General features: G+C 67.6%; 54 protein-coding genes and 1 tRNA gene (1 of these 55 cut by a window edge). 28 read left to right on the forward strand and 27 right to left on the reverse strand.

The window, feature by feature from the left end:
* Positions 1-61 precede the first annotated feature (61 nt).
* The 6 genes from hpf to ACVWYO_RS09730 all read left to right on the forward strand — a co-directional run bounded on the left by hpf (position 62) and on the right by ACVWYO_RS09730 (position 3,394).
* Positions 62-649 carry a ribosome hibernation-promoting factor, HPF/YfiA family gene (gene hpf, locus ACVWYO_RS09705; RefSeq protein WP_457350293.1) on the forward strand — a complete coding sequence of 196 codons (588 nt, stop codon included), beginning with the start codon at positions 62-64 and terminating at the stop codon, positions 647-649.
* A gap of 112 nt (positions 650-761) precedes the next feature.
* Complete coding sequence (locus ACVWYO_RS09710) at positions 762-1,229, forward strand: PTS sugar transporter subunit IIA (RefSeq protein ID WP_457350295.1); 468 nt, start codon at positions 762-764, stop codon at positions 1,227-1,229.
* The gene (locus ACVWYO_RS09715; RefSeq protein ID WP_457350297.1) at positions 1,219-1,689 is read left to right on the forward strand and encodes a PaaI family thioesterase; all 471 of its coding nucleotides are present in this window, start codon (positions 1,219-1,221) and stop codon (positions 1,687-1,689) included. Before ACVWYO_RS09710 ends, ACVWYO_RS09715 begins: the two co-directional genes overlap by 11 nt.
* Complete coding sequence (locus ACVWYO_RS09720) at positions 1,686-2,027, forward strand: DUF1491 family protein (protein ID WP_457350299.1); 342 nt, start codon at positions 1,686-1,688, stop codon at positions 2,025-2,027. The genes ACVWYO_RS09715 and ACVWYO_RS09720 overlap by 4 nt, the downstream gene beginning before the upstream one ends.
* Positions 2,028-2,180: 153 nt before the next feature.
* Complete coding sequence (locus ACVWYO_RS09725; protein ID WP_457350301.1) at positions 2,181-2,831, forward strand: cell wall hydrolase; 651 nt, start codon at positions 2,181-2,183, stop codon at positions 2,829-2,831.
* A gap of 50 nt (positions 2,832-2,881) precedes the next feature.
* Positions 2,882-3,394: an MmcB family DNA repair protein gene (locus ACVWYO_RS09730; protein ID WP_457350303.1), complete on the forward strand. Its 513-nt coding sequence runs from the start codon at positions 2,882-2,884 to the stop codon at positions 3,392-3,394.
* A 32-nt stretch (positions 3,395-3,426) separates the two neighbouring features.
* Here ACVWYO_RS09730 and ACVWYO_RS09735 read toward each other — a convergent pair whose 3' ends face one another.
* Entirely contained in the window at positions 3,427-4,044 is a 618-nt protein-coding gene (locus tag ACVWYO_RS09735) for an ankyrin repeat domain-containing protein (protein ID WP_457350305.1), read from the reverse strand.
* Positions 4,045-4,120: 76 nt separating this feature from the next.
* Here ACVWYO_RS09735 and ACVWYO_RS09740 point away from each other — a divergent pair, with 76 nt between their 5' ends.
* From ACVWYO_RS09740 to ACVWYO_RS09750, 3 genes are read left to right on the forward strand one after another with little or no spacing between them, the layout of a single operon-like run.
* Positions 4,121-4,729: an SCO family protein gene (locus ACVWYO_RS09740; RefSeq protein ID WP_457350307.1), complete on the forward strand. Its 609-nt coding sequence runs from the start codon at positions 4,121-4,123 to the stop codon at positions 4,727-4,729.
* On the forward strand, positions 4,726-5,157 hold the full coding sequence (locus ACVWYO_RS09745; protein ID WP_457350309.1) for a YcgN family cysteine cluster protein: 432 nt from the start codon (positions 4,726-4,728) through the stop codon (positions 5,155-5,157). The genes ACVWYO_RS09740 and ACVWYO_RS09745 overlap by 4 nt, the downstream gene beginning before the upstream one ends.
* Complete coding sequence (locus ACVWYO_RS09750) at positions 5,154-5,828, forward strand: M48 family metallopeptidase (protein WP_457350311.1); 675 nt, start codon at positions 5,154-5,156, stop codon at positions 5,826-5,828. The genes ACVWYO_RS09745 and ACVWYO_RS09750 overlap by 4 nt, the downstream gene beginning before the upstream one ends.
* Here the strand turns inward: ACVWYO_RS09750 and ACVWYO_RS09755 are convergent.
* The 6 genes from ACVWYO_RS09755 to ACVWYO_RS09780 all read right to left on the reverse strand — a co-directional run bounded on the left by ACVWYO_RS09755 (position 5,804) and on the right by ACVWYO_RS09780 (position 11,580).
* Complete coding sequence (locus ACVWYO_RS09755; protein ID WP_457350313.1) at positions 5,804-7,990, reverse strand: transglycosylase domain-containing protein; 2,187 nt, start codon at positions 7,988-7,990, stop codon at positions 5,804-5,806. The two genes, ACVWYO_RS09750 and ACVWYO_RS09755, sit on opposite strands and share 25 nt — an antisense overlap.
* 56 nt (positions 7,991-8,046) lie before the next feature.
* The gene (msrB, locus tag ACVWYO_RS09760; protein ID WP_457350315.1) at positions 8,047-8,469 is read right to left on the reverse strand and encodes a peptide-methionine (R)-S-oxide reductase MsrB; all 423 of its coding nucleotides are present in this window, start codon (positions 8,467-8,469) and stop codon (positions 8,047-8,049) included.
* Between the two features lie 15 nt (positions 8,470-8,484).
* Complete coding sequence (locus tag ACVWYO_RS09765; protein WP_457350317.1) at positions 8,485-9,603, reverse strand: NAD(P)/FAD-dependent oxidoreductase; 1,119 nt, start codon at positions 9,601-9,603, stop codon at positions 8,485-8,487.
* On the reverse strand, positions 9,582-10,268 hold the full coding sequence (locus ACVWYO_RS09770; protein WP_457350319.1) for a methyltransferase domain-containing protein: 687 nt from the start codon (positions 10,266-10,268) through the stop codon (positions 9,582-9,584). Before ACVWYO_RS09770 ends, ACVWYO_RS09765 begins: the two co-directional genes overlap by 22 nt.
* Positions 10,265-11,338, reverse strand: coding sequence for a type III polyketide synthase (locus ACVWYO_RS09775; RefSeq protein ID WP_457350321.1), 1,074 nt, complete (start codon positions 11,336-11,338; stop codon positions 10,265-10,267). The genes ACVWYO_RS09770 and ACVWYO_RS09775 overlap by 4 nt, the downstream gene beginning before the upstream one ends.
* A 155-nt stretch (positions 11,339-11,493) precedes the next feature.
* Positions 11,494-11,580: transfer RNA gene (locus ACVWYO_RS09780), tRNA-Leu, on the reverse strand.
* A gap of 110 nt (positions 11,581-11,690) precedes the next feature.
* Here ACVWYO_RS09780 and ACVWYO_RS09785 point away from each other — a divergent pair.
* On the forward strand, positions 11,691-13,049 hold the full coding sequence (locus tag ACVWYO_RS09785; protein WP_457350323.1) for an MATE family efflux transporter: 1,359 nt from the start codon (positions 11,691-11,693) through the stop codon (positions 13,047-13,049).
* On the opposite strand, the gene ACVWYO_RS09790 is transcribed toward ACVWYO_RS09785, so the two are convergent.
* Positions 13,021-13,722, reverse strand: a complete 702-nt coding sequence (locus tag ACVWYO_RS09790) for an MJ0042-type zinc finger domain-containing protein (protein WP_457350325.1) — start codon at positions 13,720-13,722, stop codon at positions 13,021-13,023. The two genes, ACVWYO_RS09785 and ACVWYO_RS09790, sit on opposite strands and share 29 nt — an antisense overlap.
* Positions 13,723-13,888: 166 nt before the next feature.
* Here ACVWYO_RS09790 and ftsE point away from each other — a divergent pair, with 166 nt between their 5' ends.
* Genes ftsE through ACVWYO_RS09810 form a run of 4 tightly spaced genes read left to right on the forward strand, consistent with a single transcriptional unit; the run spans position 13,889 to position 16,729 of the window.
* Positions 13,889-14,599 (forward strand): cell division ATP-binding protein FtsE, encoded by a 711-nt coding sequence (gene ftsE / locus ACVWYO_RS09795; protein WP_457350327.1) that lies wholly within the window; start codon positions 13,889-13,891, stop codon positions 14,597-14,599.
* Positions 14,596-15,489 carry a cell division protein FtsX gene (locus ACVWYO_RS09800; RefSeq protein ID WP_457350329.1) on the forward strand — a complete coding sequence of 298 codons (894 nt, stop codon included), beginning with the start codon at positions 14,596-14,598 and terminating at the stop codon, positions 15,487-15,489. The genes ftsE and ACVWYO_RS09800 overlap by 4 nt, the downstream gene beginning before the upstream one ends.
* Positions 15,486-16,022 carry a YdcF family protein gene (locus ACVWYO_RS09805; protein WP_457350331.1) on the forward strand — a complete coding sequence of 179 codons (537 nt, stop codon included), beginning with the start codon at positions 15,486-15,488 and terminating at the stop codon, positions 16,020-16,022. The genes ACVWYO_RS09800 and ACVWYO_RS09805 overlap by 4 nt, the downstream gene beginning before the upstream one ends.
* Positions 16,019-16,729 carry a lysophospholipid acyltransferase family protein gene (locus ACVWYO_RS09810; protein ID WP_457350333.1) on the forward strand — a complete coding sequence of 237 codons (711 nt, stop codon included), beginning with the start codon at positions 16,019-16,021 and terminating at the stop codon, positions 16,727-16,729. Before ACVWYO_RS09805 ends, ACVWYO_RS09810 begins: the two co-directional genes overlap by 4 nt.
* An 11-nt stretch (positions 16,730-16,740) precedes the next feature.
* On the opposite strand, the gene ACVWYO_RS09815 is transcribed toward ACVWYO_RS09810, so the two are convergent.
* Complete coding sequence (locus ACVWYO_RS09815) at positions 16,741-17,649, reverse strand: prephenate/arogenate dehydrogenase family protein (protein ID WP_457350335.1); 909 nt, start codon at positions 17,647-17,649, stop codon at positions 16,741-16,743.
* Positions 17,650-17,709: 60 nt separating this feature from the next.
* Here ACVWYO_RS09815 and ACVWYO_RS09820 point away from each other — a divergent pair, with 60 nt between their 5' ends.
* The 5 genes from ACVWYO_RS09820 to ACVWYO_RS09840 all read left to right on the forward strand — a co-directional run bounded on the left by ACVWYO_RS09820 (position 17,710) and on the right by ACVWYO_RS09840 (position 21,943).
* Positions 17,710-19,314, forward strand: coding sequence for a flavin monoamine oxidase family protein (locus tag ACVWYO_RS09820; RefSeq protein ID WP_457350337.1), 1,605 nt, complete (start codon positions 17,710-17,712; stop codon positions 19,312-19,314).
* Between the two features lie 26 nt (positions 19,315-19,340).
* Positions 19,341-20,474: a homoserine O-acetyltransferase MetX gene (gene metX, locus ACVWYO_RS09825; protein WP_457350339.1), complete on the forward strand. Its 1,134-nt coding sequence runs from the start codon at positions 19,341-19,343 to the stop codon at positions 20,472-20,474.
* On the forward strand, positions 20,471-20,896 hold the full coding sequence (locus tag ACVWYO_RS09830) for a GNAT family N-acetyltransferase (RefSeq protein WP_457350341.1): 426 nt from the start codon (positions 20,471-20,473) through the stop codon (positions 20,894-20,896). Before metX ends, ACVWYO_RS09830 begins: the two co-directional genes overlap by 4 nt.
* Positions 20,893-21,489 (forward strand): methionine biosynthesis protein MetW, encoded by a 597-nt coding sequence (gene metW, locus ACVWYO_RS09835; RefSeq protein ID WP_457350343.1) that lies wholly within the window; start codon positions 20,893-20,895, stop codon positions 21,487-21,489. The genes ACVWYO_RS09830 and metW overlap by 4 nt, the downstream gene beginning before the upstream one ends.
* 67 nt (positions 21,490-21,556) lie before the next feature.
* Complete coding sequence (locus ACVWYO_RS09840) at positions 21,557-21,943, forward strand: response regulator (RefSeq protein ID WP_457350345.1); 387 nt, start codon at positions 21,557-21,559, stop codon at positions 21,941-21,943.
* A 36-nt stretch (positions 21,944-21,979) separates the two neighbouring features.
* Here ACVWYO_RS09840 and ACVWYO_RS09845 read toward each other — a convergent pair whose 3' ends face one another.
* The 6 genes from ACVWYO_RS09845 to ACVWYO_RS09870 form a co-directional block, all read right to left on the reverse strand.
* Entirely contained in the window at positions 21,980-23,503 is a 1,524-nt protein-coding gene (locus ACVWYO_RS09845) for a PAS domain-containing protein (protein WP_457350347.1), read from the reverse strand.
* A 32-nt stretch (positions 23,504-23,535) separates the two neighbouring features.
* Positions 23,536-24,105, reverse strand: coding sequence for a single-stranded DNA-binding protein (gene ssb, locus ACVWYO_RS09850; protein ID WP_457350349.1), 570 nt, complete (start codon positions 24,103-24,105; stop codon positions 23,536-23,538).
* Between the two features lie 28 nt (positions 24,106-24,133).
* Positions 24,134-25,996 carry a ferrous iron transporter B gene (gene feoB, locus ACVWYO_RS09855; protein WP_457350351.1) on the reverse strand — a complete coding sequence of 621 codons (1,863 nt, stop codon included), beginning with the start codon at positions 25,994-25,996 and terminating at the stop codon, positions 24,134-24,136.
* Position 25,997: 1 nt separating this feature from the next.
* Complete coding sequence (locus ACVWYO_RS09860) at positions 25,998-26,264, reverse strand: FeoA family protein (RefSeq protein WP_133191202.1); 267 nt, start codon at positions 26,262-26,264, stop codon at positions 25,998-26,000.
* 87 nt (positions 26,265-26,351) lie between these two features.
* Positions 26,352-27,032, reverse strand: coding sequence for a COQ9 family protein (locus ACVWYO_RS09865; protein WP_457350354.1), 681 nt, complete (start codon positions 27,030-27,032; stop codon positions 26,352-26,354).
* A 9-nt stretch (positions 27,033-27,041) separates the two neighbouring features.
* The gene (locus tag ACVWYO_RS09870; protein WP_457350356.1) at positions 27,042-27,935 is read right to left on the reverse strand and encodes a DMT family transporter; all 894 of its coding nucleotides are present in this window, start codon (positions 27,933-27,935) and stop codon (positions 27,042-27,044) included.
* 51 nt (positions 27,936-27,986) lie between these two features.
* Between ACVWYO_RS09870 and ACVWYO_RS09875 the strand changes: the two genes are divergently transcribed.
* Positions 27,987-29,075 carry an alkene reductase gene (locus ACVWYO_RS09875; RefSeq protein ID WP_457350358.1) on the forward strand — a complete coding sequence of 363 codons (1,089 nt, stop codon included), beginning with the start codon at positions 27,987-27,989 and terminating at the stop codon, positions 29,073-29,075.
* 61 nt (positions 29,076-29,136) lie between these two features.
* Here ACVWYO_RS09875 and ACVWYO_RS09880 read toward each other — a convergent pair whose 3' ends face one another.
* The 4 genes from ACVWYO_RS09880 to ACVWYO_RS09895 all read right to left on the reverse strand — a co-directional run bounded on the left by ACVWYO_RS09880 (position 29,137) and on the right by ACVWYO_RS09895 (position 33,316).
* On the reverse strand, positions 29,137-29,919 hold the full coding sequence (locus ACVWYO_RS09880) for a TIGR02186 family protein (RefSeq protein ID WP_457350360.1): 783 nt from the start codon (positions 29,917-29,919) through the stop codon (positions 29,137-29,139).
* Positions 29,916-30,830 (reverse strand): sulfite exporter TauE/SafE family protein, encoded by a 915-nt coding sequence (locus ACVWYO_RS09885; protein WP_140850609.1) that lies wholly within the window; start codon positions 30,828-30,830, stop codon positions 29,916-29,918. Before ACVWYO_RS09885 ends, ACVWYO_RS09880 begins: the two co-directional genes overlap by 4 nt.
* Before the next feature lie 48 nt (positions 30,831-30,878).
* On the reverse strand, positions 30,879-31,484 hold the full coding sequence (locus ACVWYO_RS09890; RefSeq protein ID WP_457350363.1) for a hypothetical protein: 606 nt from the start codon (positions 31,482-31,484) through the stop codon (positions 30,879-30,881).
* Between the two features lie 428 nt (positions 31,485-31,912).
* A complete protein-coding gene (locus ACVWYO_RS09895) occupies positions 31,913-33,316 on the reverse strand; it encodes a glycosyl transferase family protein (protein ID WP_457350365.1) in 1,404 nt (467 codons plus the stop codon).
* Between the two features lie 172 nt (positions 33,317-33,488).
* Between ACVWYO_RS09895 and ACVWYO_RS09900 the strand changes: the two genes are divergently transcribed.
* Together ACVWYO_RS09900 and pbpC are read left to right on the forward strand one after the other, a co-directional pair.
* Positions 33,489-39,311 carry an alpha-2-macroglobulin family protein gene (locus ACVWYO_RS09900; RefSeq protein ID WP_457350367.1) on the forward strand — a complete coding sequence of 1,941 codons (5,823 nt, stop codon included), beginning with the start codon at positions 33,489-33,491 and terminating at the stop codon, positions 39,309-39,311.
* A gap of 151 nt (positions 39,312-39,462) precedes the next feature.
* The gene (gene pbpC, locus ACVWYO_RS09905) at positions 39,463-41,559 is read left to right on the forward strand and encodes a penicillin-binding protein 1C (protein WP_457350369.1); all 2,097 of its coding nucleotides are present in this window, start codon (positions 39,463-39,465) and stop codon (positions 41,557-41,559) included.
* Between the two features lie 70 nt (positions 41,560-41,629).
* Here pbpC and ACVWYO_RS09910 read toward each other — a convergent pair whose 3' ends face one another.
* Complete coding sequence (locus ACVWYO_RS09910) at positions 41,630-42,136, reverse strand: RcnB family protein (protein ID WP_457350371.1); 507 nt, start codon at positions 42,134-42,136, stop codon at positions 41,630-41,632.
* Between the two features lie 128 nt (positions 42,137-42,264).
* Positions 42,265-42,768: an outer membrane protein assembly factor BamE gene (locus ACVWYO_RS09915; RefSeq protein ID WP_457350373.1), complete on the reverse strand. Its 504-nt coding sequence runs from the start codon at positions 42,766-42,768 to the stop codon at positions 42,265-42,267.
* 111 nt (positions 42,769-42,879) lie between these two features.
* On the opposite strand from ACVWYO_RS09915, the gene ACVWYO_RS09920 reads away from it, so the two are divergent.
* A complete protein-coding gene (locus ACVWYO_RS09920) occupies positions 42,880-43,389 on the forward strand; it encodes a ubiquinol-cytochrome C chaperone family protein (protein ID WP_457350375.1) in 510 nt (169 codons plus the stop codon).
* Complete coding sequence (locus ACVWYO_RS09925; protein ID WP_457350377.1) at positions 43,386-43,913, forward strand: YceD family protein; 528 nt, start codon at positions 43,386-43,388, stop codon at positions 43,911-43,913. Before ACVWYO_RS09920 ends, ACVWYO_RS09925 begins: the two co-directional genes overlap by 4 nt.
* 3 nt (positions 43,914-43,916) lie before the next feature.
* Here the strand turns inward: ACVWYO_RS09925 and ACVWYO_RS09930 are convergent, their stop codons facing one another.
* The 3 genes from ACVWYO_RS09930 to ACVWYO_RS09940 all read right to left on the reverse strand — a co-directional run bounded on the left by ACVWYO_RS09930 (position 43,917) and on the right by ACVWYO_RS09940 (position 47,975).
* Entirely contained in the window at positions 43,917-44,465 is a 549-nt protein-coding gene (locus ACVWYO_RS09930; RefSeq protein WP_457350379.1) for a SixA phosphatase family protein, read from the reverse strand.
* Between the two features lie 11 nt (positions 44,466-44,476).
* A complete protein-coding gene (locus ACVWYO_RS09935; protein ID WP_457350381.1) occupies positions 44,477-47,200 on the reverse strand; it encodes an ATP-dependent DNA helicase in 2,724 nt (907 codons plus the stop codon).
* 202 nt (positions 47,201-47,402) lie between these two features.
* Complete coding sequence (locus ACVWYO_RS09940) at positions 47,403-47,975, reverse strand: Uma2 family endonuclease (RefSeq protein ID WP_457350383.1); 573 nt, start codon at positions 47,973-47,975, stop codon at positions 47,403-47,405.
* Between the two features lie 55 nt (positions 47,976-48,030).
* On the opposite strand from ACVWYO_RS09940, the gene ACVWYO_RS09945 reads away from it, so the two are divergent.
* The 4 genes from ACVWYO_RS09945 to ACVWYO_RS09960 all read left to right on the forward strand — a co-directional run bounded on the left by ACVWYO_RS09945 (position 48,031) and on the right by ACVWYO_RS09960 (position 53,736).
* Positions 48,031-49,599: a lysine--tRNA ligase gene (locus ACVWYO_RS09945; RefSeq protein ID WP_457350385.1), complete on the forward strand. Its 1,569-nt coding sequence runs from the start codon at positions 48,031-48,033 to the stop codon at positions 49,597-49,599.
* A 77-nt stretch (positions 49,600-49,676) separates the two neighbouring features.
* Positions 49,677-50,897: a Na+/H+ antiporter NhaA gene (gene nhaA, locus ACVWYO_RS09950; RefSeq protein ID WP_457350386.1), complete on the forward strand. Its 1,221-nt coding sequence runs from the start codon at positions 49,677-49,679 to the stop codon at positions 50,895-50,897.
* Positions 50,890-51,894, forward strand: a complete 1,005-nt coding sequence (locus ACVWYO_RS09955) for a histone deacetylase family protein (protein ID WP_457350388.1) — start codon at positions 50,890-50,892, stop codon at positions 51,892-51,894. The genes nhaA and ACVWYO_RS09955 overlap by 8 nt, the downstream gene beginning before the upstream one ends.
* Before the next feature lie 111 nt (positions 51,895-52,005).
* Positions 52,006-53,736, forward strand: coding sequence for a diguanylate cyclase (locus ACVWYO_RS09960; RefSeq protein WP_457350390.1), 1,731 nt, complete (start codon positions 52,006-52,008; stop codon positions 53,734-53,736).
* Positions 53,737-53,825: 89 nt separating this feature from the next.
* Here the strand turns inward: ACVWYO_RS09960 and ACVWYO_RS09965 are convergent, their stop codons facing one another.
* The 3 genes from ACVWYO_RS09965 to sucC all read right to left on the reverse strand — a co-directional run.
* A complete protein-coding gene (locus tag ACVWYO_RS09965) occupies positions 53,826-54,755 on the reverse strand; it encodes an electron transfer flavoprotein subunit alpha/FixB family protein (RefSeq protein ID WP_457350392.1) in 930 nt (309 codons plus the stop codon).
* A complete protein-coding gene (locus ACVWYO_RS09970; protein WP_457350394.1) occupies positions 54,752-55,498 on the reverse strand; it encodes an electron transfer flavoprotein subunit beta/FixA family protein in 747 nt (248 codons plus the stop codon). The genes ACVWYO_RS09965 and ACVWYO_RS09970 overlap by 4 nt, the downstream gene beginning before the upstream one ends.
* Before the next feature lie 201 nt (positions 55,499-55,699).
* A protein-coding gene (gene sucC, locus ACVWYO_RS09975; protein ID WP_457350396.1) for an ADP-forming succinate--CoA ligase subunit beta crosses the window boundary here: on the reverse strand, positions 55,700-56,087 show its end. It continues 812 nt past the right edge of the window; 388 of the gene's 1,200 nt are visible here — the last part of the coding sequence; its start codon lies off the right edge, out of view; it ends in the stop codon at positions 55,700-55,702.

Here is a 56,087-nt window from a genome sequence, read left to right on the forward strand (position 1 = left end):
CAGGCGTCATCTACCGCCGGTGATCGTCATAGCGACGCTGGCCTATGTAAGGAGAATGCTCATGGATATTCGGGTTTCCGGCCATCAGGTCGAAACGGGCGAGGCGCTCAGGACCCATGTCGACGAGCGACTCCAGGGCATCGCCACCAAATATTTCGCGCGCGCCATCTCGGCCCAGGTCACTTTCGGCAAGGGCCCGCACGACAATCGCTTCACCGCCGACATCGTCGCGCATGTCATGCAGGGCCTGATCCTCAAGGCGCATGGCGATGCCGCCGACGCGCATCTCGCCTTCGATGCCGCTGCCGCCAAGATCGAGAAGCAGCTGCGGCGCTACATGCGCCGGCTCAAGGATCGCAACGCCGGCGTGGCGAGCGCTGCGGCCGCGCAGGCGGCGGATGCCGATAATGCCGGCTATACGCTGTTCCAGGAAAGCACCTCCGAAGAGGAAGTCGAGGACTTCCCGCTGATCGTCGCCGAAACGCGCGTCGACGTGCCCGATGCCTCGGTCTCCGATGCGGTGATGATGCTCGATCTGCGCAACACCGCGGCCTTGCTGTTCCGCAACAGCGTCTCGGGCACCTACAACATGGTGTATCGCCGCGGCGACGGGACGATCGGTTGGGTCGAGCCGCAACGCGAATCCTGACCTGTTGCTGCGAACGGCAGAGGCGGGGCCCGAGGGTCGCGCTTTCGCCGCTCGCCAATCGGCGCTATGGGCTCGCGCACAGCATCCGCTCTGGGCGGGCTCAAGGACTGTCATGACCGATCTGCACGATATCCTCGCGCCCGACGCGGTGCTTGAGCGCGTCAGCGCCGGCACGCGTAAGGCGCTGTTTCAACAGCTCGCCGCCGCCGCCGCGAGCGTCTATGGCGTCGATGCGTCCGCTGTCGCCGAGGTGGTCACGGCGCGCGAGAAGCTGGGCTCGACCGGGTTCGGCGGTGGCGTGGCGACGCCGCATGGCAAGCTGCGCGGGCTCGACCGGGTGCGCGGCGTGTTCGCGCGATTGGTCCAGCCGATCGACTTCGACTCGGTCGACGACATGCCGGTCGACATCGTCTTCCTGCTGCTGTCGCCGCCCGACGCGGGCGCGACGCACCTCAAGGCGCTCGCGCTCGTCTCGCGCGCGCTGCGCGATCAGGCGTTCGTTGCGAAGCTGCGCGGCGCCGGGTCGCGCGATGCGCTCGTTGCCCTGCTTATTGCCGATCAGGCGCGCGATGCCGCATAACGACCGCGTTGTTCCGGCGGGCGAGCAGGCGCATTTCCGCGCGCTCGAAGCGCTTTATGCCGCGGCGCCGATCAATCGGCTGTTCGAATCGACACTCGAGATTCCCGAGGCGGGGCTGGCGCGGATCCACTTCACGATCGACGAACGCTTCTTCCATGCCGCGGGCGCCGCGCACGGCACGAGCTATTTCAAGATGCTCGACGATGCCGCCTTCTATGCCGCGAACAGTCTGGTGACCGACCGTTTCCTGCTGACCACCGCGTATAATTTGCTGCTGACCAAGCCGCTGCGCGCTGGCCCGGTGGTCGCCGAAGGGCGCTGGGTCTCGGGCCATCGGCGAGTGTTCGTCGCCGAGGCACGGCTGATCGACGCGGTGGGCGATGAAGCGGCACGCGGGACGGGAACGTTCATGCGCTCGCAGATCGCGCTTGCTGGCTTGCCCGGGTATCGCTCGGCGTGAGCGCTACGCTCGCGACGGGGATTCTCGTTTCAGCGCTGCTGAAGCGCGTCAACGATGCCGGCGGGATGGCAATGGTGCGTGCCAAGGGCGACGCGGATTCGGGCGGTATCCTTTTGATATTGCAGCATGGAAACACGCCGAAACGGATGATCGAGCGGGCGCTTGGCGCTGCCGGGAAGCCCGCTTTGATAGCGAGCGGTCCGGCGGACGCAGCCGATCAGGCCGAATGCGACGGCTATTGGCGCCGACGCCGCGATCGCGATCCGGATCTGTGGGTAATCGAACTGGACATCGCATCGGCAGAACGATTCGCCGCAGAAACAATCCTCGGCGATTGACCGCAGGCGGTCGCGCGGGGATACGCACAGCTCTTAGTCAGGGCGTTGTGTCGTGCCGGGTGCGATCCGGAATGATTACGCAGTCGGGGGGCTGTCCGGTGGGGCGACATATGTCGACCCTATCCGCGCACCAACCGCATTTTAGTCGTTTTCATGTCGTTTTCGAATCGCGTCGCATCCATCGTGACGCTGACCTTTACCGTCGCTGCTCTCATCGGCTTCGGAACACCTGGCTTCGCTCAGGAAATCAATCGTGCTATCAACGTGCCTACCGCACTTTCGGTTCCGCAGACGCCGCACATGATGCCGGCGATCGCAACCACCCAGTCGACCGATCCCGTAACCGCCACGCTGCCCGAGTCCGATGCCGAGCAGGACGGCGATACCGTTGCTTATGGTACGCTCGACGCAGCGGTGGCGGCCCAGCCTGGCCCCGAAGCGATGAACGACGAGCTTCAGTGCATGGCCGGCGCAATCTATTTCGAAGCCAAGGGCGAACCGCTGAGCGGTCAGCTCGCCGTCGCCGAAGTGATCCTCAACCGTTCGAAGTCGGGCCGCTTTCCCAAGGGTGTGTGCTCGGTCGTGACCCAGCCCGGGCAATTCTCCTTCGTGCGCGGCGGGCATGTCCCCGATATCGCGCCGAACAAGCAATACCGCACCGCGGTCGCCGTTGCGCGCGTTGCGCTTGCCGACGCGTGGGATAGCCCCGCGTCGGACGCCATGTATTTCCATGCGCGCCGTTCCGCGCCGGGCTGGCATCGCGTCCAGGTTGCAGCGATCGGCAACCATCTTTTCTATCGCTGAGCGACGCGCGTCCTCTTGGACGCGTTCGTGAAATGTTCTAGGATCGGGTGATGCTACGCACCTCCGATCCTATCATAGCGTCCGACGACGCCTGTGCCGATTTCCCCGGTTCGCCGTTATGCGCAGCCGATGTCGCGCGCGGGACGACACGGATGTTGCTGCGTCACGATCTGATCGCGATGGCCGAAGTGCCGCTCGACGGTAATCGTCGTGCCGACCTGATGGCGATTGATGCGCGGGGTCAAATCGTCATCGTCGAGATCAAGGTCTCGCGCGCGGATCTGCTCGGCGACGGAAAGTGGACCGATTATCTCGGCTGTTGCGACCGCTATTATTGGGCCGTTCCAGCGGGCTTCGACGCTTCGCCGCTCGACGGGGCGGCCTTCTTGCCCGAGCGTACCGGGATCATCGTTGCGGATCGCTACGACGCGGCGGTGATCCGCGACGCGCACACCGAACCATTGTCTGCTGCAACCCGAAAGCGCGTCACGCTTGCGTTCGGACGGCGGGCAGGGCGCAGGCTGATCGCGCTCACCGATCCGGAAGCGCAAATCGTTCCGTAATCACCGGCGCGAGTGTTCCACGTGGAGCAGTGTCAGAGCTTCGGCCCCGACACCGCTTTGCGCGCCTTTTTGGGATTCGCTTCAATCATCTGCGCGATGCTCGGCGACCGCTTGTCCTGCGTGGCATAATCGCGCGCGGAAAATCCCTGGAGGTGATCGGCCTGATCAGGGTCGGCCCCGAGATCGAGCAGATCGCGCACGAGTGTCTGGTCGCGGCGTTGAACTGCGATAATCAACGGCGTTTCGCCACTCGCATTGGCGAGGTTGACGTTACCGCCGCTCTTGGCAAGCGCATCGACCATTTCCTTGCGACCGAGCCGGGTTGCCAGCATCATCGCCGTCTCGCCCTTGTCGTCGCGGAGATTGGCGTCAGCGCCCTTCGACAGCAGATACGATACATACGCCATGTCGCCCCGTCGAACCACGATATGCAGCGCGCCCTCGCCACTCGTACGATCGCGGGTGTTGATCATCGTGACACCGGGCTTTTCGAGCGCGGCGATGACCTCGTCATTCTTGGCATCCTTGACCGACTGGAGAAACTTATACCCCGCCGACTGGCCGATCTGTGAGGCAATGGGTGTGGGAACGAGCGCCAGTGCGCTGGTGGCCAGCAGGGTGAGGGCGAGCGTAGCGGTACGAAGGGTCATCGAGAGGATCCTGGCTGAGTCGAACGACACGATCGGGAAGAAGCTCAAAAGCTTGCGTGAATCGGCCTAACAGATCATGGCTGACGGCGCTATGAACCAGATTGCCCGCACGCTGGGTGCGCTGTTGCTGACCGTATCTACGGTTGGTTGCAGCGGCTCGGCCCCACCGACCCGCGCGCCGCTCGACGGTGTCAGGATCGGCGGTCCGTTTCGCCTGATCGACCAGAATGGAAAGGCGCGCAGCGACCGCGATTTCGCCGGCCGCTATCGCATCATGTATTTCGGCTACACCTTTTGTCCCGATGTGTGTCCCACCGACCTCCAGACGATCGGTGCCGGCCTGCGCCTGTTCGAAGCGCAGGATGCGAAGCGCGCGGCGGAAGTGGTGCCGATCTTCGTCACCGTTGACCCGAAGCGCGATACGCCCGCGGTCCTCAATGCCTATGCCGCCGCCTTCCATCCGCGCATGATCGGCCTGACCGGTTCGCCCGCGGCGATTGCTGCGGCGGCCAAAGCGTACGGGGTGACCGCCGATGTCGAAAAGCCGAATGCCGAGGGTGGGTATCTCGTTGCCCATAGCCGTTTCGCGATCCTGATGGACCCGGCGGGCAAGCCCGTCGTTCTGCTTCCTGCAGACAAGACCCCGCGTGATGTCGCGGCAGAGCTCGACCGGTGGGTGAAATGAGCGGAAAATTCTGGGAAGAACCGATCGACACGCTCGATCGCGGCCAATGGGAAGCGTTGTGCGACGGCTGCGGCAAATGCTGCGTCCACAAGCTCGAGGACGAGGAGACGGGCGAACTGTTGCCGACCAACGTCTCGTGCCGCCTACTCGACCGCGCGACCGCGCAATGTTCGAACTACAAGCATCGCCACACGTATGTCAGCGAGTGCGTGCGGCTCAGCCGCGACAATGTCCGGACGATCGACTGGCTGCCGGCAACCTGCGCCTATCGGCTCCGCGCTGCCGACGAGCCGCTGCATGACTGGCATTATCTCGTCTCGGGTGACCGAGAGTCGGTGCATCGCGCCGGGCAATCGGTGCGCGGCTGGACGATCTCCGAAGACGATGCCGGCGAGCTCGAATATCATCTGGTCGATCGGGAATTGTGACCGCGGCGATCGAGGTCGTTCGCAACGCGCGCGCGCGCCGGGCACGGCTGTCGGTCGACAGCGCCACCGGCCGTGTCCGCCTTGTCCTTCCGCCGCGCGCGCCGCTCAAGAAGGCGCTTGCGTGGGCGGAGGAGAAGGCCGGCTGGATCGCCGAACAGCGCGCGCGATTGCCGCAGGCGCAACCCTTCGCGCCCGGCGGCAGGATCCCGTTCGGCGACGGTGCGCTGACAATCGAGTGGGATCCGGCAGCACCGCGAACCGTCAAGCGCGACGGCGAGCAGCTGCTCTGTGGCGGCCCGCTCGACGGCCTGTCGCGCCGGATCGCGGCGTGGCTCAAACGCGAGGCATTGCGGATGCTGAGCGACGAAACCGCCGAATTCGCTGCGCGCGCCGGGGTCGTCGTCAGCAAGGTTGCCGTGGGCGATCCCAAGACGCGCTGGGGGAGCTGCGCTTCGTCGGGAACGATCCGCTACAGCTGGCGGCTTATCCTGATGCCCGATTACGTCCGCCGCTCGACGGTTGCGCATGAAGTCGCGCACCGGCTGCATATGGATCACAGCCCCCGTTTCTACCGCGTACTCGACCTGCTCGACGAACGCGATCCCGATGAATCGCGCCGTTGGCTTCGCGCCAACGGCGCCGCACTTCACTGGGTCGGCCGCGAGTCCTGACGATCGTCATAGCGGTCGGGCGGGGTGATCGCAGGCCGGTCGCGCGGAACTCGCGTCGGGGCTGGGGCCGGGCGGGGGGCGTCGCGCCCCAGAACATGGTCGAGCCAGCCCTGGTCGAGCTTCTGCGTATCGTCCGGGCGCTCCTGCGCCGGCTGCGAGTCCGCGCCGCGCGCGATGCGCGGATCGGCGCTCCGCGGCGCAATCGGGTTGCCGTCGGCATCGACCTGCTGCTCGGCCTGGGGCGCACGGCCCGACTCGACCGGGTTGCCGTTTTCGTCGACGAACAGACCGTTATCGGCCTCGCCGAAATACGATTCCTGGTCGGGTTCGAGCTGGAATTCGGGCAGCGTCACCTTGGTGTCGAACTGCTCGACCGGGCGCCTGGCGACCGCGCTGCGCATGAACGCGGCGAACGCCTTGGCCGGGGCGGTGCCGCCGTGGAGCCCTGCGATCGGCTTGGCGTCGTCGCGGCCCATCCACACGCCGGTGGTAAGGCCGCTCGAGAAGCCGAGGAACCAGCCGTCCTTGCTCGATGTCGTCGTGCCGGTCTTGCCCGCGACCGGCCGGCCGATCTGCGCGGCCTTGCCGGTGCCGGTATTGACCGTGGTCTGTAGCAAATCGGTCATCTCGGCCGCGACATAGGGCGCAACGAGGACATGGCTGGTGTCGACCGATTGCGCATAGATCGTCTCACCCGATGCGGTCACCTTGGTGATGCCATAGGGTGTGACGGCGACACCCTTGTTGCCGACGCTGGCAAAGGCGCGCGTCATGTCGATCAGTCGCACTTCAGAGGTGCCGAGCACCATCGAGGGATGCGTATTGACCTTGGTGGTGATGCCGAAGCGCCGCGCCATGTCGGCGACGGTCGCGAAGCCGACTTCCTGGCCGAGCTTGGCCGCGACAGTGTTGAGCGAGTACGCAAACGCCGTACGCAGGCTTACCGCACCGCTGTTGCGCCGCGAATCGTTGCGCGGGCTCCAGCCGTCGATCGTCACCGGCTCGTCGACGATCGAGTCCTCGGGCTTGTGGCCCGCCTCGAGCGCCGCGAGATACACGAACAGCTTGAACGCCGAGCCCGGCTGGCGGATCGCCTGGGTCGCGCGGTTGTAGATCGAGCTGACATAGTCGGTCCCACCGACCATGGCGCGGACTGCACCGTCGCGGTCGATCGCCACCAGCGCACCTTGCGCGCCGCGCGGAGCATTCTGCTGGATCGCGGCATCGGCGGCACGCTGCATGTTGAGATCGAGCGTCGTCCACACTTCGAGCGGACGCTGCGTCTCGTCGATCAACATTTCGAGCTGCGGCAGCGCCCAGTCGGTGAAGTAGCGTACGCTGTTCTGCCGCGCCTCGGGGACGAAAGCGATCTTGTCGATCTGCGCCGCGTCGGCCTCGGACGGCGTGATCGCGCCGGTCTCCTGCATCAGCTTGAGCACGACGCCGGCGCGTCCGCGTGCGGCGTCGATATCGGCGGTCGGCGAGTAATTGGAGGGTGCCTTGACCAGTCCGGCGATCACCGCAGCCTCGGTCAGGCTGAGATGATCGGCGCCGTGACCGAAGAATTTGCGCGATGCTGCATCGATTCCGTAGGCGCCGCCGCCGAAATAGACCTTGTTGAGGTAGAGTTCGAGGACTTCGTCCTTGCTGAACTTGCGCTCGAGTGCGAGCGCGATGATGCCTTCGCGGACCTTGCGGCCCCACTGCTTGTTCGAATTGAGGAAGATATTGCGCGCGAGCTGCTGCGTGATCGTCGATCCGCCCTGCCGCCAATGGCCGCGTTCGAAGCGCACCTGGACCGAGCGCACCATGCCGATCGGATCGACGCCGATATGCGATCGGAATCGGCGATCCTCCACCGAGATCATCGCATCGCGCATCACCTTCGGGATGCGATCGTACGATAGCCATTCGCCAAAGCTCGGCCCCATCGAGACGATCACCGTGCCATCGGCGGCATGGACGCGGATCATCTGGCCGTTGGGCGACGATTTCAACGCGTCGAACGTCGGCAGCTGGCCTTCGGACACATAGACGGTGATCGCGAGCACGGCGGCCGCGAGGACAGCAAGCCCCGCGCCGATCTGCAGGACGAAGACGCTCCAGCGGCGCCAGGCGGGCGCGCGTTTGGAGCGTGGCGAAGGAGCGGAGGAGCGTGCCATGAAGCAGCGTAGCGTTAGGCTTTGCCGGACACTCCGACAAGCCGTAGCCGGCTAGGTCAGTCCTTCGTTTCGTCGCTGCCCACGCTCTCCCGGCCGCGAAAGTCGAGGCTGAGCGAGTTCATGCAATAGCGCAGGCCGGTCGGCGGCGGGCCATCGGGGAAGACATGGCCGAGATGACCGTCGCAACGCGCACAGCGCGCCTCGGTGCGGACCATGCCGTGGCTGACATCGCTATGCTCGACGACACGCTCTAACGAGATCGGCTGGGTGAAGCTCGGCCAGCCCGACCCCGAATCATATTTGTCGGCCGAATCGAACAAGGGCAGCGCACATCCGCCGCAGCGATAGATGCCATCCGCCTTGTTATTGTCGTAACGCCCGGAAAAGGCGCGCTCCGTGCCGGCTTCGCGCAGCACGTGATAGGCCTCCGGGCTCAATTTCTTGCGCCACTCGGTCTCGGACAGGGTGATGTGATCCATGGCGATATTTTCCAATTAGCGAGGCGTCCGGTCAAGCCGGGAATGGCCGATCCGGGTCAAGGATGCGATAATCTCGATCAGTCCCGGGACCTGCCGCAGCAGCGGAAGCGCGAGCCCGGTGAGGGTCGGGCGTTCGGCGGCATCACGGACGAGTCCGGCGAGACGAATCGGTCGGGCGGTGGCGCGCGCAAATCCCTGCTGGAAGCCGGGGGCAGCCGCCGCACCGCCTTCTAGATAGGCATGGCCTGCGCGAATGCCACTGGCGATCGCGATCCCCATGCCTTCGCCCGCGAGCGACGGAATGACGCCAGCCTGGTCACCAAGCCGGAACAGTCCGGGCGCGCCGTGCAAAGCGCGCCAACCGTAGGGCACGTTGGCGATCGCATCGATCGCCTCGTCGCCGCTGCGATAGGCGAAGCGGTCACCGAGCCGCGGATGTTCGCGGCCCAGCTGGTCGAGCAGGGCGGAGGGGCTGCCGGCTTCGATCAACGCCGAGCGGTGGACGGCGAGGCAGCAATTCGCGCTGCCATCCTCCTGCCGGACGATTCCGACATAGCCGCGATCGAACAGATGGAGTTCGATCGACTCGCCGATCAGCGCGTCGAGCCCGGGCGCCGCGGGAATGCGCACGCGCAGGCCGAGCACAGGATCGCTGCCGCGCGCGTCGGCGGGGCGAGCGGCGCCGCGGACGTCATGCTTGCCGCTCGCCAGGAACAGCGTGTCGGCGGCAAGATCCGCACCATCGTCGAGCCGCGCCGTCAGGCCATCCACGCCGCGCACGGTCACGCCGCGCTCGACCGCAGACCCCGCTTCGATCGCGCGTGCGAGCAGCACGGTGTCGAGCAGGTGCCGCGACACGCCATGCGCCGGGCGCGGCAGCCGTGTCTCGACGACGCGGTCGCCCGAAAGCACCCGCACCGTGGTCACGCGCGCGGGGCCGAGCGCGTCGGGCGCAACGCCGAGCCGGGCGAGCGACTCGAGCGTGCGCCAGCTGAGGAAGCCACCACAGATCGCATCGCCCGTCTCGCGGCTTCGCTCGACCAGCAAATGCGGTGCGCCGGCGCGCGCGAGGACGATCGCGGCGCTCGCGCCCGCGGGCCCGCCGCCGAGGATCAGCGCAGCTGTTCGACGCATAACCGGAACGGGAAGGTGCGATAGACGCGCGCAGAGACGCCAGCTTCGGCGAGGATCGGGGGCCATTCGGCGGGGCGATACGAGCGAGCGATCGACAGTGTGCCGTCGTGCCGCACGATCGGGTGCCAGCGCGCGAGCGTCGCGAGCAACGGGAAGCCGCGATGGGCGAAGCCGTGCCGGTGGAGATCGTTGACCAGCCACCCGCGCGCGCTTTCCGCCGCCATGAAGCGCAGGAAGGCGATCAGCTGGTCATGGTCCATATGATGCGCGACGAGATTCGACACAACGAAATCCCAACCTTGCCCGGCAAGATCGGCATAGTCGCCGGTGACGTAGCGAATGGGCAAGTCGGCGGGCGTGTGCGCGGTGGCGGCGCGCGCGCTGCGGGGGTTGAGATCGACTCCAACCAGCTCGGCGTCGATCCCGCGCCGCGCCGCCCAGTGCGCGATGCGGCGCAGCATGTCGCCATCGCCGAACCCGACGTCGAGCAGCTTGAAGCGCTTCCGTCCCACCGTCCCGCGCCGCAGGAAATCGAGCGTCGGGCGCGCCGCCATCGTCACGACATTGACCTTCGCGAGATCGCCGACGACCGCGGCATAGGTCTCGGGCGCCAGATCGTCGGCATCCATCAGCTCTTCGGCGATGGCGCGCTGCTCGAGCGTCACGCGGCGCTCCGAAAGCCGAAACCCTCGGCGGCGAGCCCGGGGCCGAACGCCAGCGCGACGCCTTCGCGAATCGGTGGCCCGGCAAGCAGGCGGGCGAGCACGAACATCAACGTCGCCGACGACATGTTGCCATTGTCGGCGAGCACGCTGCGCGATGCCGCCAGCGTATCCGCGGGCAGAGCGAGACTGGTCTCGACCGCATCGAGGATCGAACGTCCCCCGGCATGGACCGCCCACCCGTCGATATCGTCTGGTGCGCGACCGCCAGTGGCCGCGGCGGCGAAGGTCGGATCGCCAAGGCCGGCGGCAATGCGCGCCGGAACTTCGCCCGACAAATGCATCGCAAAGCCGCTGTCGGTGATGTCCCAGCGAATCAGCTCGGCCGAATCGGGAAGCGTTGTTGCAAACGGCTGTCCGAGCGCAAAGCCCTGCGGCTCGGCGGTGACCAGCGCCGCCGCCGCACCGTCGCCGAATTGCAGCATCGCGAGCAGCGGTTCGAGTGCGGGCGTGTCCTGAAGGTGCAAAGTCGAGAGTTCGACACAGATGACCAGCACGCGCGAAGCGGGGTCCGAACGCACGATGTGGCGCGCGCTGCGCAACGCAGCGACCGCGGCATAGCAGCCCATGAACCCGACGAGCAGCCGCTCGACCGAGGGATCGAGCCCGAGTCGCGCGGCGACGATCTGGTCGATCCCGGGCGCGACAAATCCGGTGCAACTCGCGACGACGAGGTGGGTGATGCCGTCGAGCGGGACTTGCGCCCGCAGCGCATCGATCGCGGCAAGGCTCAGTGCCGGGGCGAATCGCGCGTAGAGCTGCATCCGCTCGGCGGTGCCGGGCAACAGGTTGCGCGCATAGAAGCCGCCGGCATCGACGGGTGACCCGCCATCGTCGCCGATCGGCAGCACCGACCAGCGATGGCCAATCCCGGCGCGACCCGCCATCCGATCGAAAATCTTGGCCGAACGCGAATCGGGCAAGCGCGCGCGTGCCCATCCGATAAACGCATGATGAATGTCGTGGTCCGGAACGGCGGTGCCGATCGCGGTGATATGAGCGGTGCTAGGCAAGCGAGGCTTTCACAGGGCCGGCGGTACGTCCGGTTCGGGGACAACGCTACGCCAGCCGGTACGATCCGCAAGGGGCCGCAGAATCCGCTTCGCTTAAGGGGGGGACCGTCCGCCACGGCACGGTGTCCCATGCGTGGCGGCGATATCCAGAAAAGTGGTGCGGCCGAGAAGACTCGAACTTCCACGGGCTTTCGCCCACAACGACCTCAACGTTGCGCGTCTACCAGTTCCGCCACGGCCGCACGTAACATCGCCGGGCGAACCCGGCAGCTGGTAGGCGAGCGCCCCTAGCAAAGGCTTTCGGGGAGCGCAACGCCTATCGCATCGATTGCGATCGAGGTAGCAGCGCCGGATGCCGCGCCACCGCCCCCTGCTCGATGAAACGCGCCGCATTCTCGCGCTTGCGTGGCCAGTGATGCTGACCAGCCTCAACTGGACGGTTCTGAGCGTGACCGACATCGTCGTGGTCGGGCTGACCGGGACCGACCAGGTCGCCGCGCTGGGGGCGAGCCGCGCCTTGACCTTCGTGACGATCGTCGGCGGGCTTGCCTGGCTGTCGGGCACCTTGGTGTTCACTGCGCGCGCCGACGGGGCGAAGGATTTGCCCGAGACCGGCGCGACGCTGCGCGCGGGCCTGGTGCTGGCGCTGCTGCTGGGGGTGGCCGGAGCGGTCGGCTTCGGACTGTTCGCCGAGCGGTTGCTGGCGGCGATCGGCGTCGCGCCGGCGCTGATCGGACCGGCCGCGCGCGTCGTGCGGGTGATGGCGCTGTGCTATCCGACCCAGCTGGCGATGATCGCCGCGAGTTTTTTCCTCGAAGGCATTGCGCGGCCGCGCCGCGTGATGAGCGTCAACCTCGCGGTGCTGCCGCTCAACGCGCTGCTCGCCTGGGCATGGTCGGGCGGGCATCTCGGCTTTCCGGCGCTCGGTGCCGTGGGTGCGGCACTGGCGACGGCCATGGCGTCATCGCTCGGCGCGCTGGCGATGCTCGGTGCGGCGTGGACGCTGCCGCAGGCGCGCGAACGCGGCGTGCGCGATCTGTCGGGTGCGGCGTGGGCGGCGGCGCTGCGCGGGGCGGGGCGCCTTGCCCGATTCGGGATCGTGCCTGCGCTCGCCTCGGGGCTCGAACTTGCCGGCTTCTCGATCCTGATCGCGCTCTCGACCGATTTCGGCGCAGTGACCGCGCACGCCTTCCAGATCGTGTTCGCGGTGCACAACGTGGTGTTCGGCGTCGCGCTGGGCCTCGGCTCGGCCGCGGGAGTCCGCGCAGGCAATGCGGTCGGCGCAGGGACTCCCGCGCTGGCGATTCCGCGCGCGCTGATCGCGATGGCGCTGGCGGCGCTGACAACGGCGGCGTTGGCGACGCTGATCGTGCTCGGGCGCGGCATGATCGTCGCGCTGTTTCCCGCCGCGACGGGCGTCCACGGCGTGGCGCTGGCGATGCTGCCGATCTGGGCGCCGTTCATCCTGTTTGACGGGGTGCAGGTCGTGATCGTCTATACGCTGCGTTCGCTCGGCGATCAGGTCGTGACGGGGATCAACAGCATCCTCGCCTTCTTCCTCATCACCGGCGGGGCGGGCTGGCTGCTGGTGCAGCACGGCGCAGGGCCGATCGGGCTGGTCTATGCCTCGGGCGTCGGGATGGTCGCCGCGACGTTGCTCCACGGCGCGCGCTTCGCGCTGATCAGTGCGCGGTTTCGCCGGAAAAGCTGAGCACCAGTTCCTTGGCGTTGACGGGCACGTCGAGCTTGGCGCTGTTGAATTCGAGCTTGCCCCTGGGTGCAAGCGTGTTCGCCTCGGGCCGGATCATCCAGCTGAACACGATCCGGCGCTGCGCGTCGCGCAGATCGGCGCGGATGTCGGGCACCGGCTGTGGCGAATCGGTCGGGTTGAGGACGGTGCCGCTGACCGCGAAGATCTCGTTGCCGTTGAAGACGTGCTGATCGATCGGCTTGCTGACGATCTTGAGCGGGGTGCCGGCATTGGGCTGGAACAGGTCGCTGGCGAGCCCCGGCGCGCCCGAATAGACGATGCCGCCGAACGCGGCGAGCATCGCGACGCCCGCGGCGAGGGCGGCTACCGTCCAGCGCTTCGCCGGATTGCGGCGCGCGCGAAACGGCGGCGCGTGGGCGAAGGGGTCGTAGCTCGGCACGCCAGGCTGGACCGGGCTTGGCTGCTCGAGCGGCGGAGGCGAGTCGGCGATCGGCGCTTCGACGGGCGTTTGCGCGACCGGCGCCACGCCGGCGTCTTCCGGATCCCCGGCGACGACGCCTTCCTGGAACCAGCTATGCTTGCAGCTGGCGCAGCGCACGGTGCGGCCATCGGGCCCGATCGCAGTGTCGGGAACGAGGTAACGCGTGTGGCACTCGGTACATTCGAGGATCATGATATGGCTTTGGCCCCGTTGCCGCCCGCTGGCAACGTGTCTCGAAATCTACGCCTTTCGCAGATCGGCCGCAAGAGCCGCGATGCGTGCCCGCTTGTGGCGGCGTGGCGGATCGTGCGATGCACACACGCGGCATAGGGTCAAAAAGCGAGCAACACGCGCCACCATGGCGAATATCGTCCAGTTCGAGAATGTGGGGCTGCGGTACGGCACCAGTCAGGAGACGTTGACCGATGTCAGCTTCACCCTGTCGAGCGGCGCGTTCTATTTTCTGACCGGCGCGTCGGGGGCGGGGAAGACCTCGCTGCTGCGGCTGCTCTATCTCGCGCAGCGTCCGACGCGCGGCAACATCCGGCTGTTCGGCGAGGATGCGGTGACGCTGCCGCGCGGGCGTTTACCGGGGTTTCGGCGGCGGATCGGCGTGGTGTTCCAGGATTTCCGGCTCGTCCCGCATCTTTCGGCGTTCGACAATATCGCGCTACCGTTGCGCGTCTCGGGCGTCCCCGAAAGCGATGTGGATGCGCCGGTGCGCGAAATGCTCGCCTGGGTGGGGCTGAGCGACCGTATTGACGCCAAGCCGCTGACGCTGTCGGGCGGCGAGCAGCAGCGCGTCGCGATTGCGCGCGCCGTGATCGGTCGGCCCGAAATCCTCGTCGCCGACGAGCCGACCGGCAACGTCGACCCCGACATGGCTGAGCGGCTGCTGCATCTGTTCGACTCGCTCAATCGGCTCGGCACGACCGTCGTCGTCGCAACGCACGATTTCCACCTGCTCGGGCGGATCCAGAATGCGCACATGATGCGACTCGACAAGGGGCGCCTGCTCGATCCGACCGGCTCGCTGCGCTTCCCGCCGCCGCCCGCGAGCGGCGAATGAGCGTCGCGTTGATCGCCTCGACTGCCGACCGGCGCCTGCTCGACGAAAGCCGCGGCACGCGCGTGATGACGTGGATCATGGCGATCATGCTGTTTCTGACGGTGCTGGCGGCGGCGCTGGGGCTGGGGACGCTAGGGGCGGCGGCATTGCTCGACCGCCAGCTGGCCGGGCGGCTGACGGTGCAGATCGTCGAGCCGGTCGAGGCCAAGCGGCTTGATCAGGCGGCGCGGGCACTTGCCGCGCTCAAATCGAACCGTGAGGTCACCCGCGCCACCGCGGTCGCTCCTGCCAAGCTCGCGACGCTGCTGCGGCCCTGGCTCGGCAGCGACGCGTCCGATCCCGATTTGCCGATCCCGGCGATGATCGACGTCGATCTGCGCGTTGCGGATGCGGCCGCGGTGGCGCGCGTGCGCGCTACGGTTCGCCAAGTCGCGCCCTCGGCGCGGATCGACCGGCATGAAAGCTGGATGTCGCCGGTGCGCGATTTCATGGCGATGGTAAGCTGGCTGGCGGGTGGGCTCGTCGTGCTGATGGCCGCGGCGACCGCGGCGGTGGTGATCCTCGCGGCGCGAGCGGGACTGGAGACGCATCGCGCGACGATCGAGGTGCTCCACATGCTGGGCTCGACCGACGTCCAGGTCGCGCGGCTGTTCCAGCGCCGGATCGCGCTCGACACGCTGCTCGGCGGGTTGCTCGGCACCGCGCTCGCGTTGGGGACGGTTGGTGTGATCGGGTTGCAATTGAGCGCGCTCGGATCCGATCTGCTTGCCGGTCTGACGCTCACCGCGCGCGACTGGATCGTGCTTGGCTGCCTGCCGATCGCCTTTGCCGTGCTCGCCACCTTCGCCGCGCGCCAGGCGGTGCTCGGCACGCTCGGCAAATATCTATGATCCTGCGCCTCCTCGCCGTGGCGGCGCTGCTCTACGGGATCGGCTTTGCGATCTTCCTCAAGACGATGCCGGCCCCTGTGGCCGGCCCGAAGACCGACGCCATCGTCGTGCTGACCGGCGGGGCAGGGCGGATCGACCGCGGGCTCGCTTTGCTCAAGGCGCATGCCGGTCAGCGCATGTTGATCAGCGGTGTCGCGCCCGAAGTGCGCCCGGGCGAGCTCGCGCACGAATATCACGTCAGCCCTTCGCTGTTCCGCTGCTGCATCGATCTCGGCCATGAGGCCGTCGATACGCGCTCGAACGCCGACGAGACCGCGGATTGGGTGCGCGATCACAAATACACGTCGGTTCGGCTGGTCACGTCGGACTGGCACCTCGCGCGCGCCAAGCTCGAATTGGTCAGTGCGCTCGACGGTGATGCGAAAGTGATCGGCGACGGCGTGCCGAGCACCCCGCGCTCCGCGCTCCTGATCGGCGAATATAACAAATTGCTGGTACGGCGCGCGGCGTTGTTGATGAAGGCCGTCTTATGATCGCGCTGCGAAACCTCCTGTTCAAGCTGCTCTTCTACGGCGGGTCGGTGCCGATCGTGATGACCACGCCGATCTCGGCGCTGATCAGCTGGCGCGCGCTGGTCGCACACACGCATTTCTGGACGCGCTGGCACGGCTGGACGACCCGCCACATCCTCGACATCCACCAGCGGATCGAAGGCGGACGCTTCGGCGATATGGCGTTCGGTGGCGCGCCGGTGCTCTATGCCGCCAAGCACCAGTCGATGTACGAGACGCTCGAGCTCGGGCGGATGCTGCGCAATCCGGCGATCGTGATGAAGCAGGAACTGACCGACATTCCGGTGTGGGGCTGGGCGGCCAAACGCTATGGCGTCATCGTCGTCGATCGCGAGGCGTCGGCGGGCGCTTTGCGGCGGATGCTGCGCGATGCGCGCGCGGCGCTTTCGGCGAAACGCTCGATCCTGATCTTTCCCGAAGGCACGCGCGTGGCGCCCGGCGAGCAGCCCGAACTGCGCGCAGGCTTTGCGGGTCTGTATCAGATGCTCAAGATTCCGGTTGTCCCGGTGGCGATCGACAGCGGGCTGGTGTGGCCGAAGCACGGTCCCAAACTGCCGGGAACGGTGACGTTCCGCTTCGGTGACCCGATCCCGCCCGGGCTGCCGCGCGACGAGGCTGAACGGCGCGTCCATGCCGCGATCAACGCGCTGGATGTGCCAAACCCTTAAGCGTGCGCCACTTACTCGTGCGTGCGCCCGAAATCGGGGGCGGGGTCGTCCTGCCCCTGTTCGATGATCCCGCGCCGCACCGCGCGCGTCTTGGTGAACAGGTCGAACAGCTCGTCGCCCTTGCCCCAGCGGATCGCGCGCTGGAGCGCCGACAGATCCTCCGAGAAGCGCTGCAGCATGTCGAGCACCGCCTCGCGATTGGCGAGGAACACGTCGCGCCACATCGTCGGGTCCGACGCGGCGATGCGCGTGAAATCGCGAAAACCGCCTGCCGAATATTTGATCACTTCGGACTGCGTGACCTCTTCCATGTCCGACGCGGTGCCGACAATCGTATAGGCGATCAGGTGCGGCAGATGGCTGGTGATCGCGAGCACGCGGTCGTGATGGTCGGGCGCCATCGTCTCGATCTCGGCGCCCAATCGCCGCCAGAATTCGGCGACGCGCTCGACGGCGAGCGCGTTGGTGCCCTCGGGCGGCGTCAGGATGCACCAACGCTTGTGGAACAGCGTTGCAAAGCCCGCTTCGGGCCCGCTGCGCTCGGTTCCCGCGACGGGATGCGCCGGCACGATCGTCGCGTTCGGCAGCGCTGCTGTGAGGGCGCGGACGACTTCGGCCTTGCAGCTGCCGACGTCGCTGACCACGGCGTCTGCGGGGAGGTCGGCGGCGAAGTCGCGCGCCGCGGCTTCCATTGCGCCGACCGGGACGCACAGGATGACGAGATCGGCGTCGATCACCGCCGCGCCGCTGCTGCTCGCGACATCATCGAACATGTCGAGCCGCTCGGCAGTCGCGCGCACATCTGGATCGGCATCGTAGCCGGTCAGGGCGACGCTGGGCATCGCGGCACGCGTGGCGCGCGCGATCGAGGATCCGATCAGGCCGATCCCGATGATGGTGACGCGGGCGAAAGGCAGCATGGCGGCGCGCATGGCGGATCGCTGGCGTCATGGCAAGGTTTGCGCCTCTGGCGTTGTCGCGTGCGCCTGCTAGGAGATCCCGAGCGGGAGACGGGAATGCGGGGTGGCGAGACGGTCTGGCATGCGCTCGAGGCGGCGCGACAGGCCAATCTGAGCGAAGCGGGGATCGCCCCGCCGGTCGCGGGCGATACCGGCCAGACGCGCCGCGCGGTGTTGCTGGCACTCGGCGCGAGCGGCTTCGCAGCGGCGCTGCCGCGGCCCGCCTTTGCAGCGCCGGGCGGCGGCCCGGTGGCGATCATCGGCGGTGGGATCGCGGGGCTGACGGCGTTGTGGCACCTGACGCAGGCCGGGATCGACGCGCAGCTGTACGAGGCGCGCACGCGGCTCGGCGGCCGGATGTACACTGCGCGCGAACCCGGCAAGCCGACGGTCGAGGCAGGCGGGCAGCTCGTCAACACCGACCATGCCGACATGCACGCGCTGACCCGCGAATTCGGGCTCGCCTTGCTCGACCGCAAGGGCGCGCCGCATCGCACGGCGATCCTGAGCGACGGCAAGGAAGTCCCCGAGGGCAAGCTCGCTAGCGCCCTGCGCGGCATCGCCGGGCAGATCGACGCCGATTCGGTGCGGCTCGATCAGAATTACGCCAAGGTCGCGCTCGAGCTCGATGCGATGAGCTTCACGTCCTATCTCGACAAGCATGCAGCCTTGATGCCTGATCCGTGGGTCCGCCGCCTGATGGAGGCGACCGCGCGGACCGAATATGGCGCCGAGCCGGGACAGGCCTCGGCGATCGAGCTGATCTTCAACCTGCCGTCGATCTCGGGGCGACGGATCGATGTGCTCAGCCGCAGCGACGAACGCTATCTGATCGAGGGCGGGAGCAGTGCGCTGATTGCGGCGATGGCGGCGCGGCTCACCGGGCGCATCACCACCAACCGCCGCGTGACGCGGATCGACCCGTTCGGCCCCGGCGTGCGGATCGTCTTTTCCGATGGGAAGACCGTCGATGCGGCCAACGTCATCGTCACGACGCCTGCCTCGATCACGCGGAAGATCGATTTCCGCATCCCGCTGCCGCCGCTGTGGACGCGTTTCATTGCCGAGGTCGGGCTCGGCGTGAACATGAAGGTCCAGGCCGGGATGAGCGCGCGGCCGTGGGACAAGGTGATCGGCCGCGGCGGCGAGATCTGGCAGACCAATCCGCGCGGCGGCGTCGCCAGCGGCTGGGACGGCAGCGTGCATGGGCGCGGCGCAAGCGGCGATGTGTGGACCTGGTTCCTCGGCGGCGCCGAAGTCGCGGCGGCCGATACGCCCGAACCCGCCGCGCTGGCCAAGCGCTTCGCTGCGCAAGCCGAAGCCGGGCTGCCGGGAATCACGGCCGCGACGAGCGCGTTTGCACGGCGCAGCGCCTGGCACCGCGATCCGATGTCGATGGGCGCCTATGTCAATTTCCGCCCCGGTCAGCTGACGCGCTTCGGCCGGCTGATCTGGACCGAGGTCGACGGCATGGCGAAGGCGCCGGTCGCGTCGGGCCCGGTGCTGTTTGCGGGCGAGCATCTCTCCGACGCCTATCCCGGCTATATGAACGGTAGCGCGCAGACCGGGCGGCTTGCGGCGCAGACGATCATCGCAGGGCGCGCGCACGCGCGCCGCTTGAGTTGAACCCTGCGCGGGCCTAACCGCAGGGAATGAGCGAAGATCCGCGTTTCGGGCTAGCCCGCCATGTCAGTCTGCCCGGGCCGCTTCGGCTCGATGGCGGGGTGCTGCTCTCGCCGGTCGAGATTGCGTACGAGACCTATGGCACGCTCAACGCCGATGCCAGCAACGCGATCCTGCTCTGCCACGCGCTGACCGGCGACCAGCACGTCGCGTCGGCGCATCCGGTGACGGGCAAGCCCGGCTGGTGGGTGCGGATGGTCGGGCCGGGCAAGCCGATCGATCCCGCGCGGCACTTCATTGTCTGTGCGAACGTGCTCGGCAGCTGCATGGGATCGTCGGGCCCTGCGACGGTCAATCCCGCGACCGGCGCGCCGTGGGGGATGAGCTTCCCCGTCATCACGATTCGCGACATGGTGCGTGCGCAGGCGCTGCTGCTCGATCATCTCGGGATCGAGACGCTTCAGGCCGTGGTCGGCGGGTCGATGGGCGGAATGCAGGCGCTGAGCTGGCCCGCGACCTTCCCCGAGCGCGTCCGCGCCGCGGTGGTGATCGCCTCGACCGCGCGCCACACCGCGCAGAACATCGCTTTCCACGAAGTCGGGCGCCAGGCGGTGATGGCGGACCCGAAATGGCGCGGCGGCGCCTATTACGAAGCGGGCGATCCGCCCGCGGCGGGGCTCGCGGTCGCGCGGATGGCGGCGCACATTACCTATCTGTCGGAGGCCGGCCTCACCGAGAAGTTCGGCCGCCGGCTGCAGGCGCGCCCAGATCGCCCCGACGGCGCGATCAGCTTCGGCTTCGATGCCGATTTCCAGATCGAGAGCTATCTGCGCCACCAGGGGATCAGCTTCGTCGATCGCTTCGACGCCAATTCGTACCTCTACATCACCCGCGCGATGGATTATTTCGATCTCGCGGGGGAGCATGGCGGGAAGCTCGCGAATGCCTTCCGCGCGACCAAAGCGCGCTTCTGCCTCGTCAGCTTCGACACCGACTGGCTGTACCCGACCGCCGAATCGCGTGCGATCGTCCATGCGCTCAACGCCGCCGGCGCGCCGGTCAGCTTCGTCGAACTGTCGAGCCCGTACGGGCACGATGCCTTCCTGCTCGAAGCGCCCGAGATGAACCGTGTCGTCAATGGTTTCCTGAGGGCGGGCGAATGATCACGCTATCCGGCGACAAAGGCCTGCTCGACGTGGCGCAGATTCACGCCTGGCTGGCCTCGAGCTATTGGTCGCCGGGGATCGCGCGCGACCTGGTCGAGCGCGCGATCGCCGGATCGCACTGTCTTGGCGCCTACCGCGACGGCGTTCAGATCGGCTATGCCCGCGCCATCACCGATCGCGCGACCTTTGCCTGGATCGCCGATGTGTGGATCGACGCGGCGGCGCGCGGACAGGGACTGGGGCGGGCGATGGTGCAATGGTTCGTCGATCATCCCGACTATCAGGGAATTCGCCGGATCGCGCTCGTCACGGCCGACGCGCACGGCGTCTATGATGCGATCGGCTTCCACGCGCCGATCCGGCCCGAGCGCTATATGGAACGGCTCGACCCGACCTTTGCCGCGGCGTTGCGCGCATGACCGCGCTCCGCCCCGATCTTGCGATCATCGCCGAGCATGTCGCGCCGGGTACGCGCATCCTCGACGTCGGCTGCGGCGATGGCGCGCTGATGGCGGCGCTGCGTGACACCAAGCGCGTCGATGCGCGCGGGCTCGAGCTCGATGCCGGCAATGTCGCCGCAGCGGTCTCGCGCGGGCTGTCGGTGATCCAGGGCGATGCCGATGTTGATCTCGCCGAATATCCGCAGGCGAGCTTCGACTATGCGATTCTCAGCCAGACGCTGCAAACCGCCAAGCGCCCCGACGCCGTGCTCGATCATCTGCTCCGCGTCGGTCGGCAGGCATTCGTATCCTTCCCCAACTTCGCGCATTGGCGCGTGCGCATGTCGCTGCTGCTGGGCGGGCGGATGCCGGTGACGCGGCTGCTGCCCGAACGCTGGTACGACACGCCCAACATCCATCACGTCACGATCGACGATTTCCGCAGCTTCGTGGGCGAGCGCGGCATTGCCGTCGAGGGTGCATGGTTCCTTTCGGGCGACAAGCGTACCGGGACCGCAGCGGCGAACATCTTTGCCGAACATGCCGTCTTCTTGCTGCGCAAACCGAACTGAGCCCGAGGAACCAAAGCGTTGGGCGCGGGGTTACTTGATTCCGTAACACAAGAAGGTTCTCGCGTTCATGTCTGTCACCGCCCTCATCGTCGAAGACGAAATATTCGTCGCGCTCGACCTCGAGCGGATTCTCATGGATGCGGGGTATGCCGTGAAGGCGATCGCCGCCGACCGTCTGGGCGCGCTCGACGCCGCTGCCGATTGCAGTTTCGCGCTTGTCGACATCAACCTGCGCGATGGACCGACCGGTCCCGAACTCGCCCGCACGCTGGCGCGCGATTATGGCGTCAAGGTCGTGTTCGTTACCGCCAATCCAGGCCAGATCGCACATCCGAGCGGCGCCGTGGGCTATGTCCGCAAGCCGTTTCGCGCCGATGCGATCCTCGCTGCCGCCGCTGCGGCGACCGCGGGGTTGGAAATCGTGGATCACACGGATTTCGTCCCGCTCGCTTGAGGCGGACGTGGGATCGTGAACGCCCCGCGGTGACGATCAACCGCGGCTGAGCGAACTTTCCGGAAGCGTAATCTCGACCTCGAGCCCGGCGCTGTCCCAGCGTTGTACGACGGTGCCGGCAAGCTGGCGCACCGCGCTCAGTTCGATCAGTTGCGATCCGAATCCGGTTTTGGTCGGCTGCGCCACTGCCGGTCCGCCGCGTTCGTGCCAGTCGATCACGATCCGATCGCCCGCGCGACGGCTATGGACCCGCACCGTGCCCGCGTCATGGTACAAGGCACCGTATTTGGTCGCATTGGTGGCCAGCTCATGGAACAGCAGGGCAAGCGGTGTCGCCGAGCGATCATCGATCGCGACATCGTCGCCGCTCACCGCGATCCGCGCGCCGGTGCGCGACTGATAGGGCTCGAACAGCTCGCTGAGCAGGCCTTGGAGACTGGTCTGGTCGGCCGACGGGCGCGACGTTGCGCTGTGAGGCCGGACGAAATCATGCGCGCGTCCCAGCGCGATGACGCGTGCGCGTAGATCGTCCGCAACATCGGCGAAGCCGGGATGCGAGCGCGCCGAAAATCCGATCAGCCCCGATATCACTGCGAAGATGTTCTTGATGCGGTGGCTCAGCTCCTGCGCGACGACTTCGCGTTCCTCGCGCGCCAGCTTGCCCTCGTGAATATCGGTGCACGTGCCGAACCAGCGGACGATCGCGCCGTTTTCGTCGTAGATCGGCAGCGCCCGGCCAAGCGTCCAGCGATATTGCCCGTCATACCGGCGCAGGCGATATTCGATCTGGTACGGCTCGCCGGTGTCGAGCGAATGCTGCCACACCGCCCAGGCGCGCTCCTGATCCTCGGGATGGAACATACCGGCCCAGCCCTCGCCATCGGTCGATCCGGCAGGGACGCCGGTGAACTCGTACCAGCGCGCATTGTAATAGTCGTGGAAGCCGTCGGGCTGGGTCGACCAGACCATCTGCGGCATCGTGTCGGCAAGCGTGCGGAAGCGGCCCTCGCTGTCGCCGATCGCCGCGCGCGAGGCAGCACTTGATCGGCTATCGTCGAGCCGCCGCAAGACATCTGCGCTCAGCACCAGCAACCCCTGGCGCTGCAGCGCGGTCAGCCCGGCGCGCGGAACGGTGTCGATCACGCACAGCGAGCCGAGCGGTATTCCGTCGCCGCGGACCAACGGCACGCCGGCGTAGAACCGGATGCCGATCCCGTCGATGACGAGCGGATTGTCGGCGAAGCGCGGATCCTGCGTCGCGTCGGGGATGACCATGATGTCGTCCCCGAGCATCGCATGCGCGCAGAACGACATCTCGCGCGGCGTCTCCGACACATCGAGCCCGGTGCGCGACAGGAACGTCTGCCGCTCCGACTCGACGATACTGACCAGGCCGATCGGCACGTCGCACAACGCGGCCGCGAAATCGGTGATGCGGCGCAAGGCCGCATCGTCGCGCAGCGACTCGATATCGTGTTCGGCGATCGCCGCGACACGCGCACGTTCATCGATCCGCCAGCCATGCGTCGCCGATGCGGACGGTTCAGAAGAGTGGGTCATGTCCGACATCAACGCGACAGATCGCCCGCGGTTCAGAACGGCACGTCGTCGTCCAGATCGTCGGCAAAGCCGCCGCGCTGGCCACCGGCACTGGACGGAGCACCGCCGCCGCGTGCTGCGCCGCCGCCGCCACGCTGACCGCCGCCATAGCCGCCACCACCACCGCCGCCGCCGCCGAAATCGTCATTCCCGCCGAAATCGTCGCGCTGGCCACCACCGCCACCGCCACCACCGCCGCCCGAACCGGGGGCGCCGTCGAGCATGGTCAGGACGCCGTTAAAGCCCTGCAGCACGATCTCGGTCGAATATTTGTCGTTGCCGCTGGCATCCTGCCATTTGCGGGTCTTGAGCGCGCCCTCGATATAGACTTTCGAGCCCTTGCGTAGATACCGCTCGGCAACGCCGCCGAGCGCTTCGTTGAAGATCGCAACCGAATGCCATTCGGTCTGTTCCTTGCGCTCGCCGGTATTCTTGTCCTTCCACGTCTCCGACGTGGCGATGCGCAGGTTCACGACCTTGCCGCCATTCTGGAACGACTTGCTCTCGGGATCGCGCCCGAGATTGCCGACGATGATCACCTTGTTGACGCTGCCGCCCGCCATATCCGTAAGTCCCGCTGCTGTGGGCTCGCTAGAGCCCGAATCCGACTGCGGCCCAATAGACCGCTCCTGCAGCGATGTAGGCGAGCGCGAACAAATAGCCAACCATGAAGGCGGGCCACTTCCAACCATTGGTCTCGCGCCGCGTCACCGCGATCGTCGAGATGCACTGCGGCGCGAACACGAACCACATCAGGAAAGCGAGCGCGGTCGGCAGGCTCCAGCGCGTGTGGAGCGTCTGCGCCATCTTGGTTTCGCTCTGCTCGCCGGCGGTGTCGATCGCATAGACGGTGCCGAGAGCTGCCACTGCGACTTCGCGCGCCGCCATCGCCGGAATCAGTGCAAGGACGATGTCGCGATTGAAGCCGATCGGGCGGAAGGCGGGCTCGATCGTATTGGCGATCCGCCCGGCGACCGAATAATTGACCGGCGAGATCGGGCTACCCTCGGGCGGCTTGGGAAAGCTCAGCAGCGCCCACAGCACGATCGTGGTGAAGGCGATCGTCGTCCCGGCGCGCTTGAGGAAGATTTCCGCGCGGCTCCACAGCCCGATCGCGAGATCGCGCAGCCGTGGCAGCTGATACTTCGGCATCTCCATCATGAAGCCCGACGAGGCGCCCTTGGTCACCGTCCGGCGCAGCACGAAGGCGACGACGAACGCGCCGACCACGCCCATGATGTAGAGCCCAAGCATCACCAAGCCCTGCAGCCCGACGAACGGCAGCACCTTGGTGTTGGGGATCAGCGCGCCGATCACCAGCGTATAGACGGGCAACCGCGCCGAGCAAGTCATCAGCGGCGCGACGAGGATCGTGGTGAGACGGTCCTTCTCGTCCTCGATCGTGCGCGTCGACATGATGCCGGGCACCGCGCAGGCGAAGCTCGACAGCAAGGGGATGAATGCGCGGCCCGACAGGCCGACGCTCGCCATCACGCGGTCCATCAGGAACGCCGCACGGACCATGTAGCCGCTCGCCTCGAGCACGAGGATGAAGAAGAACATGATCAGGATCTGCGGCAGGAACTTTACCACTGCGCCGACGCCGGCGATGATGCCGTCTGTGATCAGCGAGCGCAGCACCGAATCGGGCATCACGTCCTTGACCAGCGCCGACACGCCATCGAACACCGACGCGATCGCATCCGCCGGCGCGGCGCCTGCGAAGAACACCGCCTGGAACATCACGAACAGGATCGCGAAGAGCAGCACGAGCCCGAACACCGGGTGAAGCGCGACCGAGTCGAGCGCATTGCCCCAGCGCCGCGCCGGCGCTTCCTCGACCGTCGCCGCCTGCGCGATCTTCCGCGCGCGGCGTTGCAGCGTGACGATGTCCTCGCCGATCGCGTGATTGCTCGGGCGCAGCCGGATCGCGGCGTCCGCATCGACGATCCCGCCGAGCAGGATCTTGAGTTCGTCGAGCCCACGCCGCCGCACCGCAACGGTCGGCACGACGGGCACGCCGAGCTCGGCCGAGAGCTTCAACGGATCGAGCGTCAGTCCGTCGCGCTCGGCGAGGTCGAACATGTTGAGCGCGACCACCACCGGCAGACCAAGCGCGATCAGCTGGAGCGTGAAGCGAAGGTGATTGTCGAGGTTCGAGGCATCGACCACCACGACCAAGGCGTCGGGCAACCGCTCGCCCGCTTGCGTGCCGGTGACGAAGTCGCGCGTCACACGCTCGTCGGGGCTCGAGGGTTCGAGACTATAGGCGCCGGGAAGGTCGACCAGATCGACAATGCGGCCATCGGGCAGCGTCAGCTTGCCCGAATGCCGCTCGACCGTGACGCCGGGATAATTGCCGACCTTCTGCCGGGCGCCGGTCAGCGCGTTGAACAGCGCGCTCTTGCCGGCATTGGGATTGCCGACCAGCGCCACCAGCGGCGCAGCGGTCATATTACTGCGTGACGGGCGAGACGAGGATCGCGCCGGCGACCGCACGGCGAAGCGCTACGGTCATGCGGCCGATGCGGCAGGCGATCGGCCCTTTGCCGAGGCTTGCGCGGTGAAGAACTTCGACGCCGACGCCTTCATCGAAGCCGAGTTCGCGCAGGCGGCGGGCCTCGGGCGTCGAGAGATGCGTCCAGTCGATCGCCGCGACCGTCGCCTGGCGGCGTTGCGGCAGCGACTCGAGGCTGAGCGACTCGGGAGCGGAGAGCTTCATGCTACGCAAGATATCCATCTGCGAGCGATTATCAATAACAACGGCGCAATGCCAGCTTTAATTGCGACGCACTCGCAACCAGCGCGATCAAACCGCGGGGTAGCGCAATCGCCCGATAAATCGCGACAGGCTGGGGCGCAGCTCCGACTTGGCGACGAGCTTCGCCTTGGTGGTCTCGAACCGCAGGATGCCCTCGATCCGTCGCGCCAGAAACGCGCGCGTGTCGGTATAGCCGTCGCTCTGATCGTTGATAAAGACGGTGACGGTCGCGGCATAGACGCCAGCGAGGATCGCGCGCTTGGTGTAATGATTATAGTCAGTCGCGGTGTCGCCCGCGGCGCGCCAGATGACGTCGGCCGCGTGCCAGCCGAGCTTTACCCCGCGCGCAGCATTCTGCGGCAGCGCCAGGATGGCGAGCGCGCGGCGCAATGCCTCGCGGTCGGGCGCGGTCTCGGACAGGCGCGCTTCGACCAGCGCGGTGATTTTCTCGCGCACCTTCATCGCGCCGAGCCGTTCGGGCGAAACGCGCACCAGCATGTCTGCATCGATATGCGCGAACCAGGCGGCAATCATGTCGACTGCGCCGCCGGGAAAGGCGAGCCGCGCGACGTCGCGATCGACCCCGGCGGCATCGGCCGCCATGTCCCGCGCCGCATCGCCCCAGCCGTCAAAGCCCGCATTGCTGGCGATGGCGGACGCCAGTGCGGCGCGGATTTCGTCGAGCGTCGCGTCGTCGAGCGAAGCTGCGGGGGCGAGCGAGTCTGTCATGCTTGCTATCTAGGCGCGCGGACGCCGACTGACCAGTACGAGCGCGATCGCGACGAGTACCGCGCCGATCAGATCGGCCATGCCCAGCCGCTCGCCATAGACGATCCACCCGATCGTCCCTGCCACCACCGGCTGTGTAAGGAGACCGAGCCCGACCGTCAGCGGCGGCAAGCGGCCGAGGGCGTAGATCATCAGTCCCTGGCCGATGATCTGGCTGACCAGCGCCAGCCCGATCAGCGGCGACCAGTGTGCCGGCAGGATTTTTTCGCCCAGCGCCAGTGCGAACACCAGCAGCGGCAGCACGCTGGCGAGCGTCGACAAAGCGAGCGCGGGCAGCGGCGCCATCGTCGCGCGGACGCGGGCCATCAGGATGAAATAGCCGGTGTAGAGGATGCCAGCGGTCAGGCACAACAGATCGCCTGCGAGATGGCGTGGATCGAGCTGGTACGATTGGCCCATCAGCAGGGCTGCGCCGATCGTCGCAAGTGCGAGCGCGACGCCCTGGAGGCGCGTCGGCCAAGCGCGCGCGACGAGGAAGCCATAGAGCGGGAACATGAGCGTCGCCGAATTGCCAAACAGCGTCGCATTGGCGAGCGTGGTGCGCAGGATGCCGAGATGCCAGCTCCCCAGATCGGCGGCAAAGCACAGCCCGCCGAGCGCGATAATGCCCCACAGGCCGCGCGGCACTGTCCGCGGTCGCCAGCCGGTCGCGAGCGCTGCCGCTCCGAGAACCGGCGCGGCGAGCGTGATCCGCCAGAAGGCCGATGCAATCGGTCCGGTATCGGCGAGTCGCACGAACCACGGCCCGAATGCGAGTGCCCCGTTCGCCACGATCAAGGCGAGCAGCGGGAGAAGCGTCGTTTCGGGTACGACAGATATTCTTTTCAGGCGACGGTCGTGCATGGCGCCCCCTAGCTTCCTATCTGGGGCGCGTCTCAGCAAAAGGACTTTTGCATGCCAAGTCTGTTCGATCCCATTCAACTCGGTGCGATCCAAGCGCCCAATCGCATCCTGATGGCGCCGCTCACGCGCGGTCGCGCGACCAAGGGTGCCGTGCCGACCGAGTTGATGACCGAATATTACACGCAACGTGCGAGCGCTGGTCTGATTATCTCGGAAGCAACCGGGATCAGCCGCGAGGGTCTCGGCTGGCCGTTCGCGCCGGGCCTGTGGACCGACGAACAGGTCGAAGCATGGAAGCCCGTCACCGATTCGGTCCATGCCGCGGGCGGCCGGATCATCGTCCAGATGTGGCATATGGGACGTCAGGTGCATTCCTCGGTGATCGGCGGCCAGCCGGTCTCGTCGTCGGCGACGGCCACTGCCGGCCAGGCGCACACCTTCGAAGGCAAGCAGGATTTCGAGGTCGCACGTCCGCTCGCGCTCGACGAGATCCCGCGCCTGCTCGCCGATTATGAGCTGGCGACCAAGAATGCGCTGCGGGCCGGGTTCGATGGCGTGCAGATCCACGGCGCGAACGGCTATCTGATCGACCAGTTCCTGCGCGACAACGCCAATTTCCGCGATGACGTTTACGGCGGCTCGATCGAGAATCGCATCCGCCTGATGCGTGAAGTGACCGAGCGTGTCGCTGGCGTGGCGGGTGCCGACCGCACCTCGATCCGCCTGTCGCCCAATGGCGATTCGCAGGGCGTCGATGACAGCAACCCCAAGGCGCTGTTCGTCGCTGCGGCCAAGGCGCTCGACGAGATCGGCATCGCCTTCCTCGAACTGCGCGAGCCGGGCCCCGGCGGCACGTTTGGCCGCACCGACGTTCCCAAGCTTTCGCCCGAGATCCGCGAGGCGTTCTCGAATCCGCTCGTGCTCAATTCGGATTATCGCAGCGTCGACGAGGCGCAGGCGGCAATCGACTCGGGCGTTGCCGATGCGATCGCGTTCGGCCGCACCTTTATCAGCAATCCCGATCTGCCCGAGCGTCTGCGCACCGGCGCGCCGCTCGCCGCGGACAATCCCAAGACGTGGTACAGCCAGGGACCTGAAGGCTATATCGACTATCCAGCGCTGGAAACCGCTGAAGCCTAAGCCGTATGCGCCGCCTCGATCGATCTCGGGGCGGCGCTACCCGCTAACGGGGCAGGAGACCCTAGAGCCGCCGCGCGATGACGCCGGCGCCCCATCCGAACAGCACCGACAACGCGACCGCGGCGAGCCCGTAGAGCACCGATTGCCGCTCGGCCGAGCGCGCGACGAAGCGCTCGAAACCCGATTTGCGAATCTCGATCTCGCGCGTCGCTGCCGCGAGCACGCGGCCGTCACGGATCAGGAAGGTCTCGGCGGTGAAGCGCCCGACCGGCACGCGCGCCGGAATCGTGACGCGCGCGCGGTACAGCACGCCATCGGTGATTTCGACCGCGCCCGGCGCCTCGACATACAGGCCGGTGCGCGTCTTGAGATCGACCAGCCCGCGCGCGAAGCGGTCCTGCTCCTGGAGCGGTGCGCTAGAGGCGGGCGAGAGCTGCAGGCTCGACAGGCCGAGCTCGTAGATCGCCCGCGTCCGTGCATCGAGCATCCGTGCGATCGGCTTGGACGAGGCGATCGCGTAGAAACTCGGCGCCGAACGGTATCGCAGCCGGCTGGCGTTGACCCAGATCAGCCCACCCAGCTTCTGCTTCTCGCGTACCAGGATCGACTGGACCGGCCCCTTGACCACGACGACGATGTCGGTCGGCTTGTCGTCATCGGGGAGCCGCCCGCCGGGATAGAGGATCGCGCCGAACAGCAAGAGGTTCGCGCCGGTGAAGCTGTATTGGATCTCGATATCGCGCTGCGACACGTCGGGGACGAGCACGGGCTTGGTCGCCGGCCGCGGCGTGGATTGCGCCATCAGCAGCGGCGCGGCGAGTACCGCGAGCCAGCCGCGTTTCACGACAGCTCGACCGAATAGATCGCATCGGGCCGCCACCCCAGCCCGAGCGCGATCCGCCCGGCGACGAGCAGCACGATCACCGCGAGCGCGAGCCGCAGATATTCGGGCTTCACGCGTGCTGCAAACCGCGCGCCGATCTGCGCGCCAGCGACCGAGCCGAGCAGCAGCAACGCGGCGAGCACGATATCGACCGCCTTGGTCGTCGTCGCATGCACCATCGTCGCCATCGCGGTGACGAACAGCGTCTGGAACAGCGAGGTGCCGACCACCACCTGCGTCGTCATGCCGAGCAGATAGAGCATCGCCGGCACAAGGATGAACCCGCCGCCGACGCCGAGCAGGATCGTCAGAATCCCTACCCCGAAACCGAGCAGCAGCGGCGCGAAGGGGGAGATATAGAGGCCTGAACGGTAGAAGCGCGTGCGCATCGGCAGCGATGCGACGAGCGGATGGTGGCGGCGCTTGCGCGGCTTGGGCGCCTCGCCGCTGCGCATCCGGCGGATCGCGCCCCACGCTTCGGTCGCCATCATGCTGCCGATCGAGCCGAGCAGCAGGACGTAGACGATCGCGATCACCGTATCGATCTGCCCGCTCGCCTGGAGCAAGCGGAAGATCCAGCCGCCGAACACCGCCCCGACCAGCCCGCCCGCGACGAGGAAACCGCCCATCTTGAAATCGACGCCCTTGCGTCGGACATGCGCGAAGACGCCCGAGACGCTCGCGCCGGTCACCTGGCTCGCGGCCGAGGCCGCGGCGACCGTCGGCGGGATGCCATAGACGATCAGCAACGGCGTGGTGAGGAACCCGCCGCCGACGCCGAACATCCCCGACAACAGCCCGACGCCGCCGCCGAGCAGCACGATCACCAGCGCGTTGACCGAAAGATTGGCGATGGGCAGGTAGATGTCCATTGCCCGCCAGCGTTAGCCGCTCGGGCGGCGTGCGCAAAGCACGGCGTGTCAGAAATCGGTACCAAGCGTCAGTGCCGGGCCTGACTCGGGATGAGCCTCGCCAACGACCCGCTCACGCCAGTCGAGCGCGAGCCGCACCGATTGCTTACCGAGCGGCAGTGCGACACCGAGCGATGGTCCGAGATCGAGCCGGGTCGCGCCGCGCTGCGCGCCGCCCCACACGCCCGCGCCGAGATCGCAGCGGATCTCGCCAAGCGTCGCGACCGGATGCGTGACGCGCAGCGCGCCGTCGACATAGGGTTCGGTCGCCGCGCGGCGGATGATCCCGGCCTGCGCATAGGCTTCAAGGCGGACGTCGTGTGCAATCGCGATGGGCCCGATCCCGCCGATCGCACCGACGCCGGGCCCGCCATGCCCACCGGTCAGCGCGAAACGCTGTTCGGCAACGAGCCGCAGCGGAAGTTTGGTCGGTTGCCATTCGACCCCGAGCGAGGCCTCGCGTAACCCGCTGGTGAGCGGTGACGTCATGCGTCCGACCAGCGCAACGCGCCGCTCGACGTCGAGCGCATAGGCCAGGCGTACGCCAGCTTGCGATCCGCCAAGCTGTCCGCCGAACGCACCGGGCGCAAGTCCGGCGCCGCCGCGCACGACCATCCAGGCACTGCCCGACCAACGGGACGCGATGGGCGATCGCGGCGGCGCCGCCAAGGGGGGGCGGGGCAGTCCTGGAAGAAGCGGGGGCGCCGGCGGCACGGACTGCCGATCAGCGGCCTTTGCAGGCGGCGGGCGCACCTCTACGCTGCGCATCGGAGCCGCACCTTCGCGACGATGGGGGGTGAGCCGAGGGATCGCTATCGCAATGCGCCGCGCTGGCGAAGGGGGAGCGGGTACGAGCGGTGTGGGCGGCGTACGACGGCGCGACCCGGTCTGCGCGGCATGTGCGGAGGGAACAAGCAAAGACCCTGTCGACGGCGTCTCGATCGCCCTGTCGGGCTGCGGCCAGACCATCGCGACGCGCGCGGCGACCCAGCCGACGGCGACGACTCCCAAGAAGCGTAAGGGTCGCCCCCGGCCGGAGATTGCTATCGGTTCTGGCACGACGCAGCAGGTTCGGTCGTGCCGGGAAAGACATGGCTGGTCTTGTCCCAGCGCAGTGTTGCGCCGCGCAGCGATCGGACATAGGCGCTCATCGCGCCGCGCGCCGCGAGCAGGGCGACATAGTTGCTGACCAGCGCGCGCGGCAGCGACCAGAGTGCCTCGCGCCAGCCATACGCCGCCCCGGTCGCCGCCGCGCGCCAGACAAGCCGCCACGCCAGCAGCCCCCCGTTCAACTCCAGCAACCGTCGCATCGCCGCCGACGGTGGCGCTGCGACGGTGCCGGTGAGGGCATGAGCGAGCAGCGTAGCGCCCCAGGCGACCAGCGCCGCATAGGCGCAAAACAGCACCAGCACCGCAAGCGGCGCGCGCCGGTCGCGCATCCGCATCCAATGGTCGCGCCAGTCGAGTGCATGCCCCCACCCGATCCGATCCCAGCCGGCGAGCGCAATCCCGGTCATCCAGCGCGCCTTCTGGCGCACCGCAGTCGGCACGTTTGCGGGAAAATAGGCGCGAACCGCGACCAACTCACCGCGCGCGCGTGCGCGAACGCGCGCAAGCACGCCGCGTCCGCCAAGCGTGGCGACGAGCAGGCCGAGTTCGTAATCCTCGACGATTGATCCGGCGTCGAATGGCGTACCCCCGCGCGCCGCGGCAATCCGCCCGAGCATAGCGCGCTCGATCGCGCAGCCGACTCCGGCGAGCGGCAGGCCAACCCCGAGCGCCTGCCGCACGACCAGCTGACGGCCATGCGCGTCGGCGAATTCGTCGGCATAATGGCCTGACACGAGCGGCGCATAGCGATCGACCAGTGGCAACACCGGGAGCTGGACGACGGAATAGCGCCCGATCAGCGCATCGAAGACGCGCAATTCGCCGGGATGGACCAGATCCTCGGCATCGTGCAGCACGACCGCGGCGACCGCGACGCCGTCGCGCGCCTCGTCGCGTTCGAGCGCACGCCATACCGCGTTGAGGCAATCGGCCTTGGTGGTCGGACCCGCGCGATCGTTGATGACCAGACGCACGCGAACGTCGTGTGCCGCCACCGCCGCTACCGCGTCGATCGTTGCGCGATCATTGGGGTAGGTGCCGACATAGAGCCGATAATCCGCATGGTCGAAGCGCGCGAGCGCGCTGTCGAGCATCGCGCCGATCACCGCCGATTCATCCCACGCCGCAACGAACACCGCGATCCGCCGCGCCGGCATTTGGGGAAAGGCATCGAGCGTATGCGGCACAAGCGGGCGCCCGCGCCGCACCGTCACCCAGATCCACGTCAGATCGATCGCCAGATCGTCGCACCCGCCGATGAGAAAGCCGATCACGGCGAACACCATCGTCTCGCGCGCGACTGCGTCCAGCGCAGCGATGACCCATCCCGCCCCCACGACCGGCCTCCTTTGACGACCCAGCCACGCTGGCTTCCCCTCGAGTCGTTCTTCGTGATTTTCCAACAACTTCGATGATTGTGCAAGCCTCTGAAGGCGAGCGCGTTCGTCGCTATACGGACCCCGTCGGTCATCCTATAAGGGCAATCTGGGCGGCGCGGGGGAGAGTTCGATGAAACTGGGTTTCCGGCTCGCATTGCTGGCGCTGGTTTGCGCGCCGTTCGCCGCGTTCGGCGATTCGAGCCCCCAGGTGATCCTTGCGACCCCCGGGATCGGGGATGGCGCGATCGAACGCTTCACCGCGCGCTTCAACCAGCCGATGGTGCCCTTGGGCGATCCGCGTGCGGCCGCGCCGTTCGACGTGACCTGCGCGGTCAGCGGGCAAGGGCGCTGGGTCGACCCACAAACCTTCGTCTATGATTTCGCGAGCGGCCTGCCCGGCGGCACGACGTGCAAGTTTGCGCTGCGCAAGGGTCTCAAGAGCGTCTCGGGCTATGCCGCGACGGGCCAGAGCGAATTCACCGTCGATGCCGGCGGCCCGGTCGCGCGCGCGATCCTGCCCGGCAGCGATTCGGACGAGATCGAGGAGGACCAGACCTTCCTCGTCGCCGCCAATCTGCCTGCTACCCCGGCCTCGGTCGCCGCCAACGCCTATTGCGCGGTCAAGGGCATCGGCGAGAAGATCCCGGTCGACGTGCTGCCCGCCGATCTGCCGGGCAAGCTGCTCGGCGAGATGGGCACCGAGAATTGGAACGTTCGTAGCTTCCTCGAGAGCGGTGGCTTGCCCGCCGCGATCCCGGCTCCGGCGGATCGCGCGAAGGCCTATGCCGGCGTCACCGCGCTGAAGTGCCGCCGCCCGCTGCCGCCCGGCGCCGATGTCGCATTGGTGTGGGGTGCCAAGATCGCCGGCGCCGGCGGCAAGACCGCGGGCACCGACCAGCGTTTCGATTTCACCGTCCGCAAACCCTTCACCGCACGCTTCGAATGCTCGCGCGTCAACGCCGCCGCTGGTTGCAACCCGGTCGAGAAGGCGTGGGTGCGCTTCTCCGCGCCGGTGCCGAGCGAGCTCGCCAAGCAAGTCCGCATCGAGACGGCCGACGGCAAATTGCTGGCGCCGACCTTGTTCGACACCAGCTCGGACACCGAGCGCGGCGATGCGAAGACCAAGGCGACGATTTCCTCGGTCGGCTTCAAGAGCCCGCTGCCGCAGGCGCAGACCGGCAAGGTCGTGCTCCCCGCGGGCGTCAAGGACGAGAGCGGCCGCCCGCTGTCGAATGCCGAGCGCTTCCCGCTCGCCGTGCGCTTCGACGCCGCCCCGCCGCTCGTCAAATTCGCCGCGTCGTTCGGTATTCTCGAATCGAAGCAGGGCGGCGTGCTGCCTGTCACCGTGCGCAACGTCGAGCCCGCGCTGCAGGGCACCAACGTCACGATCGGCGGGCAGGCGCTGCGCGTCGATGGCTCGGACGGCAGGATCGCGGAGTGGCTGCGCACCGTCGGCCATGCCGACGACGAGACCGAGCACGAGGAGACCCGCGGCAAGGAAAAGGTGCGGATCAACGACACCGGGTCCAAGTCGATCCTCGGCGGCGAAGGCGCGCCAATGCAGATCGGCCTGCCCGGCAAGGGCAAGGATTTCGAAGTCGTCGGCCTGCCGCTCGGCGGTGGCAAGCCCGGATTCTACGTCGTCGAACTGGCGAGCCCGGTGCTCGGCCAGGCGCTGCTCGGGCGGAAAGCCCCGCGCTACGTCGCGACCGCGGCGCTCGTCACCAATATGAGCGTCCATTTCAAATGGGGCCGCGCGGCGAGCCTTGCCTGGGTGACCGCGCTCGACACCGGCAAGCCCGTCGCCAATGCCGAGGTGCACGTCACCGACAGCTGCACCGGCAAACTGCTCGCGCGCGGCATCACCGACAAGAATGGTGGGCTCAACGTGCCCCCCGGGCTGCCCGAGCCCGAAGCCTATGGCGGCTCGTGCAACGGCGGGTCGATTCCGCTGATGATCTCGGCGCGCGCCGGCGACGATTTCAGCTTCACGCTGACCGATTGGGGCCAGGGCATCCGCCCGTACGATTTCGACCTGCCGTACGGCTATTCGGCACGCGGCGAGTTCCTCCACACCGTGTTCGACCGCGCGCTCGTGCGGCAGGGCGAGACGGTCCATATGAAGCATATCCTGCGCACCTCGGTGGCGAACGGCTTCGGTCTGGCGCCGGGCGTGACGGGGACGCTGCGGCTGCAGCATCGCGGATCCGACACGCAGTTCGACCTGCCGCTGACGATCGACGCGAACGGCATCGGCGAGAATGAATGGACCGCCCCCGCGGGCGCACCGATGGGCGACTACGACCTGTCGGTGATCGCGGACAACCGCACGATCGAGACCGGCCAGTCGTTCAAGGTCGACGAATACAAGCTCCCGACGATGCGCGCGACGGTGACCGGCCCGAAGGACGCCGCGATCCGCCCGATCAGCCTCGCGCTCGACCTGTTCGTCGGCTACCTCTCGGGCGGCGGCGCATCGAACCTGCCGGTCGACATGCGCATCGGCTATTTCGCGCATGAGGGCACGCCCGACGGGTACGAAAGCTACAGCTTCGGCGGCAAGGCGATCGTCGAGGGCACCAAGCCGCTCAACAGCGACGGCGAGGAAGAGCAGGCAACGCTCCCGCCGACGCAGACGCTCCCCTCGACGCTCGGCGGCGACGGTACCGGCAAGCAGACGATATCGATCCCGCAGACGCTCGACGGCGTCACCGACATGCTCGTCGAGATGGACTATCAGGACGCCAATGGCGAAGTCCTAACCGCCTCGAAGCGCATCCCGATCTTTCCGAGCGCGGTGCAATTGGGCGTCAAGACCGACGGCTGGTTGATGAAGCAGGACGATCTGCGGCTGCGCTTCGTCGCGCTCGACACCGCGGGCAAGCCGCTCGCCAACCAGGCGATCTCGGTCGCGCTCTACAGCCGCCAGATCCTCACCGCGCGGCGCCGGCTGATCGGCGGCTTCTATGCCTATGACAACCGCATGAAGACCGAGAAGCTCAGCCAGACCTGCAGCGCGACCACCGACGCGCAGGGCCTCGCGACGTGCAAGCTCGACCCGGGCATTTCGGGCGAAGTCTATGCGGTCGCGACCACCAAGGATGCCGCCGGCAACGAAGCGCGCGCGACGCAGAGCGTATGGCTCGCCGGCAAGGACGATTGGTGGTTCGGCGGCGACAATGGCGACCGAATGGACGTCGTCCCCGAAAAGCTCGCCTACAAGGCCGGCGAGACCGCGCGCTTCCAGGTGCGCATGCCGTTCCGCCAGGCGACCGCGCTCGTCACGGTCGAGCGCGAGGGCGTGCTCGCAAGCTATGTCACCGAACTCAGCGGGGCGGACCCGGTGGTCGAGGTGAAGATGCCGGGCTCGTACGCGCCCGACGTGTTTGTCTCGGTGATGGTCGTGCGCGGCCGCACCGAGAGCGGGATCTGGAGCTGGCTCCACGGCCTCGCGCGCTCGGTCGGGCTGGCGAGCGATCCGCCTGAGGGGCAGGAGCCGACCGCGCTGGTCGATCTCGCCAAGCCGAGCTACCGCATCGGCATCGCCAAGGTGAAGGTCGGCTGGGAAGCGCATCAGCTCCAGGTCGCGGTCAAGGCCGATAAAGCGCGCTACGCCGCGCGCGACGTCGCGCAGGTCGACGTCCAGGTGAACGGGCCAGACGGCAAGCCGGTCCGCACCGCCGATGTCGCCTTCGCGGCGGTCGACGAAGCGCTGCTCCAGCTCGCGCCCAACGACAGCTGGGACGTGCTGACCGCGGTGATGGGCGAGCGCCCGCTTGCCGTGCTCACCTCGACCGCGCAGACGCAGGTCGTGGGAAAACGGCATTACGGCAAGAAGGCGGTCGAGGCCGGCGGCGGCGGTGGCGGCGATTCGTCGGGGCTCAACCGCGAGAATTTCCAGCCGGTGATCCTGTGGAAGGGCCGCGTCGCGCTCGATCAGAACGGCCACGCGCGGATTCCGGTGACGCTGTCCGACGCGCTGTCGTCGTTCAAATTGGTGGCGATCGCCACCGACGGGTCGCAGCTCTACGGCACCGGCATGGCGAGCGTGCGTACCGCGCAGGATCTGTCGATCTTCGCCGGCATCGCGCCGGTGGTGCGAACGGGCGATTTCTATGCGTCGAGCTTCACGCTGCGCAACGGCTCGGACAAGCCGATGACGGTGACGGCGAGCGTCGATCTCTTGCCCGCGATCGCACAGGGCAAGCCGCTGACGGTGACGATCCCGGCGGGCGGCGCGATGCCGGTCGCGTGGAATCTGACCGCGCCCGCCAATCTCGACGCCTTGCGCTGGCACGTCAGCGCGCGCTCGGCCGACGGCAAGGCGGTCGACCAGATCACCGTCAACCAGGCGGTCACCCCGCTCTACCAGCTCGAAGTGTGGGCGGGGACGCTCGCGCGCGTCGGCGGCGACACGACGATCCCGATCCAGCCGCCGATGGGGGCGATTGCGGGGCGTGGGACGGTCGACATCCGGCTCGACGACACGCTCGCCCCGCCGCTCGCCGGGGTGCGCGATTTCATGGCGCGCTATCCGTATAATTGCTTCGAACAGCAGCTGTCGCGCGCGGTGGCGCTCGGCGATGCGGCGCTGTGGCAACGGCTCGCGAGCGATATCCCGGCCTATCAGGCCGATGACGGGCTGTTGCGCTACTGGCCGTCGGGGAGCCTGACGGGCTCCGAGGCGCTCACCGCTTATGTCCTGGCGATGACGTCGGAGGCCGGGCTGCCGATCCCCGAGGGCCCACGCGCGAAGATGATCGAGGGGCTGAAGGCCGTGCTCGACGGGCGCCTGCGCCACGAGGAATATGGCGATGTCCGGCTCCAGCGTGTCTATGCCTTCAACGCGCTCGCGCGTGCGGGAGCGGCGACGCCGGCGATGCTCGGGCAGTTGAGCATGATCCCGAAGGAAATGCCGACCGCCTTGCTCGCCGATTATCTCGTCGCGCTCGATCATGTGGCCGGGCTCGCCAACGCCAATGCGCTGAAGGCCGCGGGCGAGGCGCGGTTGCGCACCCGGCTCGTCTATGAGGGCACGCGACTCGATCTGTCGGACAGCAGCAACCAGCCGTGGTGGCTGATGTCGTCGGGCGACGAAGCCTCGATCAAGACCGTGATCGCAACGCTCGGCCGGCCCGGCTGGCAGGACGAGGCGGCCAAGATGATGGTCGGCGTCGCGCTGCGCCAGTCGCACGGCCGCTGGGACACCACCACCGCCAACGCCTGGGGTACGATCGCGGCGCGCAAGTTCGCTGCGCTCTATCCGGCGAGCGCGATCGTCGGGAATACGACGCTGGGCCTGGGTGCGCAGACGATCAGCAAGGCGTGGCCGCTGGCGACGACCGCGCGGACGGCGACCTTCCAGCTGCCGGCGACGCTCACATCACTCAAACTGTCGCAGTCGAGCGGCGGCGCGGGGCCATGGGCGAACGTCTCGATCTCGGCGGCGGTGCCGCTGACCAAACCGTTGTTCGCGGGCTATGAGATGCAGCGCAACGTCGAGGTGGTGCAGGCGCGCACCAAGGGCGTGCTGACGCGCGGCGACGTCGTCAAGGTGACGATCACCGTCAAGGCGAGCGCCGAGCGCAACTGGGTGGTGATCAACGATCCGATCCCGGCGGGCGCGACGATCATCGGCGACCTCGGCGGGCAGTCGCAGATGCTTGCCGGACAGGCACAGGCCGGGCCGGGGAGCAAGTTCCAGGCGCGCGATGCCGATGGCAAGCTGTGGGACGTGCAGGTCGGCGTCGTTCCCGCCTATGTCGAGAAGCGCAACGATGCGTGGCGGGCCTATTACGGCTGGGTGCCGCGCGGGGCGTTCAGCGCGTCGTACATGCTGCGTCTGAACGGGGCAGGGCGCTTCAACCTGCCGCCGAGCCGGGTCGAGGCGATGTATTCGCCCGCGATCCGCGCGCAGCTGCCGCTCGCGCCGGTGACGGTGGTGCAGCGTTAAGCAGGTGGAACGGCTGAGGCGGTATCTGCTTGAGCTGGCCTCCCGTGTACGCGGGAGGCCAGGCGACTGGGCGTGGCGCTTCGATGCGTGGGACGCCAGCATCCGCCGGAGAACCGCGGCGACCTGGGCGATGCTGCGCACCCGGCAGGGGATGACGGTTTCCGCGCTGGCGCTGGCGCTCATCGCCTTCGTCGCGATCGATTATGCCACGCTTCCCCCGCCGCTGCCCGGCTACGCGCATGTCCGCGCCGCGTGGCGCCCGTCCGAAGCGTGGCTCTACGACCGCGACGGCGTGCTCATCGACAGCGCGCGCGTCAATTTCGCGGCGCGACGACTCGCCTGGACGCCGCTGAAGCATGTTTCTCCCGTCACGCGCGAGACGATCGTCGGCGTCGAGGATCGCCGCTTCTTCCATCACGGCGGGGTCGACTGGCTCGCCTTGCTCGGCGTCGCGCGTGACCGCGTGCAGGGGACGCGCGCACGCGGCGCGAGTACGCTGTCGATGCAGGTCGCCGGCTTCCTCGCGCCCGATCTTGCCGTGCCGGGGCAGCGCCATGTGTGGGACAAGCTCCGCCAGATGCGCGCCGCCTGGGCGCTCGAATCGGTCTGGTCGAAGGACGAAATCCTCGAGGCCTATCTCAACCTTGCCGGGTTCCGCGGCGAGGCGCAGGGGATCGGCGCGGCGGCACTCGGTCTGTTCGGCAAGACCCCCGACGCGCTCGCGCGCGACGATGCGCTGTTGCTCGCCGCGCTCCTGCCCGATCCGCAGGCCGACCCCGCGAGCGTCGCGCGGCGCGCCTGCGCCGTCAGCCACGAGCGCGATTGCGCGCGCTTCGCGGGCGAAGCCGCATCGATGCTCGGCCCGGCGCGCAGCCTGCAGCTCGATCCCGGCCTTGCACCGCATCTCTCCGACCGTTTGCTGACCAAACCCGGGCTCAAGGTCACCACCACGCTCGACCGCCGCATCCAGAGCCTCGCGATCGTCGCGCTGAAACGCCAGTTGCAGGGCCTCGGCGGCGCCCGCGCGCGCGACGGTGCGGCGGTGGTGATCGACAATGCGACCGGCGACGTGCTCGCCTATGTCGGCGGGATCGGCGGCGCGTCGACCGCGCCCGCGGTCGACGGCGCGAACAGCTATCGCCAGGCGGGATCGACGCTGAAACCCTTTCTCTACGCGCAGGCGATCGAGAAGGGCTATCTCACCCCCGCCTCGATCCTCGACGATTCGCCGGTCCAGCTCGACACTGCCTCGGGGCTCTATGTCCCGCAGAATTACGATCGCGGCTTCAAGGGGCCGGTGTCGGCGCGCGCCGCGCTCGCAGGGTCGCTCAACGTTCCCGCGGTGCGCACGCTGCTGCTCGTCGGGGTCGATGCGTTTCGCGACCGGCTGTGGGACACGGGGTATCGTGGGCTGGTCGAGGATGGCGATTATTACGGCTTCTCGCTGGCGCTTGGTTCAGCTGAGGTGACCTTGCTCGAACAGGCGGCGGCCTATCGCAGCCTCGAGCAAGGCGGCCGCTGGTCGCCGCTGCGGCTGACGCTGGATGCGCCACGCGAATCACCGCACGCGATCACGACACCCCAGGCCGCATGGCTCGTTGCCGACATGATGGCCGATTCGAATGCCCGCGCGGTGACCTTCGGCCTCGATTCGGCGCTGCACCTGCCGTTCTGGGCGGCGGTAAAGACGGGGACGAGCAAGGCGCTGCGTGACAATTGGTGCATCGGCTTCACGCAGAAATATACGGTCGCCGTGTGGGTCGGCAATCTCGAGGGCGATTCGATGCGCGCGGTGTCGGGGGTGAGCGGCGCGGCTCCGGTGTGGCGCGACATCATGCTCGCGCTCAACGCCGACACGCGCGGCAGCCCGCCGCCGCGTCCGGCGGGGATCGAAGCGCGCGCGATCACCTTCGCGAATGCGATCGAACAGCCGCGCACCGAATATTTCCTCGCCGGAACGGGACAGACGCAGATCGCGGTCGCCCCCGCCGAATCACGCCGCCCGCGGATCACCAATCCGGTGTCGGGCAGCGTCTATGCGATCGATCCCGACATTCCGCCCGACCGGCAACGCCTCTCGGTCGACGTCTCGGGCGCGGTGACGGCGCATCGGCTGTGGCTCGACAAGACCGATCTCGGCGCCGCCGATTCGCAGCCGCAGATCATCGCAGGGCCGGGCCGCCACCGGCTGCGGCTGACCGATGTCGCCGGCCGCGTGGTCGATCAGGTGCTCTTCACGATCCGCTGAAAAGCGAGGGTCGCTGAAAAAACGACGGCCGCCCCCTTTCGGAGACGGCCGTCGCCCGTGACGAACAGTCTTAGCGGTAGAAGCCGCGGATCACCTGGACGACATAGCCGCGTCGCGTGTCGACGAGGATCACGTCGTTATAGTGCCGCGTCCATTGCTGGCCAAAGCCGGGGCGAGGCAGGCGGTAGCGCCACGGATCCGAGATGATATAGCGACCGCCGTAATAATTCGGCGCGATACGCAGGCCCGGGCGGAACGCGGTGTAGCGGAACGGTGCGTTCCAATTGCCGCGGGCATAGAAGGTCGGGTTGCGGTCCCGCCAGCCGCGCCAGTCGTCGCGGCCGAAGGCGCGATCGCGATCGCGGCGATCCTCGCGATATTCCTGGCGCGCGTCGCGGACGTCCTCGCGCTGGTCGCGAATGTCGCGGCGGTCGCCGCGCATGCGGGCGTCCTGCAGATCGCGCTGTTCCTGGCGAATGTCACGGCGGTCGCGCCGCAGCTCGTCGTTCGATTGCGCGCTCGCAGCGACGGGAACCAAGGTCGCCGCCATCAAAGCGGTCAAAATCAGCTTACGCACTGTGTCCTCCATCTCTAGCCAGCCAAAGAGCGGCCAGGCCATGAAGAGGATTTGGCACCCCGCCACTGAACGCAACGCGAATGCGTTTGTCAGCAATCCGTCAGGAACGGCTGTCGAGAAAAGGCGGGTTACGGCGTGTCGCGACCGCCGCCGGTGTTGCTCTGGCCGCCCTGTCCGCCGCCGCCGACTGCGCCGACCGTGCCGATATTGCCGAACAGTTCGTCGAAGAAGCTGCGCTTCTTGCCGAGCGTCGGCGTGGTCTTGCCCGACGGGCTGATCGACGCGACCTGCTCGACGCCCGAGCGGCGCACCGCGCTGACATTGCCCTTTTCGTCGAAGCTGATGCGCAGCGTCGTCTGCTCGCGAACATGCGGGTTGTTGTAGGCAAAGTTCCGCGTCTCGCGCGACACGTAATACCAGTCACCCTGGTTGAAGTCAGAGGTGAAGGTCGGTTTGCCGAGCGTCGCGAGCACCGACTGGCGCGTGTCGGTCCCTGCCTGGACCGAGTTCACGAGATCGGCATCGATGACATAGCCCTGGTGCGATTTGAGCGGCACGCAGGCGCTCGCCCCGAACACGCACGATGCGAGGAGGGCGGCAGCCGTCAACTGGCGGACGGACTTAAGGCTCATCGACACTCTCCAAGGCACCACAGCTGGCCACGACGCATTGCACCCGTGGACACGAAGCCTCAATATGCCGGGAAAGGCGGCCAAACAAGGGCGCGAAAGGACACGAGACTTTTGGGCTGGTTTTCGAAGCTGCTGGGGCGTGCGCCCGACGACACCGCATTGCTGCTCTACACCCGCGTGATCGAGATCGCGCGGGCGCCGCATTGGTACGAATCGGGCGGCGTCCCCGACACGCTCGACGGACGTTTCGACATGGTCGCGGCGGTCCTGTCGATCGTACTGCTGCGGCTCGAGGACGTTCCCGCGGCGGGGCCGGCAAGCGCGCGGCTGACCGAGCGTTTCGTCACCGACATGGACGGGCAATTGCGCGAGAGCGGAATCGGCGACATCGGCGTCGGCAAGCATATCGGCAAGATGATGGGAATGCTCGGCGGGCGCCTCGGCGCATATCGCGACGGGCTCGCCGCGAACGATGTGCGGAGCGCGCTGGCACGCAACCTGTACCGCGCTGGCGTGCCCGACGCGGTGACGGTCGCACATACTCAGGCTGGTCTGTTTGCCCTGCGCGATGCGCTGGCGGTACGGCCGACCGAATCGGTGATTGCAGGAGATTTGCCATGAGCACCCCCGAATTCTCGCGGCTCGAACGCATCGACACGATCGGCGAGGGCGAGCGCAGCATCGCGATCGTCGCGAGCGAGGCCGAACGTACCGCGCTCGCCGCGCGCTTCGGGCTGGTATCGGTCGACCGGCTCGAGGCGAAATTCCGGGTGAAGCGCGATGCCGCCGGCGTCGTCGCGCGTGGCGCAGTGAGCGCGGCGGTCGTTCAGGCCTGTTCGGTGACCGACGACCCGTTGCCGCAAACGGTGTCGGAAGAGGTCGCGCTGCGCTTCGTCACCGAACAGGAAGCCGCGGCCGAGGAGGAGATCGAGCTCGATCTCGATGCGCTCGACACCATGCCGTATGACGGCGCGGCGATCGATCTCGGCGAGGCGGCGGCAGAGACGATGGCGCTCGCGCTCGATCCGTTCCCGCGGGGCCCCAATGCGGCGGCTGCATTGCGCGCGGCGGGGGTGATCAGCGAGGAAGAGGCCAAACCCGCCGGCGCGCTGGCGGGCTTGAAGGGGCTGCTCGGGAAGGTGTGAGTCTCAGTCTTCGTCGGGCCCGAGCGCCGGGTCGAGATCGCGCGGACGGACGAAGCGGGTGAGCCGTGCGTTCCCGGCTGCGAGATCGCCCCATGCGCCGTCGAAGCTGAGTTCGGCGATCGTCGCGGTCGGATATTTCGCCTCGAGTGCGACGCGCAGCGGCTCGTCCGACGTTGGGACGAGCAGCATCGCCAGATCCTCGAGGCCCGGATTGTGTCCGACCAGCAGGATATGCGTCGCCTCGGCGGGGGTTTCGTGGACGATGTCGAGCAAGGTCACCGCCGAGGCGAGGTAGATCCGCCGGTCCCAGTGTGGTGCGAGCGTGCGGCCATAGCCGCTCTCGACCTGTTCGAGCGTCTCGACGACGCGCACCGCGGGGGAGGCGACAACATGGTCGAACGCGTCGGGCGTCTTGCGAAGATGGCCGCCGATCAGCGCCGCAGCGCGCTTGCCCTTGGCGTTGAGTCCGCGATCGTAATCGCGCAGGGCCGGATCGTCCCAGCCCGATTTGGCGTGGCGGAGCAGCGTCAGCGTCTTGGTGCCGGCGGTCATGCGAGTCTCCGTCAGGCGGGTTCGCGGGCCTCATGCCCCGTTTGCAGCCCAGAGGGAAGCGCTCCTGCACGCGCAACCGCTTCGTCGAGCGTGCAGCGCGTGATCTTTACCCCCGGCGGGAAGGCGGTGAGCAGGCGCGACGGCATCGCCGCCGAAAGCAGGACGAACGCGCCATGATCGTCGGCGCGGCGGATCAGCCGGCCGAATGCCTGCGCCATCCGCGCCCGCACGATGCGATCGTCATACGCGCTGCCGCCGCCGGCGAGCCGGCGCGCGGCGTGGAGCACGGTCGGCTTGGGCCAGGGCACGCCCTCGAGCACGACGAGGCGGAGCGAGCGGCCGGGCACATCGACCCCGTCGCGCAAAGCGTCGGTGCCGAGCAGCGAAGCGGCGGGATCGTCACGGAAGATGTCGACCAAGGTCCCGGTGTCGATCGGGTCGACATGCTGCGCGTAGAGCGGAAGTCCCTCGCGCGCGAGGCGGTCGGCGATCCGCGCATGGACGCCGCGCAGGCGTCGGATCGCGGTGAACAGCCCGAGCATCCCGCCGCGGCTCGCCACGCCCAGGCGGGCATAGGCGTTGGCCAGCGCGCCCATGTCGCCGCGCTTGACGTCGGTGACGATCAGCACCTCGGCCTGATCGGCATAATTGAACGGCGAGGTCGCCGCGAAGCGGCTTGCGCCGCGCAGCAGATGGTTCGCGCCGGTGCGCGCCTCGGCGACGCCCCAGCCTTCCTCGCCATCGGCCCCCCCGCCGCGCAGCGTCGCCGAGGTAACGAGCACGCCATGTGCCTGTTTGAGCACGGTCTCGGCGAACGGGCGCGTCGGGTCGAGCCAGTGGCGGTGCAGCCCGATATCGTATTCGCGGCCCTCGACCCGGTCGACGGCGAGCCAGTCGACGAAATCGGGCGAGGCCGGCCCGCCGATCCGTGCGAGCAGCGACAGCCATGCCGCGACCGTCTCGGCACGCCAGCCGAGCGAGGCGACCGCGCCTTCGATCCGCGCGCGCGCCTGGCCGTCCATCCAGTCGGGCCCTTCCTCGAGCACCGCCTCTAGCCGGCGTCCGAGCGCGACGAGCGGTCGGACGAGCGCGTCGAGCGCGTGTGCGGCGGGACCAGCCGCTTCGATCAGGCCGGGGTCGGGCTCGGCGAGTTCGGTCTCGAGCGCATAGCCCGCATCGCCGTCCGCTTCAGCGCGTGCGTAGGTCAGGCCGCGCACGGCGGCGAGGAGCGTCTCGATCGGTCCGAACGGCGCGCCCTCGCCGATCCGCTGGAGCCAGCCGTCGCTTGCGAGGCCCTGCGCCGCCGCCACCGCATCGGCGATCGCCCGCGCGCCGCCTTCGTCATAGCTCGCCACGTCGGAGAGCCGCGCGGCGAGACCGCGCCGTCGCCCGCGCCCACCCGATTCGGGGCCTAGCACCCAGCGGCGGAGTTCGATCGTCTCCGAGCCGGTCAGCGCAGTCGAGAACATCGCGTCGGCGGCATCGAACAGATGATGCCCCTCGTCGAACACATAGCGGGTCGGGCGCGTCGTGGATTCGCGGCCGCGTGCGGCATTGACCATCACCAGCGCATGGTTCGCGATGACGAGATCGGCGTCGGCGCTCGCGCGCGCGGCCTTTTCGATGAAGCACTTCCGGTAATGCGGACAGCCGGCATAGACGCACTCGCCGCGCCGGTCGGTCAGCGCGGTCGCGCCGTTGCGGCGGAACAGCGTGGGGAGCCAGCCGGGCAGATCGCCGCCGACCATGTCGCCGTCGGCGCTGTAGGCTGCCCAGCGCGCCACAAGCTGTGCGAGGATCGCCGCGCGGCCGGCGAACCCGCCCTGCAGCGCATCCTCGAGATTGAGCAGGCAGAGGTAATTCTCGCGGCCCTTGCGCGTGACGACTTTCGCGCGGCGCGTCGCGGCGTCGGGGAAGAGCCGCGCGCTTTCATGGCCCAACTGGCGTTGCAGCGCCTTGGTGAAGGTCGACACCCAGACCGCGCCGTCGGCCTTCTCGGCCCAGAGCGAGGCGGGCGCGAGATAGCCGAGCGTCTTGCCGATCCCGGTGCCGGCTTCGGCGAGCACCATGTTGGGTGCGCCCTGCGCCATTCGCGGGCCGAATGCCTCGCGCGCCGCTTGGGCATAGGCGCGTTGCCCCGAGCGTTGCTCGGCGGCGCTGCCGGTCAGCCGGGCGAGTCGCGCCTGCGTCTCGTCCGCATCGAGCGTGACCGTCCGCGGTTGTGCGCGCGGCGCGCCTTCGGACCATTCGCCGAGCTTCGAGAACAGCCAGCGTTCGGCGACGTCGGGGGTCTTGAGCCGCTGCGCGAGGATCGGCGCCCAGGTCCAGCGCAGCTTGAACAGCGATTGCGCCGCGGTCCAGGCGCCCTCGCGCTCGGGCCAGTCGGCGCCGGGCTCGGCCATGCCGAGCAGCGCCACCGCTGCCTCGCGCAGGAAGGCGGCGATCTCGTCATCCTCGCTCGGGGCTTCCAACCCCGCGACGCGCGCGAGGCCGCGCGGCGTCGGCACCATGAAGCGCGCCGGGCACAGGAAGGCGAACAGCTCGAGCAGATCGAGCCCGGAAAGGTCGGCATAGCCGAGCCGTTGTCCGATCAGCGCGGCGTTGAGCAGGATGACGGGGGTGTCGGCGGCGATGCGGATCGCCTCGCCGCGCCCGATCGGCCGCGTACCCTCGGCATCGGCGATCCAGATGCCGCTGTGGCTCGCATGAAGCGCGGGATAGGGGAGCGTGGCCACGGGGGGTATATCGCGTGGCGGGAACGGAATGGCAACGTTGGAGGGGTGGGATTGCTGGGTTTATGCCCTTCCCTATGCCGCTTCCCCGGCGAAGGCCGGGGCCCAGGAGCGAAGGTCGCAGTCTTCGCGCGCAACGCCCGCTTGCAACCGTTCCATGCCTGGGCCCCGGCCTTCGCCGGGGAAGCGCGTGAAGGAAAAACCGTTAGAGTATGCCGCGTCCGTCGATCTTCAGTTCCGGCATCGTTGCACTCGTCAGCTCGCCCTCGAGCGACACCGTGCGTCGCGCGCCGAATCCTTTGGTCGACGGATCCCAGAATTGGTGCACCTCGCCGGTCGGCAAGGCCACGACCCAATATTCGGGCACGCCCTGCGCTGCATACATCGCGCATTTCACGCCGAGATCGCGCGCAGCTGTGCTGTCGGCCACCTCGATGACGATCGCGAGGTCGTCGACCTCATAATAGCGCGAGTCCGTCCCGCCGATTGCGACGATGACATCGGGCTGCAACAGGCTGTGTTCCGACAGCGCGAGCGATGCTTCGCAAAACGCCTTATACGGCGAGTCCAACGCCGCTAGCGCACTCCGCAGACGATAGGTCAGGTCATTCTTGATATGATTGTGCCGCCGGAATTCCGCGTTCATGACCTCGATCACCCCGTCGATCAATTCGACCTTGCCGTACGAGTCAAACACGCCCGCGCGATCGAGGATGGTAAAATCCTCGATGCGGAGCTTCAGGCGATGCGGCTCAGTCAGGGACGGCGGCATGTTCATGGTGCGACCATAGCATTTGCGCTTCCCGCACTAAAGCGTCAAACGCGTGCGCATCATGACCGACACAGCCCTCCGCACCGCCGCATTCGATTCCAAGGCCTGGCCGTATGAGGAAGCGCGCAAACTGCTCAAGCGCTATCCGGAAGGCAAGCCGGGCAACGCTCCAATCATCTTCGAGACGGGCTATGGCCCCTCAGGCCTCCCGCATATCGGCACGTTCAACGAAGTGCTGCGCACGACGATGGTGCGCCACGCGTTCCAGGCGCTGTCCGACGCGCCGACCCGGCTGATCGAGTTCAGCGACGACATGGACGGGCTACGCAAGGTGCCCGACAACGTCCCCAACCAGGCGATGCTGACCGAGCATCTCGGCAAGCCGCTCAGCCGCATTCCCGATCCGTTCGAGAAGTTCGAGAGTTTTGCTGCGCACAACAATGCGATGCTGCGCGATTTCCTCGACCGCTTCGGCTTCCAATACGAGTTCATCTCCTCGGCCTCGCAATATGAGGCCGGCGTGTTCGACGATGCGCTCAAGAACGTGCTGCGAAACTATGCCGGGATCATGGGCGTCATGCTGCCGACGCTGCGCAAAGAACGCGCCGCGACCTATTCGCCGATCCTGCCGATCAGCCCGAAGACCGGGATGGTGCTCCAGGTCCCGGTCGAGGTCGTCAATGTCGAGGAGGGTACGATCCGCTTCACCGACAGCGACGGCGAGGTGCTCGTCCAGTCGGTGCTCGGCGGCCATGCCAAGCTGCAATGGAAGGTCGATTGGGCGATGCGCTGGGTCGCGCTCGGCGTCGATTACGAGATGTACGGCAAGGATTTGATCGACAGCGGCGTGCAGTCGGGCAAGATCGCGCGCGTGCTCGGCGGTCGCCCGCCCGAGGGGCTGATCTACGAGATGTTCCTCGACGAGAAGGGCGAGAAGATCTCCAAGTCGAAGGGCAATGGCCTGACGCTCGAGCAGTGGCTCGATTACGGGACGCAGGAGAGCCTCTCGTTCTTCGCGTACCGCGAACCCAAAAAGGCCAAGCAGCTGCATATCGGCGTCATCCCGCGCGCGGTGGACGACTATTTTCAGTTCCGCGGCTGCTACGCCGCGCAGCCGGTCGAGCAGAAGCTCGGCAATCCCGTGCACCACATCCATGACGGCGCCGTGCCCGGCACGAACCCGCCGGTCACCTTCGGATTGCTGCTCAATCTCGTCGGCGTGCTCGGCGCTGGCGCGACCGCGGAGCAGGTGCACGGCTATCTCAGCAACTACGTCGAGGGCGCCATCACGCCCGAGCTCGACGCGCTGATCGGCCACGCACTCGCCTATAACCGCGATTACGTCGCGCCGACGCTCCAGCGCCGCAAGCCCGAAGGGATCGAGGTCGCCGCGCTCGAACGGCTCGACCGCGAGCTCGCCGCGGTGCCGGCCGATACCTCCGCGGTCGATCTGCAGAACATCGTCTACGCGATCGGCAACGAGGGCGGGTTCGAACCGCTGCGTGCCTGGTTCGGCGCACTGTACGAGACGCTGCTCGGATCGAGCCAGGGGCCGCGGATGGGGAGCTTCATCGCGCTTTACGGGGTCGAGAATTCGCGCAAGCTGATCGCCGAGGCGCTCGCTCGCTAGGCGCCCGGTGCCGCCATGTGGGGTCGGCGCAGGCCGATCCCGCTGGTCTTTGTGCGGCGCGGCGATAGGGTGGCGCGATGACCAAGCGCAAAGCCTCTGCGCCGTTCCGCACCGTGCGGTCGGCGCTCCGCACCTTCCTGCATCAAGAGGCTGCGGGCGGGATCGTCTTGATGGCGACCGCGGCCCTGGCGCTGATCCTCGCCAATTCTCCGCTCGCCGAATCCTATTTCGCGCTGCTCCACCACGCGACCGGCCCGACGCTTGCGCCGGCGATCGGCCCGATGACGGTCCATCTGTGGATCAATGACGGGCTGATGGCGATCTTCTTCCTGCTCGTCGGGCTCGAGATCAAGCGCGAGCTGATCGACGGGCAATTGGCGAGCCCGGCGCGGCGCCGCCTGCCGATCATCGCCGCCGCCGCCGGGATGGCGGTGCCAGCCTTGGTCTATCTCGCGATCACTGGTGGCGCTGCGGAGTTGCAACCCGGCTGGGCGATCCCGGCCGCGACCGACATCGCCTTTGCGATCGGGGTCCTCGCCTTGCTCGGCAGCCGCGTGCCACCTGCGCTGAAGCTGTTCCTGACGACGGTCGCGATCGTCGACGATTGCGGCGCGGTGGCGATTATCGCGCTCGCCTACAGCCACGGCATCGACTGGATCGCGCTGGCCGGCGCGGTCGGCGTGCTGCTGTTGATGTTCACCTTGAAGCAGCGCCGCGTCTGGGCATTGTGGCCGTATCTGATCGCTTTTGCCGCGCTCTGGTGGTTGATCCTGCTCTCGGGCGTCCACGCGACGATCGCCGGCGTGCTTGCCGCGACGATGATCCCGATCACGCGCTCGCCCGGCGCGCCCGACGATTTGCATTCGCCGCTCCACCGGCTCGAACATGCGCTGAGCCCGTGGGTCGCGTTCGGCATCGTGCCCTTGTTCGCGCTCGCCAATGCCGGCGTTTCGCTTGGCGGCATGAGCCTTGCCACGCTCGGTGATCCACTCGTGCTCGGCATCGCGGGCGGGCTGTTCCTTGGCAAGCAGGCGGGGATCATGGGCGGCGTCGCGCTCGCGGAGCGGCTCGGGATTGCGCACCGGCCCAAGGGGATGCGCTGGATCCAGCTCTACGGGGTCGCGTTGATCGCCGGGATCGGCTTCACGATGAGCCTGTTCATCGGCGGACTCGGCTTCCCCGACAGCCCGCATCTGCAGGACGAAGTGAAGATCGGCGTGCTCGCGGGTTCGATCGTCTCGGCGATCGCGGGCTTTCTCATCCTGCGCTATTGGCCGGTACGGAGGACGCATGCGTAATTTCTTCTCGCCCGCGCAGCTTGGCCATGCGCCGGCGCGCGAACTGCACAATGGCGGCTTCACCGATTATGCCGAGACACCGTCGCGCGCGCAGCGGGTCGCCGCGGCGATCGGTGGGGCCGAGGCGCCGACCGACCACGGCATGGCCGCGATCGAAGCGGTCCACACGGCCGACTATCTCGCCTTCTTACGCGAAGCACCCGCGCGCTGGTCAGCGGCGGGGCGGCCCGGCGACGCAATGGGCTATGTCTGGCCGATCGTCGGCCGGCGCGCGCTCAAGCTCGACCGGATCGACGGGCAGATCGGCCGCTACAGCTTCGACGCCTCGACCCCGCTCACCGCGCAGACCTGGGATGCCGCCTATTGGAGCGCGCAGAGCGTGCTCGCCGCGACGCACGCGGTGCTGGGCGGCGATCGTGCGGCCTTCGCCTTGTGCCGCCCGCCGGGTCACCATGCCGGGGCGGACTATTATGGCGGCTATTGCTACCTCAACACCGCCGCGATCGCCGCGCAGGCCGCGCGCGATGCCGGGGCGCGGCGCGTCGCGATCCTCGATATCGATTATCACCACGGCAACGGCACGCAGGACATCTTCTGGGAGCGCGGCGAGGTGTTCTACGCCAGCCTCCACGCGGATCCCGCGACCGACTATCCGTTCTACTGGGGCCATGCCGACGAGATTGGCGACGGGGAGGGGCGCGGCGCCACGCTCAACCTGCCGTTGCCGCACGGGACGACGCTCGATCCGTTCCGGCGTGCGCAGGCCGTGGCGCTCGACGCGATCACGCGGTTCGCGCCCGATCTGCTTGTCCTCAGCTTCGGCGCCGATACGTGGGAGGGCGATCCGATTTCGCACTTCGCCTTGACCACTGGCGATTACGCCGTCCTCGCGCGCGATATCGCCGCGTGTGGCTGGCCGTGCGTCATCGCGATGGAAGGCGGCTATGCGATCGACGCGCTCGGCGCCAATGTCGGGAGCCTGCTCACCGGATTTTAGGCACGATTGCCAGTGTCTTATTGCGCCGTCAGCGCGTAGGCTTGACCTATGTTAGACGTGTTTCGCGTTTTGTACTCGTCGCGATCTGTCCTTCGGGCGGTATTGATTGGCTTGCTTGTCTTCGCCGCATCCGCCGTGGCGATCCGCTTTACGCGTTTCGGTGGCGGCCCGGCATGCTTGTGGTTCGCCACCGCCATCCTGATCGTCGAGTTGGTGCTGCGGCCCGCGCGCGCGTGGCTCTGGCCGACGAGCGCCGCGATGATCGGGGGGATCGTCGCAACCGGACTGTTCGGCATCGGCTTCGGTTATGCCCCGCTCGTCACCCTCTGCACGATCGGCGAGGCGATCCTCGCGGCGTGGCTGATGCGACGCGGTGGTGGCAGCGGGGCCGATCTCGGCGCGCTGCGCGGTGTCATGGTCTTCATCGCCGTCGCCGGGGGGATAGCGCCCGCGGTCTCGGGAATCGGCGGCGCGGCGACGATCGCGCTCGCGACGCCGACCGGCTTCGCCAGCAACTGGCTCAGCTGGTATCTCGGTCACGCGCTCGGCAACCTCACGCTGGCGCCGGTGGCGCTCCTTGCCCTCAACGGCGAGATGTTCGCCGGGATCGCCCGGATGCGCTGGGCGCGCAAGCTCGAGGGGGTGGGGCTGATCCTGGCGACGATCGTGGTGACGCGTCTGGTCTTTGGGCAGACGACCTTTCCGCTGCTGTTCGTGCCGCTGCTGCCGCTGATGATCGCGGCGTTCCGCTTCGGCCGGATCGGCGGCGCGATCGCGATCGTGATTCTCGCGACGATCGGCGCGGCGTTCACGATCGGTGGAAACGGCCCGGTGCGGATGATCTCCGGCGGAATGCATGAGCGCGTGCTGTTCCTGCAATTCTATCTCGCGACCGCGGTCGTGATGACCCTGCTGATCGCCGCCGAGCTCAACCAGCGCAAACGGCTGATGGTCGCCCTGCGCGCGAGCGAGGCGCGCTATCGCCTGATCGCCGATGGATCGACCGACGTCATCCTGACGCAGACCGTCGCGGGCGCGATCGATTATGCGTCCGCCTCGATCCTGCCGCTTGCGGGCTATGAGCCGGCTGCGCTGATTGGCGTCAAGGCCGGCACGCTGGTGCGGCCCGACGATCTTCCGGTCGTAACCAAGACCCATCGCGATGCGCTGTCGAACCCGGGGGCAACCTTCATGGTCGAATATTGCGGGCTAAAGGCCGACGGATCGATGCTGTGGTGCGAGAGCCATACGCGCGCGGTCACCGACGAGGATGGCAGCGTCGTCGGCACCGTCAGCGTGATTCGCGACATCTCGCGGCACAAGCAGCTGCGCGACGAACTGTCGCAGGCGGCACAGACCGATCCGCTGACGGGGATGGTCAACCGTCGCGCCTTCGACGTTGCGCTCGATCAGCGGCTTGCCGACGTCGCCGCCGGGCGTGGCGTCGGCGTCTGCGCGGTGCTCGATCTCGATTTCTTCAAGCGCGTCAACGATCTTCATGGTCATGCGGCGGGCGACACGGTGCTGTGCGCCTTCGCCGACGTCGCGCGGCGCTCGCTGCGCGCCGACGATATCATCGCCCGATTAGGCGGCGAGGAGTTCGGCCTGATCATCTGGAACGCCGACCTTTTCGAAGCCCAGTCGATCTGCGAGCGCCTGCGGCGCGAAATCGCCGATCTCTCGGTCACGACCGGCTTTGGCGACGAAGTGCGCTTCACCTTCAGCGGCGGATTGGCGCCGATTCGCGCCGGGCGCTCGCGCCAGCATGTGCTGCGCCACGCCGACGAGGCGCTGTACCGTGCGAAGCATGCCGGGCGGAACCGGCTCGAACTGGCAAGCTGAGCGCGCGCGGCGCAAACGAAAGGGGGGCGGCGCGACCCGATCGCGCCGCCCCCCCCCTTTGGGCGAAACTGCGTCCGCCCGCTTGGCGCTCAGAGCTTGCTCGTGAGTTCGGGCACCAGCTTGAACAGATCACCCACCAGACCGAAATCGGCGACCTGGAAGATTGGCGCGTCCTCGTCCTTGTTGATCGCGATGATGACCTTGGAGTCCTTCATGCCCGCGAGATGCTGGATCGCGCCCGAAATGCCGACCGCGACATAGACTTCGGGGGCGACGATCTTGCCGGTCTGGCCGACCTGATAGTCGTTGGGGGCATAGCCCGCATCGACCGCGGCGCGCGACGCGCCGACGCCGGCACCGAGCTTGTCGGCGAGCGGATCGATCAAGGCATGGAACTGCTCGCTCGAGCCGAGTGCCCGACCGCCCGAGACGATGATCTTGGCCGAGGTCAGTTCAGGACGCTCCGAAGCCGCGATTTCCGAGCCGACATAGGTCGACACGCCGGCATCGCCGGTGCCCTCGACGGCTTCGATCGTGCCCGTGCCGCCTTCGGTGGCGACCTTCTCGAACGCGGTGCCGCGGACCGAGATGACCTTCTTTGCGTCCTTGGTCTGGACCGTTGCGATCGCGTTGCCGGCATAGATCGGGCGCGTGAAGGTGTCCTCGCTCTCGACCGAGAGGATGTCGGAGATCTGCATCACGTCGAGCAAGGCGGCGACGCGCGGCGCGATGTTCTTGCCGTTGGTCGTCGCCGGCACAAGGAACGCGTCGTGCGATTCCATCAGCTTGACGACGAGCGGCGCGACATTCTCGGCCAGCGCATGCGCATAGGCCGCGTCGTCGGCGACATGGACCGTGCCGACGCCGGCGAGCCTGGCGGCCGCCTCGGCGACCGCGCCGACGCCTTGGCCGGCGACGAGCAGATGGACGTCTCCGAGCTTGGAGGCCGCGGTGACGGTGGAGAGGGTGGCGTCCTTCACGGACGTACCATCATGTTCGACCCAGACGAGCGTCTTCACTTTGCGACTCCCATGGACTTGAGCTTGGCGACGAGTTCATCGACGTCGGCGACCTTGATGCCGGCCGAACGCTTGGCGGGCTCGACCACTTTCAGCGTGGTGAGGCGCGGCGCGACGTCGACGCCGTAATCGGCGGCGGTCTTCTGCGCGAGCGGCTTCGACTTGGCCTTCATGATGTTGGGCAGCGAGGCGTAGCGCGGCTCGTTGAGGCGCAGGTCGACGGTGATGATTGCGGGCAGCGTGAGCGTCTCGGTCTCCGAGCCGCCATCGACCTCGCGCGTCACGGTGACGCTGTCGGTGCTCAGCTCGACCTTCGAGGCGAAGGTCGCCTGGCCGACGCCGAGCAGCCCTGCCAGCATCTGGCCGGTCTGGTTGTTGTCGTCGTCGATCGCCTGCTTGCCGAGGATGACCAAGTCGGGCTTTTCCTCCTCGACGATCTTGGCGAGCAGCTTGGCGACGCCCAAAGGCTCGACCTTGGTCTCCGAGACGATCAGGATCGCACGATCGGCGCCCATCGCGAGCGCGGTGCGCAGCGTTTCCTGCGCCTTCTGCTCGCCGATCGAGACGACGACGATCTCGGTGACGCCCTTGTCCTTGAGACGAATGGCTTCTTCGACCGCGATCTCGTCGAACGGGTTCATGCTCATCTTGACGTTGGCGAGGTCGACCCCGCTTCCGTCCGCCTTCACCCGGGGCTTCACATTGTAATCAAGCACACGCTTGACCGGCACCAGCACTCTCATCGGGATTCCTTCCAGGACAGTTTCTTGCTCGGCAGCATCGGCTGCTCAAATGGCGGTTTTACGCGGTTTTCGCAAGTCCGGTATGCCGGCCAAGCATGCCGTAGCGGCATCGCGTGCGACTCGAACGTGGCTGGAACGCGAAAGGGCCCGACGTTTCCGTCCGGGCCCTTCTTTTAGCGCGAATGGGACGGGTCAGCCCATTCAAGCAGCGGCCTTGACCTCCGCGACGATCTTGCGGGCGGCATCGCCCAGATCGTTGGCGGGGACGATCGCGAGGCCCGAATTGGCGAGGATCGCCTTGCCGGCTTCGACATTGGTGCCCTCGAGGCGGACGACCAGCGGGACCGAAAGGTTCACTTCCTTCGCCGCGGCGACGATGCCCTCGGCGATGATGTCGCAGCGCATGATGCCACCGAAGATGTTGACGAGGATGCCCTTCACCGCCGGGTCGCTCAGGATGATCTTGAACGCCGCGGTGACCTTCTCCTTGTTGGCGCCGCCGCCGACGTCGAGGAAGTTCGCCGGGAACATGCCGTTGAGCTTGATGATGTCCATCGTCGCCATCGCGAGACCGGCGCCGTTAACCATG

The sequence above is a fragment of the Sphingomonas sp. UYP23 genome (assembly GCF_054059235.1).

Bases quoted from the DNA above. Each gene is read 5' to 3' on its own strand.
- hpf (WP_457350293.1), top strand. From the start codon at position 62: ATGGATATTCGGGTTTCCGGCCATCAGGTCGAAACGGGCGAGGCGCTC.
- ACVWYO_RS09710 (WP_457350295.1), top strand. From the start codon at position 762: ATGACCGATCTGCACGATATCCTCGCGCCCGACGCGGTGCTTGAGCGC.
- ACVWYO_RS09715 (WP_457350297.1), top strand. From the start codon at position 1,219: ATGCCGCATAACGACCGCGTTGTTCCGGCGGGCGAGCAGGCGCATTTC.
- ACVWYO_RS09725 (WP_457350301.1), top strand. From the start codon at position 2,181: ATGTCGTTTTCGAATCGCGTCGCATCCATCGTGACGCTGACCTTTACC.
- ACVWYO_RS09730 (WP_457350303.1), top strand. From the start codon at position 2,882: ATGCTACGCACCTCCGATCCTATCATAGCGTCCGACGACGCCTGTGCC.
- ACVWYO_RS09735 (WP_457350305.1), bottom strand. From the start codon at position 4,044: ATGACCCTTCGTACCGCTACGCTCGCCCTCACCCTGCTGGCCACCAGC.
- ACVWYO_RS09740 (WP_457350307.1), top strand. From the start codon at position 4,121: ATGGCTGACGGCGCTATGAACCAGATTGCCCGCACGCTGGGTGCGCTG.
- ACVWYO_RS09745 (WP_457350309.1), top strand. From the start codon at position 4,726: ATGAGCGGAAAATTCTGGGAAGAACCGATCGACACGCTCGATCGCGGC.
- ACVWYO_RS09755 (WP_457350313.1), bottom strand. From the start codon at position 7,990: ATGGCACGCTCCTCCGCTCCTTCGCCACGCTCCAAACGCGCGCCCGCC.
- msrB (WP_457350315.1), bottom strand. From the start codon at position 8,469: ATGGATCACATCACCCTGTCCGAGACCGAGTGGCGCAAGAAATTGAGC.
- ACVWYO_RS09765 (WP_457350317.1), bottom strand. From the start codon at position 9,603: ATGCGTCGAACAGCTGCGCTGATCCTCGGCGGCGGGCCCGCGGGCGCG.
- ACVWYO_RS09785 (WP_457350323.1), top strand. From the start codon at position 11,691: ATGCCGCGCCACCGCCCCCTGCTCGATGAAACGCGCCGCATTCTCGCG.
- ACVWYO_RS09790 (WP_457350325.1), bottom strand. From the start codon at position 13,722: ATGATCCTCGAATGTACCGAGTGCCACACGCGTTACCTCGTTCCCGAC.
- ftsE (WP_457350327.1), top strand. From the start codon at position 13,889: ATGGCGAATATCGTCCAGTTCGAGAATGTGGGGCTGCGGTACGGCACC.
- ACVWYO_RS09800 (WP_457350329.1), top strand. From the start codon at position 14,596: ATGAGCGTCGCGTTGATCGCCTCGACTGCCGACCGGCGCCTGCTCGAC.
- ACVWYO_RS09805 (WP_457350331.1), top strand. From the start codon at position 15,486: ATGATCCTGCGCCTCCTCGCCGTGGCGGCGCTGCTCTACGGGATCGGC.
- ACVWYO_RS09810 (WP_457350333.1), top strand. From the start codon at position 16,019: ATGATCGCGCTGCGAAACCTCCTGTTCAAGCTGCTCTTCTACGGCGGG.
- ACVWYO_RS09815 (WP_457350335.1), bottom strand. From the start codon at position 17,649: ATGCTGCCTTTCGCCCGCGTCACCATCATCGGGATCGGCCTGATCGGA.
- metX (WP_457350339.1), top strand. From the start codon at position 19,341: ATGAGCGAAGATCCGCGTTTCGGGCTAGCCCGCCATGTCAGTCTGCCC.
- ACVWYO_RS09830 (WP_457350341.1), top strand. From the start codon at position 20,471: ATGATCACGCTATCCGGCGACAAAGGCCTGCTCGACGTGGCGCAGATT.
- metW (WP_457350343.1), top strand. From the start codon at position 20,893: ATGACCGCGCTCCGCCCCGATCTTGCGATCATCGCCGAGCATGTCGCG.
- ACVWYO_RS09840 (WP_457350345.1), top strand. From the start codon at position 21,557: ATGTCTGTCACCGCCCTCATCGTCGAAGACGAAATATTCGTCGCGCTC.
- ACVWYO_RS09845 (WP_457350347.1), bottom strand. From the start codon at position 23,503: ATGACCCACTCTTCTGAACCGTCCGCATCGGCGACGCATGGCTGGCGG.
- ssb (WP_457350349.1), bottom strand. From the start codon at position 24,105: ATGGCGGGCGGCAGCGTCAACAAGGTGATCATCGTCGGCAATCTCGGG.
- feoB (WP_457350351.1), bottom strand. From the start codon at position 25,996: ATGACCGCTGCGCCGCTGGTGGCGCTGGTCGGCAATCCCAATGCCGGC.
- ACVWYO_RS09860 (WP_133191202.1), bottom strand. From the start codon at position 26,264: ATGAAGCTCTCCGCTCCCGAGTCGCTCAGCCTCGAGTCGCTGCCGCAA.
- ACVWYO_RS09865 (WP_457350354.1), bottom strand. From the start codon at position 27,032: ATGACAGACTCGCTCGCCCCCGCAGCTTCGCTCGACGACGCGACGCTC.
- ACVWYO_RS09870 (WP_457350356.1), bottom strand. From the start codon at position 27,935: ATGCACGACCGTCGCCTGAAAAGAATATCTGTCGTACCCGAAACGACG.
- ACVWYO_RS09875 (WP_457350358.1), top strand. From the start codon at position 27,987: ATGCCAAGTCTGTTCGATCCCATTCAACTCGGTGCGATCCAAGCGCCC.
- ACVWYO_RS09885 (WP_140850609.1), bottom strand. From the start codon at position 30,830: ATGGACATCTACCTGCCCATCGCCAATCTTTCGGTCAACGCGCTGGTG.
- ACVWYO_RS09890 (WP_457350363.1), bottom strand. From the start codon at position 31,484: ATGGTCGTGCGCGGCGGCGCCGGACTTGCGCCCGGTGCGTTCGGCGGA.
- ACVWYO_RS09900 (WP_457350367.1), top strand. From the start codon at position 33,489: ATGAAACTGGGTTTCCGGCTCGCATTGCTGGCGCTGGTTTGCGCGCCG.
- pbpC (WP_457350369.1), top strand. From the start codon at position 39,463: ATGACGGTTTCCGCGCTGGCGCTGGCGCTCATCGCCTTCGTCGCGATC.
- ACVWYO_RS09915 (WP_457350373.1), bottom strand. From the start codon at position 42,768: ATGAGCCTTAAGTCCGTCCGCCAGTTGACGGCTGCCGCCCTCCTCGCA.
- ACVWYO_RS09925 (WP_457350377.1), top strand. From the start codon at position 43,386: ATGAGCACCCCCGAATTCTCGCGGCTCGAACGCATCGACACGATCGGC.
- ACVWYO_RS09930 (WP_457350379.1), bottom strand. From the start codon at position 44,465: ATGACCGCCGGCACCAAGACGCTGACGCTGCTCCGCCACGCCAAATCG.
- ACVWYO_RS09940 (WP_457350383.1), bottom strand. From the start codon at position 47,975: ATGAACATGCCGCCGTCCCTGACTGAGCCGCATCGCCTGAAGCTCCGC.
- ACVWYO_RS09945 (WP_457350385.1), top strand. From the start codon at position 48,031: ATGACCGACACAGCCCTCCGCACCGCCGCATTCGATTCCAAGGCCTGG.
- nhaA (WP_457350386.1), top strand. From the start codon at position 49,677: ATGACCAAGCGCAAAGCCTCTGCGCCGTTCCGCACCGTGCGGTCGGCG.
- ACVWYO_RS09955 (WP_457350388.1), top strand. From the start codon at position 50,890: ATGCGTAATTTCTTCTCGCCCGCGCAGCTTGGCCATGCGCCGGCGCGC.
- ACVWYO_RS09970 (WP_457350394.1), bottom strand. From the start codon at position 55,498: ATGAGAGTGCTGGTGCCGGTCAAGCGTGTGCTTGATTACAATGTGAAG.